The organism is Cupriavidus sp. YAF13, from assembly GCF_052113425.1.
In the GTDB taxonomy this organism is placed as follows: domain Bacteria; phylum Pseudomonadota; class Gammaproteobacteria; order Burkholderiales; family Burkholderiaceae; genus Cupriavidus.
Window position 1 is genome coordinate 57,407 of record NZ_JBFRDD010000015.1, and the last position, 54,967, is coordinate 112,373.

53 protein-coding genes and 1 pseudogene (1 of these 54 only partly in view) are annotated in these 54,967 nt (G+C 67.2%); 26 read left to right on the forward strand and 28 right to left on the reverse strand.

Annotation, left to right across the window (positions count from 1 at the left end):
• The 5 genes from AB4061_RS14600 to AB4061_RS14620 form a co-directional block, all read left to right on the forward strand.
• A protein-coding gene (locus AB4061_RS14600) for an SDR family oxidoreductase (protein ID WP_441634875.1) crosses the window boundary here: on the forward strand, positions 1-292 show its end. Its footprint begins 611 nt before the window's first position; only the last 292 of its 903 coding nucleotides appear in the window; its start codon lies off the left edge, out of view; it ends in the stop codon at positions 290-292.
• Between the two features lie 72 nt (positions 293-364).
• A complete protein-coding gene (locus AB4061_RS14605; RefSeq protein ID WP_441634877.1) occupies positions 365-1,285 on the forward strand; it encodes an alpha/beta fold hydrolase in 921 nt (306 codons plus the stop codon).
• A 144-nt stretch (positions 1,286-1,429) separates the two neighbouring features.
• Positions 1,430-2,140, forward strand: coding sequence for an aspartate/glutamate racemase family protein (locus AB4061_RS14610; protein WP_441634879.1), 711 nt, complete (start codon positions 1,430-1,432; stop codon positions 2,138-2,140).
• A gap of 86 nt (positions 2,141-2,226) precedes the next feature.
• Entirely contained in the window at positions 2,227-2,493 is a 267-nt protein-coding gene (locus AB4061_RS14615; RefSeq protein ID WP_441634881.1) for a type II toxin-antitoxin system RelE/ParE family toxin, read from the forward strand.
• A gap of 56 nt (positions 2,494-2,549) precedes the next feature.
• A complete protein-coding gene (locus AB4061_RS14620) occupies positions 2,550-2,831 on the forward strand; it encodes a helix-turn-helix domain-containing protein (RefSeq protein ID WP_441634883.1) in 282 nt (93 codons plus the stop codon).
• A gap of 140 nt (positions 2,832-2,971) precedes the next feature.
• On the opposite strand, the gene AB4061_RS14625 is transcribed toward AB4061_RS14620, so the two are convergent.
• Together AB4061_RS14625 and AB4061_RS14630 are read right to left on the reverse strand one after the other, a co-directional pair.
• Positions 2,972-3,493 (reverse strand): O-acetyl-ADP-ribose deacetylase, encoded by a 522-nt coding sequence (locus AB4061_RS14625; protein WP_441634884.1) that lies wholly within the window; start codon positions 3,491-3,493, stop codon positions 2,972-2,974.
• An 80-nt stretch (positions 3,494-3,573) separates the two neighbouring features.
• The gene (locus AB4061_RS14630; RefSeq protein ID WP_441634886.1) at positions 3,574-4,722 is read right to left on the reverse strand and encodes an iron-containing alcohol dehydrogenase; all 1,149 of its coding nucleotides are present in this window, start codon (positions 4,720-4,722) and stop codon (positions 3,574-3,576) included.
• Between the two features lie 300 nt (positions 4,723-5,022).
• Between AB4061_RS14630 and AB4061_RS14635 the strand changes: the two genes are divergently transcribed.
• The 3 genes from AB4061_RS14635 (at position 5,023) to AB4061_RS14645 (ending at position 7,643) form a co-directional block, all read left to right on the forward strand.
• Positions 5,023-5,997 carry an alpha/beta hydrolase gene (locus AB4061_RS14635; RefSeq protein ID WP_441634998.1) on the forward strand — a complete coding sequence of 325 codons (975 nt, stop codon included), beginning with the start codon at positions 5,023-5,025 and terminating at the stop codon, positions 5,995-5,997.
• 122 nt (positions 5,998-6,119) lie between these two features.
• Positions 6,120-7,106, forward strand: coding sequence for a tripartite tricarboxylate transporter substrate binding protein (locus AB4061_RS14640; protein WP_150990354.1), 987 nt, complete (start codon positions 6,120-6,122; stop codon positions 7,104-7,106).
• Between the two features lie 99 nt (positions 7,107-7,205).
• Positions 7,206-7,643, forward strand: coding sequence for a YbgC/FadM family acyl-CoA thioesterase (locus AB4061_RS14645; RefSeq protein WP_441634888.1), 438 nt, complete (start codon positions 7,206-7,208; stop codon positions 7,641-7,643).
• A gap of 79 nt (positions 7,644-7,722) precedes the next feature.
• On the opposite strand, the gene denD is transcribed toward AB4061_RS14645, so the two are convergent.
• The 7 genes from denD to AB4061_RS14680 form a co-directional block, all read right to left on the reverse strand.
• The gene (denD, locus tag AB4061_RS14650; RefSeq protein ID WP_441634890.1) at positions 7,723-8,712 is read right to left on the reverse strand and encodes a D-erythronate dehydrogenase; all 990 of its coding nucleotides are present in this window, start codon (positions 8,710-8,712) and stop codon (positions 7,723-7,725) included.
• A 49-nt stretch (positions 8,713-8,761) separates the two neighbouring features.
• Positions 8,762-9,544, reverse strand: coding sequence for a 2-oxo-tetronate isomerase (gene otnI, locus AB4061_RS14655; RefSeq protein WP_441634892.1), 783 nt, complete (start codon positions 9,542-9,544; stop codon positions 8,762-8,764).
• Positions 9,545-9,609: 65 nt separating this feature from the next.
• The gene (locus AB4061_RS14660; RefSeq protein WP_441634894.1) at positions 9,610-10,941 is read right to left on the reverse strand and encodes an MFS transporter; all 1,332 of its coding nucleotides are present in this window, start codon (positions 10,939-10,941) and stop codon (positions 9,610-9,612) included.
• Between the two features lie 183 nt (positions 10,942-11,124).
• A complete protein-coding gene (gene otnC / locus AB4061_RS14665) occupies positions 11,125-11,763 on the reverse strand; it encodes a 3-oxo-tetronate 4-phosphate decarboxylase (protein ID WP_267603086.1) in 639 nt (212 codons plus the stop codon).
• Positions 11,760-13,064, reverse strand: coding sequence for a 3-oxo-tetronate kinase (otnK, locus tag AB4061_RS14670; RefSeq protein ID WP_441634897.1), 1,305 nt, complete (start codon positions 13,062-13,064; stop codon positions 11,760-11,762). The genes otnC and otnK overlap by 4 nt, the downstream gene beginning before the upstream one ends.
• A gap of 11 nt (positions 13,065-13,075) precedes the next feature.
• Complete coding sequence (ltnD, locus tag AB4061_RS14675) at positions 13,076-13,972, reverse strand: L-threonate dehydrogenase (RefSeq protein WP_043346576.1); 897 nt, start codon at positions 13,970-13,972, stop codon at positions 13,076-13,078.
• A 42-nt stretch (positions 13,973-14,014) separates the two neighbouring features.
• Entirely contained in the window at positions 14,015-14,767 is a 753-nt protein-coding gene (locus tag AB4061_RS14680) for a FadR/GntR family transcriptional regulator (protein WP_441635000.1), read from the reverse strand.
• Positions 14,768-14,988: 221 nt separating this feature from the next.
• Between AB4061_RS14680 and AB4061_RS14685 the strand changes: the two genes are divergently transcribed.
• Positions 14,989-15,414 carry a GNAT family N-acetyltransferase gene (locus tag AB4061_RS14685; protein ID WP_441634899.1) on the forward strand — a complete coding sequence of 142 codons (426 nt, stop codon included), beginning with the start codon at positions 14,989-14,991 and terminating at the stop codon, positions 15,412-15,414.
• Between the two features lie 20 nt (positions 15,415-15,434).
• Here the strand turns inward: AB4061_RS14685 and AB4061_RS14690 are convergent, their stop codons facing one another.
• Positions 15,435-16,706 carry an MFS transporter gene (locus AB4061_RS14690; RefSeq protein ID WP_441635002.1) on the reverse strand — a complete coding sequence of 424 codons (1,272 nt, stop codon included), beginning with the start codon at positions 16,704-16,706 and terminating at the stop codon, positions 15,435-15,437.
• A 156-nt stretch (positions 16,707-16,862) separates the two neighbouring features.
• Between AB4061_RS14690 and AB4061_RS14695 the strand changes: the two genes are divergently transcribed.
• Both AB4061_RS14695 and AB4061_RS14700 read left to right on the forward strand, forming a co-directional pair.
• Positions 16,863-17,762, forward strand: a complete 900-nt coding sequence (locus AB4061_RS14695) for a LysR substrate-binding domain-containing protein (protein WP_441634901.1) — start codon at positions 16,863-16,865, stop codon at positions 17,760-17,762.
• A 93-nt stretch (positions 17,763-17,855) separates the two neighbouring features.
• Entirely contained in the window at positions 17,856-18,338 is a 483-nt protein-coding gene (locus tag AB4061_RS14700) for a hypothetical protein (protein WP_441634903.1), read from the forward strand.
• 11 nt (positions 18,339-18,349) lie between these two features.
• Here the strand turns inward: AB4061_RS14700 and AB4061_RS14705 are convergent, their stop codons facing one another.
• The 3 genes from AB4061_RS14705 to ygfZ form a co-directional block, all read right to left on the reverse strand.
• Positions 18,350-19,177: an NRDE family protein gene (locus tag AB4061_RS14705; RefSeq protein WP_441634905.1), complete on the reverse strand. Its 828-nt coding sequence runs from the start codon at positions 19,175-19,177 to the stop codon at positions 18,350-18,352.
• A 114-nt stretch (positions 19,178-19,291) separates the two neighbouring features.
• Complete coding sequence (locus AB4061_RS14710; protein ID WP_441634907.1) at positions 19,292-19,582, reverse strand: DUF4936 family protein; 291 nt, start codon at positions 19,580-19,582, stop codon at positions 19,292-19,294.
• A gap of 25 nt (positions 19,583-19,607) precedes the next feature.
• On the reverse strand, positions 19,608-20,603 hold the full coding sequence (gene ygfZ / locus AB4061_RS14715) for a CAF17-like 4Fe-4S cluster assembly/insertion protein YgfZ (protein WP_441634909.1): 996 nt from the start codon (positions 20,601-20,603) through the stop codon (positions 19,608-19,610).
• Positions 20,604-20,792: 189 nt separating this feature from the next.
• Here ygfZ and mltG point away from each other — a divergent pair, with 189 nt between their 5' ends.
• The 7 genes from mltG (at position 20,793) to AB4061_RS14750 (ending at position 26,235) form a co-directional block, all read left to right on the forward strand.
• Positions 20,793-21,788, forward strand: a complete 996-nt coding sequence (mltG, locus tag AB4061_RS14720; protein ID WP_441634911.1) for an endolytic transglycosylase MltG — start codon at positions 20,793-20,795, stop codon at positions 21,786-21,788.
• An 8-nt stretch (positions 21,789-21,796) separates the two neighbouring features.
• Positions 21,797-22,411, forward strand: coding sequence for a dTMP kinase (gene tmk / locus AB4061_RS14725; protein WP_174426361.1), 615 nt, complete (start codon positions 21,797-21,799; stop codon positions 22,409-22,411).
• Positions 22,412-22,528: 117 nt separating this feature from the next.
• On the forward strand, positions 22,529-23,536 hold the full coding sequence (locus AB4061_RS14730; protein WP_441634913.1) for a DNA polymerase III subunit delta': 1,008 nt from the start codon (positions 22,529-22,531) through the stop codon (positions 23,534-23,536).
• 64 nt (positions 23,537-23,600) lie between these two features.
• Positions 23,601-24,038 (forward strand): PilZ domain-containing protein, encoded by a 438-nt coding sequence (locus AB4061_RS14735; RefSeq protein ID WP_237717190.1) that lies wholly within the window; start codon positions 23,601-23,603, stop codon positions 24,036-24,038.
• 82 nt (positions 24,039-24,120) lie between these two features.
• Positions 24,121-24,642 (forward strand): GNAT family N-acetyltransferase, encoded by a 522-nt coding sequence (locus AB4061_RS14740; RefSeq protein WP_441634916.1) that lies wholly within the window; start codon positions 24,121-24,123, stop codon positions 24,640-24,642.
• Between the two features lie 107 nt (positions 24,643-24,749).
• Positions 24,750-25,544 (forward strand): TatD family hydrolase, encoded by a 795-nt coding sequence (locus tag AB4061_RS14745; protein ID WP_441634918.1) that lies wholly within the window; start codon positions 24,750-24,752, stop codon positions 25,542-25,544.
• A 1-nt stretch (position 25,545) separates the two neighbouring features.
• The gene (locus AB4061_RS14750) at positions 25,546-26,235 is read left to right on the forward strand and encodes an ankyrin repeat domain-containing protein (protein WP_441634920.1); all 690 of its coding nucleotides are present in this window, start codon (positions 25,546-25,548) and stop codon (positions 26,233-26,235) included.
• Positions 26,236-26,324: 89 nt separating this feature from the next.
• Here the strand turns inward: AB4061_RS14750 and egtB are convergent, their stop codons facing one another.
• Together egtB and AB4061_RS14760 are read right to left on the reverse strand one after the other, a co-directional pair.
• On the reverse strand, positions 26,325-27,614 hold the full coding sequence (gene egtB / locus AB4061_RS14755; protein WP_441634922.1) for an ergothioneine biosynthesis protein EgtB: 1,290 nt from the start codon (positions 27,612-27,614) through the stop codon (positions 26,325-26,327).
• Positions 27,615-27,955: 341 nt separating this feature from the next.
• The gene (locus tag AB4061_RS14760) at positions 27,956-28,558 is read right to left on the reverse strand and encodes an FMN-dependent NADH-azoreductase (protein ID WP_416048637.1); all 603 of its coding nucleotides are present in this window, start codon (positions 28,556-28,558) and stop codon (positions 27,956-27,958) included.
• 148 nt (positions 28,559-28,706) lie between these two features.
• Between AB4061_RS14760 and AB4061_RS14765 the strand changes: the two genes are divergently transcribed.
• Both AB4061_RS14765 and AB4061_RS14770 read left to right on the forward strand, forming a co-directional pair.
• Positions 28,707-29,663 (forward strand): LysR family transcriptional regulator, encoded by a 957-nt coding sequence (locus tag AB4061_RS14765; RefSeq protein ID WP_441634924.1) that lies wholly within the window; start codon positions 28,707-28,709, stop codon positions 29,661-29,663.
• 146 nt (positions 29,664-29,809) lie between these two features.
• Positions 29,810-30,223 (forward strand): DoxX family protein, encoded by a 414-nt coding sequence (locus AB4061_RS14770; RefSeq protein WP_441634926.1) that lies wholly within the window; start codon positions 29,810-29,812, stop codon positions 30,221-30,223.
• Between the two features lie 35 nt (positions 30,224-30,258).
• Here the strand turns inward: AB4061_RS14770 and AB4061_RS14775 are convergent, their stop codons facing one another.
• The gene (locus tag AB4061_RS14775) at positions 30,259-31,476 is read right to left on the reverse strand and encodes an EAL domain-containing response regulator (protein WP_441634928.1); all 1,218 of its coding nucleotides are present in this window, start codon (positions 31,474-31,476) and stop codon (positions 30,259-30,261) included.
• A 276-nt stretch (positions 31,477-31,752) separates the two neighbouring features.
• Here AB4061_RS14775 and AB4061_RS14780 point away from each other — a divergent pair, with 276 nt between their 5' ends.
• On the forward strand, positions 31,753-35,346 hold the full coding sequence (locus AB4061_RS14780) for a DNA translocase FtsK (RefSeq protein ID WP_441634930.1): 3,594 nt from the start codon (positions 31,753-31,755) through the stop codon (positions 35,344-35,346).
• Between the two features lie 34 nt (positions 35,347-35,380).
• On the forward strand, positions 35,381-35,749 hold the full coding sequence (locus AB4061_RS14785; RefSeq protein WP_441634932.1) for a cupin domain-containing protein: 369 nt from the start codon (positions 35,381-35,383) through the stop codon (positions 35,747-35,749).
• Positions 35,750-35,768: 19 nt separating this feature from the next.
• On the opposite strand, the pseudogene AB4061_RS14790 reads toward AB4061_RS14785, so the two are convergent.
• From AB4061_RS14790 to AB4061_RS14830, 9 genes and pseudogenes are all read right to left on the reverse strand, one after another.
• Positions 35,769-36,889: pseudogene (locus AB4061_RS14790) on the reverse strand (CMD domain protein).
• 45 nt (positions 36,890-36,934) lie between these two features.
• Positions 36,935-38,233, reverse strand: coding sequence for an acyl-CoA thioesterase/bile acid-CoA:amino acid N-acyltransferase family protein (locus tag AB4061_RS14795; RefSeq protein ID WP_441634934.1), 1,299 nt, complete (start codon positions 38,231-38,233; stop codon positions 36,935-36,937).
• Between the two features lie 12 nt (positions 38,234-38,245).
• Positions 38,246-39,820 carry an ABC transporter substrate-binding protein gene (locus AB4061_RS14800; protein ID WP_441634936.1) on the reverse strand — a complete coding sequence of 525 codons (1,575 nt, stop codon included), beginning with the start codon at positions 39,818-39,820 and terminating at the stop codon, positions 38,246-38,248.
• Between the two features lie 59 nt (positions 39,821-39,879).
• Positions 39,880-40,917: an ABC transporter ATP-binding protein gene (locus tag AB4061_RS14805; RefSeq protein ID WP_441634938.1), complete on the reverse strand. Its 1,038-nt coding sequence runs from the start codon at positions 40,915-40,917 to the stop codon at positions 39,880-39,882.
• Complete coding sequence (locus tag AB4061_RS14810; RefSeq protein ID WP_441634940.1) at positions 40,914-41,936, reverse strand: ABC transporter ATP-binding protein; 1,023 nt, start codon at positions 41,934-41,936, stop codon at positions 40,914-40,916. The genes AB4061_RS14805 and AB4061_RS14810 overlap by 4 nt, the downstream gene beginning before the upstream one ends.
• The gene (locus AB4061_RS14815) at positions 41,933-42,874 is read right to left on the reverse strand and encodes an ABC transporter permease (RefSeq protein WP_441634942.1); all 942 of its coding nucleotides are present in this window, start codon (positions 42,872-42,874) and stop codon (positions 41,933-41,935) included. The genes AB4061_RS14810 and AB4061_RS14815 overlap by 4 nt, the downstream gene beginning before the upstream one ends.
• Complete coding sequence (locus AB4061_RS14820; protein ID WP_441634944.1) at positions 42,871-43,857, reverse strand: ABC transporter permease; 987 nt, start codon at positions 43,855-43,857, stop codon at positions 42,871-42,873. Before AB4061_RS14820 ends, AB4061_RS14815 begins: the two co-directional genes overlap by 4 nt.
• The gene (locus AB4061_RS14825) at positions 43,854-45,359 is read right to left on the reverse strand and encodes an NAD(P)-binding domain-containing protein (RefSeq protein ID WP_441634946.1); all 1,506 of its coding nucleotides are present in this window, start codon (positions 45,357-45,359) and stop codon (positions 43,854-43,856) included. The genes AB4061_RS14820 and AB4061_RS14825 overlap by 4 nt, the downstream gene beginning before the upstream one ends.
• Positions 45,356-46,405, reverse strand: coding sequence for a LysR family transcriptional regulator (locus AB4061_RS14830; protein WP_441634948.1), 1,050 nt, complete (start codon positions 46,403-46,405; stop codon positions 45,356-45,358). The genes AB4061_RS14825 and AB4061_RS14830 overlap by 4 nt, the downstream gene beginning before the upstream one ends.
• Positions 46,406-46,657: 252 nt before the next feature.
• Between AB4061_RS14830 and AB4061_RS14835 the strand changes: the two genes are divergently transcribed.
• On the forward strand, positions 46,658-48,169 hold the full coding sequence (locus tag AB4061_RS14835; RefSeq protein WP_441635004.1) for a glycine betaine ABC transporter substrate-binding protein: 1,512 nt from the start codon (positions 46,658-46,660) through the stop codon (positions 48,167-48,169).
• 6 nt (positions 48,170-48,175) lie between these two features.
• Here the strand turns inward: AB4061_RS14835 and AB4061_RS14840 are convergent, their stop codons facing one another.
• The gene (locus AB4061_RS14840) at positions 48,176-49,591 is read right to left on the reverse strand and encodes an aminotransferase-like domain-containing protein (protein ID WP_441634950.1); all 1,416 of its coding nucleotides are present in this window, start codon (positions 49,589-49,591) and stop codon (positions 48,176-48,178) included.
• Positions 49,592-49,778: 187 nt separating this feature from the next.
• On the opposite strand from AB4061_RS14840, the gene AB4061_RS14845 reads away from it, so the two are divergent.
• The 3 genes from AB4061_RS14845 to AB4061_RS14855 all read left to right on the forward strand — a co-directional run bounded on the left by AB4061_RS14845 (position 49,779) and on the right by AB4061_RS14855 (position 53,316).
• Positions 49,779-49,964 carry a DUF2970 domain-containing protein gene (locus AB4061_RS14845; RefSeq protein WP_150990214.1) on the forward strand — a complete coding sequence of 62 codons (186 nt, stop codon included), beginning with the start codon at positions 49,779-49,781 and terminating at the stop codon, positions 49,962-49,964.
• Between the two features lie 138 nt (positions 49,965-50,102).
• Entirely contained in the window at positions 50,103-51,407 is a 1,305-nt protein-coding gene (locus AB4061_RS14850) for a c-type cytochrome (RefSeq protein ID WP_441634952.1), read from the forward strand.
• 37 nt (positions 51,408-51,444) lie between these two features.
• A complete protein-coding gene (locus AB4061_RS14855) occupies positions 51,445-53,316 on the forward strand; it encodes an NAD(P)-binding protein (RefSeq protein ID WP_441634954.1) in 1,872 nt (623 codons plus the stop codon).
• A 24-nt stretch (positions 53,317-53,340) separates the two neighbouring features.
• Here AB4061_RS14855 and speG read toward each other — a convergent pair whose 3' ends face one another.
• Together speG and AB4061_RS14865 are read right to left on the reverse strand one after the other, a co-directional pair.
• Complete coding sequence (gene speG / locus AB4061_RS14860) at positions 53,341-53,883, reverse strand: spermidine N1-acetyltransferase (protein ID WP_441634956.1); 543 nt, start codon at positions 53,881-53,883, stop codon at positions 53,341-53,343.
• Between the two features lie 182 nt (positions 53,884-54,065).
• On the reverse strand, positions 54,066-54,851 hold the full coding sequence (locus AB4061_RS14865; RefSeq protein ID WP_441634958.1) for a TatD family hydrolase: 786 nt from the start codon (positions 54,849-54,851) through the stop codon (positions 54,066-54,068).
• Between the last annotated feature and the right edge of the window lie 116 nt (positions 54,852-54,967).

The following is a 54,967-nucleotide window of genomic DNA, read 5'->3' on the forward strand; positions in this document are numbered from 1 at the left end:
CCGCAACCGGCCGGCCGGGCTGGCTAATGACGCGCCGCCCACGCGCTCGCAGCTGGTGTCGCAAGCCATGTCGGACAAAGCGGTCAGTTCGGGCAAGGTCACGGCCGCCGAAGTGGCGCAGCTCACCTTCGACGCCATCCGCGACAACGGCTTCTATATTTACTCGCATCCGCAGCAGCTGGATCCCGTGCGGCAGCGCTTCGAAGATATCATTAGCCAACGCAACCCGAGCGACCCGTTCGCCGACAAGCCGGAAGTGCGCGCCGGGCTCATCGCAGCCTTGCGCGGATAAGCGAGGTAGAGCCGCCAGGCGCGGCCAGCAGCAAGTCCACCAGAGACAGCCATTGCGGCAAGGGAGGAATTCATGACCAAACCTGCAGTCATTCGCCATCTGCAGTACGCCACCTTGCCCAATGGCACGCGTCTGCACTACGCCAGCGCCGGCGAGCGCGGCAAGCCGCTGGTGCTGTTCGTGCATGGCTTTCCCGAGTTCTGGTACGAGTGGGAAACCCAGCTGGCCGAGTTCGGCAAGACCCACTTCGCCGTGGCGCCGGACCTGCGTGGCTTCAACCTCTCAAGCAAGCCCGCGGAGGTCGAGGCCTACCGCCCCCGCCACATCGTCGAGGACCTGGTCCACTTCATCAACGCGCTGGGCTACTCGCATTGCGTGGTGGTGGCGCACGACTGGGGCGGGGCAATCTGCTGGAACCTGGCCATCCAGTTTCCGCAGATGGTGGAGCGGCTGGTCATCATCAATTCACCGCATCCCTACGTGTTTGCCAAGGCACTGACCAGCGATCCCCAGCAGCAGGCCGCCTCGGCCTACATGAACTGGCTGCGCGCGCCGGGATCAGAACAAGCGCTGGCGGCGGACGGCTTCGCCAAGCTCGAGGGCTTCCTGAACGGGCAGGGCAAGCAGTCCGCGCCCTGGTTTACCGGCGAGACACGCGAGAGATACCACGCGGCCTGGTCGCAGCCCGGCGCTGGCGGCTCTCACCCGCTGACCGGCGGTGTGAACTATTACCGCGCATCGCCCATGCACCCGCCGGGGCCAGGCGAGACGCCCCCCGATATCTCCAAGCTCGATCCCGCCGCTTTCACCGTGCGCGTGCCGACGCTGGTGGTCTGGGGCGAGCGCGACACCGCGCTGCCCAAGAGCCTGCTGGATGGGCTGGACAAGTTCGTCCCGGACATGCGGCTGGAACGCATTCCGGATGGCACCCACTGGGTCATCCACGAGCAGCCGGAGCGCATCAACCTGTTGATCCGGAGCGCTTTGCCCTGATCCGTTGTTGTCTACGCAAGGCCGCGTCAGGCACGCGAGCCTGCGCTGGCCCGGTCGGAACCCGCCGCACTGTGCATGGGGCGGAGTGGCGCCTGCTGCTACATTGACCTGATTCGACAGCGCTGGTGCGCGAGGAAGGTCAAGATGAAAACGATCGGACTGATCGGCGGCATGAGCTGGGAATCCTCGGCCGAGTATTACCGCATGATCAACCAGGACATGAAACAACGTCTCGGCGGCCACCATAACGCGCGCAGCGTCATGGTCACGGTCAGCTTCGAGCAGATCAAGGCACTGCAGCACGCGCAACGCTGGGATGAACTCGGCGAATCCATGCGGCAAGCCGCCCTGCAGGTGCAGGCCGCCGGCGCGGATTTCGTGCTGCTCTGCACCAACACCATGCACCGCGTGGCCCCGGTCCTGGAAGCCGCGCTCGACATTCCCTTTCTCCACATCGTCGATCCCACCGCGCAAGCTTTGCGCGCCGCCGGCATCCGGCGCGTGGGCTTGCTTGGCACGGCCTTCACCATGGAGCAGGACTTCTATCGCGGCCGCATGCAGGACAAGCACGGCATCGAAGTCGTGGTCCCGGACGCCGCCGACCGCGCGCTGGTCCACGGGATCATCTACGACGAGCTATGCCACGGCATCGTGCGCGACGCCTCGCGCGACGTGTACCGGCGGATCATCGGCGGCTTGCAGGCGCAAGGCGTGGGCGGGGTGATTTTGGGCTGCACCGAGATCACGCTGCTGATCGGGCAGGATGATGTGGCGCTGCCGGTGTTCGATACCACGGCTTTGCATGCGCAGGCTGCGGTGGGGCTGGCGTTGGAGGGGGCGGTGGTAGCGAGTTAGGTCGGGAAGGAGGCGGGTTCGGGTCGCATCGCAGGCGTTGTCGCAAAGGACTTGTCTTCTTATATCCAGATCAGTATATTCGAGCCATGAAGCTAATCCGATTCCTCGGGAACTCGCTCAAGTCCTTGCGAGAGTTCCCGGAGGATGCCAGGCAGGATGCCGGCTACCAATTAGACAAGGTCCAGCGAGGGCAGCAGCCTGACGACTTCAAGCCCATGCCCGATATTGGCAAGGGTGTGGAAGAGATTCGCGTGTGGGACGATTCAGGAACCTATCGTGTGGTCTACACGGCTAGGTTGGCCGATGCGGTCTACGTACTGCATGCCTTCCAGAAGAAAACGCAGGCCACGTAGCAGCGCGATATCGATCTAGCCAGGATCCGGTACACGGAGCTGATGAGAGGTGCCAAATGACTAATGCCGAAACTTTTAATAGCGTGTGGGACGCCATTGCGGACACCCCGGAACAAGCCGCCAATCTCCGCGCGCGGACGGAATTGATGCAACAAATCGCGGCTATCATCAAGTCCAATGACTGGAAACAGGCTGATGCGGCCAGGCATTGTGGTGTTACCCAACCGCGGGTCAATGATCTGCTGCGCGGGCGCGTATCCCGGTTCTCCCTTGACGCGCTGGTGAATATCGCTACGGCCCTTGGCCGGCGTGTGCATATCGAATTGGATGCTGCCTGAGTACGATAACGCCTCTCGTGGGAAAGCCTGAAGTGGCAGGCAAGGAAGAGAGCACCCGGAAAGCGGGCGGCGACAGCGAAGAAAAACAGCAAAACAGCAAAACGGGAAATCGCGGGGAATGCCGATTTCCCGTCAGCCGTTCAACTCAACCTGTGCCGATACAAGCGGTAGTTCTCGTCATCGAAGCAGACAAAACTGACCTGCTCGATGGTGGGTGCGGCCACCAGGGCCTTGCGTACGGCCTCGATGGCAATATCCACGGCGCGCTCGCGCGGGAAACCGTAGATGCCGGTGCTGATATTGGGAAAGGCGATGGTGCGCAGCTTGTGCTGCGCGGCTAGCGCAATGCTGGCCTGGTAGGCGCTGGCAAGGAGGGCGTCTTCGCCGTGGCCGCCCCCTTGCCAGACCGGGCCGACCGCGTGGATGACATAAGGCGAAGGTAGCAGGCCGCCGGTGGTGATCACCGCCTGGCCGGTGGGACAGCCGCCCTTGGTTTCGCGAATGCCGCGACACGCGGCCATGATGGCGGGACCGCCAGCGCCGTGGATGGCGCCGTCGACACCGCCGCCACCGAGCAAGCCGCTATTGGCGGCATTGACGATGGCGTCGACTTCCATGCGGGTGATGTCTCCGTGCAAGACCTGCAGGTGTTCCCCTGTCATGACCTCTTCTCCGTGCTGGGTGGTAAAGCTGGATCGCCCCGGCTGTTCCGCGCACCTGTGCTGCCGGCCCGCCGCGGCACTTACATGGATTCCGCCAGCATACGCCGATAATCCGCGGCGCTGGCCTCTTTCGGGTTGGTCTTGTGGCAATGGTCGACCAGTGCACCGGCGATCACCTTGTCGAACATGTCTTCGGTGACGCCCATCTGGCGCAGGCCGGTGGGCAGCCCGAGGCGCGCGGTCATGTCGTGCACGGCCTGGGCCAGGTCGGCGCCCTGGGGCAGGCCCATGGCGTGGCGCAGGCGGGCGTAGCGGTTGTCGCGTACCACGCTGGGCGCGTCGGCGTTGAAGCGCAGCACCGCCGGCATCACCACGGCGTTCAGGGTGCCGTGGTGCAGGCCGGTCCTGCCGTCCACCTTGAGGCCGCCGAGCGGGTGCGACAGCGAGTGCACGCAGCCCAGTCCCTTCTGGAAGGCCATGGCGCCCTGCATGGAGGCGCTCATCATGTTCAGGCGCGCGTCACGGTCCTGGCCGTCGCGGGTGGCGCGTTCGATATGCTTCCAGCCGCGCTCCAGGCCGTCCAGGGCGATGCCGTCAGCGGGCGGGTTGAAGGCAGGCGCCAGGAAGGTTTCCACGCAATGCGCGATGGCGTCCATGCCGGTGGCGGCGGTCAGGCCAGCCGGCAGGCCGAGCGTGAGGCCCGGGTCGCAGATGGCGGATTTGGGCAGCAGGTGCCAGGAGTGGAAGCCGAGCTTGCGGCCGTCTTCCAGGATGATGATGGCGCCGCGCGCCACCTCGCTGCCCGTGCCCGAGGTGGTCGGCACGGCGATCAGCGGCGCGGCACGTTCGGTGATCCTGGCGCTGCCGCCTTCAATGGTGGCGTAGGTGGTCAGCTCGCCGGGATGGGTGGCGAGGATGGCGATGCCCTTGGCCAGGTCGATGGAGGAGCCGCCGCCGACCGCGATCAGCCCGTCGCAGCCGCTATCGCGGTACTGCGCCGCGGCCTTCTTGACCATGGCTTCGGTCGGGTTGGAGGGGGTTTCGTCGAAGATCTCGTGCGCCAGGCCGCCCAGGGCCACGACGGCCTGCTGGGCCACGCCGGCGGCAACCACGCCTTTGTCGGTGACGACCAGCGGGCGCCGGATGCCGATGCGATCGCACTCTGCCTTGAGCTGGCTGATGGTGCCGAAATCCAGGTGGATGTGGGTCAGGTAATAAATGAAGGCCATCTATGTTGTCTCCGTCGATGAGGGTTTTCTATTTCTTCTGACTTCTGGCTTTTCTGACGATGGTCGACGATCGCGCAAAACCTGCCGCCCTGACCAGCCCCAGGGAAATTTCATATGCTTTGCTGCAGAAACATCTGGAATCATACTAAAATCGAACGATCGTTCACAATTCGAACGCCAGCGGCGCTGACGCCACTGGGGATTCGGCTGCTGCCGAAGGTTCGTTGCTACTGATTCCGAGTGTCCATGTCCGCTGTCCCGCCTGATTCCACCGCTGCGCCTGCCCAGCCTGTGCCTGCCATGCCCGGCATGCCGCCGGTGCCGCTGGACCCGCAGGTGGCGGCGTTGCTGGAGCTGATCGGGCGCGTGAAGCGTCCGTCCATCCACGAACTGGACCCGGCCGACGCCAAGACCGCGTACGAGAAGAGCGCGCCCATCATGGATATCGCGCCGCAGGCCGTGCACAGCGTGGAGAACCTGACGGTAGCCGCGCGCGATGGCTACGACATCCCGGTGCGGCTGTATGCGCCGCGAGAGGCCAGCTGGGCCGAGCCGTTGCCCTTGCTGGTGTACTTCCATGGTGGCGGCTTCACGGTGGGCAGCATCAACTCGCACGATCCCCTGAGCCGGCTGCTGTGCATGCAGGCGGATTGCATGGTGCTGTCGGTGGACTACCGGCTCGGCCCGCAGTGGAAGTTTCCCCATGCGGCGAACGACGCGTTCGATGTCATGGCGTGGGTGTTCGCCGAGGCCGCGCGCCTGGGCGCCGATGCCAGCCGTATCGCCCTGGGCGGCGACAGCGCGGGCGGCACCCTGGCCAGCGCCTGCGCCGTGCACGCGCGCGATCTGGGCCTGGAGCCTGTCCTGCAGATGCTGATCTATCCCGGCACTTGCGCCCGTCAGGACACGCCTTCGCATCGCGCGCTGGCCGAGGGCTATCTGCTGACCGCGCCGATGATCCAATGGTTTTTCTCGCAATACCTGGACAGCGAAACCAGCCGCGACGACTGGCGTTTTGCCCCGCTCGACGGTGGTGGCACGGGTGCTGACGTGCGCGGTTGCTGCCCGGCCTGGATCGCCGTGGCGGGCTACGACCCGCTGCACGATGAAGGCGTGGCCTATGCGGCCAAGCTGCGCGCCGCGGGCGTGCCGGCGCAATTGGCCGACTACCAGGGCATGATCCACGATTTTTTCAAGCTGGGACGCTTTGTCCCGGCGGTGGCCGGCGCCCATGGCGACGCGGTCGCCGCCTTGCGCGCTGCCTTCGACGGCTGAGCGGGACTTGCTGGCAGGAGCCTGCAGCCAGATCGAAGCGGTCGCAGAACCCCCGGTTTCATTGGCTTTACGTGTAGTGCATTACTTGTAGCAGTAGCATTAGCAATAGGAGACACAGACTCATGCAACGCCGCCATTTCCTCGCCCATGCGGGCGCGCTCGCCGCCACCGCGGCTACCCTGGGGCTGGCCAGCGCGCCGGCCCTGGCGCAGGCGGACAATTTCCCGCAACGGCCGATTCGCCTGATCATCGGCTATACCGCGGGCGGTTCCACCGACCTGCCGTTCCGCGTGCTGGCGGAAAACGCTTCCAAGATCCTCGGCCAGCCGGTGATCATCGAGAACAAGCCCGGCGCCGGCGGGGTATTGCCCGCCCAGTTGATGCAATCGACCCAGCCCGACGGCTACACGCTGGCGCAGGTAGCCATGCCGGTCTACCGCCTGCCGTACACCACCAAGATCAACTGGGATCCGGTCAAGGACTTGTCGTACGTGATCAACCTGGCCGGCTACTCGTTCGGCCTGGTTGTGCCGGTGGATTCGCCGATCAAGACCATGCAGGACTACATCGCCTACGCCAAGGCCAACCCGGGCCGCCTGACTTACGGCTCGCCGGGCTCGATGACCACGCTGCACCTGACCATGGAAGAGCTGGCCATGAAGCAGAACGTGCAGTTCTCGCATATTCCGTACAAGGGCAACTCGGAATCGATGCAGGCCCTGCTGGGCGGGCACGTGATGTCGGTGGCGGACACCCCGGCCTGGGCACCGTACGTGGAGTCCGGCAAGCTGCGCCTGCTGTCGACCTGGGGCGAGAAGCGCTCGGCGCGCTTCCCCAATGTGCCGACGTTGAAGGAACTGGGCCTGGGCATCGTGCAGACCTCGCCGTTCGGCGTGGTGGCACCCAAGGGCACCGATCCGAAGATCGTCAAGAAGCTGCACGACGGCTTCAAGAAGGCCATGGAAATGCAGAACTACCGCGATGCGCTGGCCAAGTTCGACATGGAGCCGTTCTACATGAGCAGCGAGCAATATGCGCACTTCGCCGCCGATACGGTCAAGAAAGAGAAGGCCATTATCGACAAGCTAGGGCTGAACAAGCCGCAATAAGCGTGGCTTAGCCGCTTTATGCCGGCGCCGCCCTGTCCGGGGCCGGCGCCGTTTTCATATCGGGCCGATATCTGGCCGGCAACCAAGGGGAACGCCGACATGGCGAAGGAAGATTTCCGTCACAGCATGCCGCTGCGCGTGCGTTGGGCCGAGGTGGATCCGCAGTCGATCGTGTTCAATGCGCACTACCTGACCTACTGCGATATCTGCGTGACGGAGTACTGGCGCGCGGTGGGGATCCGGTATCCGGAGGATGTGCTGCACGCGCACGGCGTGGATATCTTCGTCGTGAAATCCACGCTGGAGTATCACGCGTCCGCGCGCTTTGACGACATGCTGGAGATCCGGGGGCGGATTGCGCGCCTGGGCCGCTCCAGCATGCTGTTCCGCGTCGAGATGTACCGTGGCGACGAGCACCTGGTCACGGGCGAAATCGTCTATGTCTGCGCGGATCCCACCACGCAGAAGTCGGCGCCGATTCCGGGGCCGGTGCGGGAAACGATCACGGCATATGAAGTGGTGAAGCCGGACGCTTGACCTGTCCGGCTTCCGTCGTTCCAGGTGCGGCGGCGTTGGCCCGCGTGCAAGCCAGCGCCGCCAAGACGCGCCTGCGGGTTCAACGTGCCGCTATGCCCGCATCCTCGATATAAGCCCGGATCACCGCATCGAAATCCTCGTCGCCCTGGAACCCCAGCGCCAGCGCGCGCTCCGTATTCCATGCGGCAGGCCAGGTGCCGACGATATTCTCGATGCGCGCCTCGCGCTCCCAGCTCACGCGATCCGCCACGGCGTCGCCGGCCACGCGCCGCAACGCCGCCACCATCTCCCTGGGCGTGACCGACAAGCCGGGCAGGTTCACCGTCCGGCGTTCGCCAAACTTCGCGCCATCGATCTCCATGCCCCGCACCAGCGCGGCAATCGCCCCGCGCGGGGACAGCAGCCACAGCGGCGTTTCCGGCGAGACCGGGCAATTGGCGGCAACGCCTGCCAGTGGCTCGCGGATGATGCCGCTGGCAAACGACGAAGCCGCGGCATTGGGCTTGCCCGGCCGCACGCTGATGGTCGGCAGGCGCAGCACGCGGCCGTCGACAAAGCCGCGGCGGCTGTAGTCCGACAGCAGCAGCTCGCCGATGGCCTTCTGCGCGCCGTAGGAGGATTGCGGATTGAGCGCGGTATCGTCCTGCACCACAGCGGGCAGGGTGCCGCCGTACACCGCCACCGAACTGGTGAACACCACGCGTGGCCGGCTGCCATGTTTCACGTGAAGCGCCCGGCAGGTTTCCAGCAACGCGCGCGCGGCATCCAGGTTCACGCGCATGCCCAGGTCAAAATCCGCCTCGGCCTGGCCGCTGACCACCGCCGCCAGGTGGAACACCGCGCCGGTATGTGCATCGATGGCCTGCGCCAGCACGGCGGGGTCGGACAAGTCGCCGGTGACCACACGCACGCGCGCGTCGTTCAGCGGGGGCGGCGCTACCACGTCGAGCAGCGTCAGGCCCGCGATGGCGACGGGCTTGCCGTCGATGTCCAGGGTGCCGCGCTGTAGCAGCTGGCGGGCCAGTTGCAGGCCGAGAAAGCCGGCCCCGCCGGTGATCAGTACTTGCATGTTTGTTTTCCTGTTGTGCCGCCGTGGGCGGCATGGATACAGCGGCCGCTCAGGCCTTCAAGTAAGGCTTGAGCCAGCCCAAACCCGCCGAGGTACCGGCGCGCGGACGATACTCGCAGCCGATCCAGCCGTCATAGCCGAGGCCATCGATCACGTCGAACAGGTAGGGGTAGTTCAGCTCGCCCAGGTCCGGCTCGTGGCGCTCGGGCACGCCGGCAATCTGGATGTGGCCGATGCCGGCAAAGTCGCGTTTGAGCTTGACGGCAAGGTCGCCTTCCACGATCTGGCAGTGGTAGCAGTCGAACTGCACTTTCAGGTTGGCCGCGCCCACTTCCTTGCAGATGGCCTGGCCGTCGTCCTGGCGGTTGAGGAAGTAGCCCGGCATGTCGCGTCCGTTGATGGGCTCGATCAGGACCGTGATGCCCTGTGCCGCGGCGGCCTGCGCGGCATGCGCCAGGTTTTCCAGGTAGCAGGCGCGATGACGCCCGTGGTCCGCGCCGGCCGGCACCAGGCCGGCCATCACGTGGATCTTGTCATTGCCAATCACGGCGGCGTACTCCAGCGCGCGGCCGAAGGCGTCGCGAAATTCGGCCTGGCGCCCGGGCAGGGCGGCCATGCCGCGCTCGCCGGCGTGCCAGTCGCCGGGCGGCGCGTTGAACAGCGCTTGCGCCAGGCCGTTGGCGTCGAGCCGCGCGCGGATCTCCGCGGCGGTGTGTTCGTACGGGAAGAGATACTCTACGGCCCTGAAACCGTCAGCCGCTGCGGCGGCGAAGCGATCCAGGAAGGCGTGCTCGGTGTACATCATCGACAGGTTGGCGGCAAAACGCGGCATGCGGTGCTCCAGGAGAAGTGCGTGGTTCTTGAGTTCTTGTGTTCTTGAGTTCTTGTGTTTTTGGCCTAGCGGTTGACCAGCTTGGCCGGGGTGAGCCAGACCAGCCCGGCGCCGAGCACCAGCATGGCCGACAGCACATACATGCTCGACTGCGTGCTGTGGGTGAGGTCGGTCAGGTAGCCCACCATGTACGGTGCCACAAAGCCCGCCAGGTTGCCCACCGAATTCACCACCGCAATGCCCGAGGCAGCAGCCAGCCCCGACAGGAAGGCGGTGGGCAGCGACCAGAACAGCGGGGCGCAGGTCAGCACGCCGGCGGCGGCGAGCGACAGCGCGGCGATGGCCACCACGGTATTGTGGGTAAACGAAGCGGCAATGGCAAAGCCCACCGCGCCCATCAGCGCCGGCACGATCAGGTGCCAGCGGCGTTCGCGGCGGGCGTCGGCGCTGTGGCCAAGGAAGTTCATCACCACGATGGCGCAGATAAATGGAATCGCGCTGAGCAGGCCGATATTGAGGTTGCCGGTAACGCCGCTGGTCTTGACCAGTGTGGGCATCCAGAACGTCAGCGCATATTGCCCGGTGACAAAGCAGAAGTAGATCATGCACATCCACCAGACACGGCTGTCCTTGAACACGGCGCCGAGCGAATGGCCGGTGCCCGAGGCGCCAGCCTGGCGCGCGTCTTCCTCGATATTGCGCTTGAGCACACGCTTTTCGTTGGCGTCCAGCCACGGCGCCTGGTCGATGCCGTTCTTGAGCACGAACACGGTGATGATGCCGATCAGCAGCGCGGGCAGGGCCTCGATCAGGAACATCCATTGCCAGCCGCGCATGCCGCCGTAGTCATGGAAGGCATCCATGATCCAGCCCGACAGCGGGTTGCCGAACATCCCGGCCACCGGGATGCCCGACATGAACAGCGCGATCATCTTGGCGCGCCGGTTGGCCGGATACCAGTAGGTCAGGTAGAGGATCACGCCGGGATAGAAACCCGCCTCGGCCAGGCCGAGCAGGAAGCGCATGATGTAGAAGGTGGTGGGCGTCTTCACGAAGACGAACAGCGCCGAGATGATGCCCCACGTGATCATGATCCGCGCGATCCAGACGCGCGCGCCGAGCTTGTGCATCAGCAGGTTGCTGGGGACTTCGAACAGGAAGTAGCCGATGAAGAACAGCCCGGCGCCAAGGCCGAACACGGTTTCGGAAAACGCCAGGTCCTGCGCCATCTGCAGCTTGGCGAAGCCCACGTTCACGCGGTCCAGGTAAGCGATGACGTAGCACAGCATCAGGAACGGCATGATGCGCCAGAACACCTTGCTGTAAGCGCGTTTCTCGATGTCGCGGTCGATGTCTTGGCCGGCGCCGGTTAGCGCGGCCTGGGTGGATGCATGCATGGTTGTCTCCGTATATCGGCTTGGTTCCAGCTTGGTTCCGGCTTGATGCCCGTTGTTGGCGGCAAACCAGGGGCGAACGCTGCCCTTGCCGCGGCCCAGGCGTTAGCCAGGGCGGGCGGCGGGCGGTTCGGCTTTGCTTGTGTTTTTGTTGTTGGGGCTTTGTCGTGCCTGCGCGCGTGGTCCCTACCAGCGCGCCTTGAACGTATCGCGCAGTTCGGCCAGCGCTTGCTCGTCGAGCGGGTCAGGCTTGTCCTTGAGCATCAGCCAGAGCTTGGCGGTTTCTTCAAGTTCCTCGAGCGCGAAGGCGGCGCGCGAGACGGTGGCCTCCCACACCACCGGACCAAGGCGCGCGAGCAGCACGCCGCGCACTTCGGCGGCAAGCTGGGCAACGCGTGCCGCCACCGCCGGGTCGCCCGGGCGATGGTAGGGAATCAGCGGGATATGCCCGACTTTCATCACGTAGTAAGGCGTGATCGGCGGCAGCACGTCGTCTGGCTGCCATGCGCCTGCCAGGCTCAGCGCCACCAGGTGGGTGGAATGCGTATGCACCACGCCATGGGCCTGGGGGTTGTTGTCGTAGATGGCGCGGTGCAGGGTCAGCGTCTTGGACGGCTTGTCGCCGGCCACCCAATTGCCGCCGCTGTCGACCTTGGCAATGGCGGCCGGGTCCAGCATGCCCAGGCAGGCATCGGTCGGCGTGATCAGCCAGCCGTCCTCCATGCGCGCGCTGATATTGCCGGCGCTGCCGACCGTGTAGCCACGCTGGTAGAGGCTGGCGCCGATGCGGCAGATTTCTTCACGCAGGCTGGCTTCGGTGCTCATGCTTCACCTCCAAGCTGGCGTAGTGCTTCGTCAAAGAAGTCGATGCCGCCGAAATTGCCGGACTTGAGCGCCAGCGCCAGCGGCCGCGCTTCCAGCGTGACGGTGGCGGGCACGCCCGGCGCGATCTGCGCGCCGATGCGCAGGGCTTGCACGCCCAGCGCCTGCACCACCGCGCCCGAGGTTTCGCCGCCGGCCACCACGAAGCGGCGCGTGCCACGTGCTTTCAGGGCGGCGGCGATGTCCGCCAGCGCCTGCTCGACCAGATGGCCGGCGCGCTCCACGCCCAGCGCGGCCTGCACCGACCTGACCTCCTCCGGCGTGGTGGTGGCGTAAAACAGCACAGGCTCGGCATGGGAGCCAGCCAGGGCCAGCGCCTCCTCAACCACGGGCGCGCCTTGCGCCAGCGCGAGCGGGTCGATGCGCAGGGCGGGGCGCTTGGCCACGAGCCACTGCGCCACCTGCGCATTGGTCGCCTTGGACGCGCTGCCGGCCAGCACCACCGCTGGCCCGGTCACGGGCGCCATGCTGTCGGCATCCGCGCGTTGCGGCAGCAAGCCGGCGCGGCGGAAGTTGGCGGGCAGGCCGAGCGCCAGGCCCGAGCCGCCGGTGAGCAATGGCAGGTCGGCGCACGCCTCGCCTAGCGTATGCAGGTCGGCATCGCTCACGGCATCGGCAATCGCCAGTTTCACGCCATCGCCGCGCAAGGTGGCCATGGCCTGGCGGGCCGCGTCGCCGCCGCGCGCCACGGCGTCGTAGCGCAGCAGGCCCACCTTGGCCTGGCTCTGGCGCTGCAGCACGCGGACCAGGTTGGCATCATGCATCGGCGTGAGCGGGTGGTTCTCCATGCCCGACGCATTGAGCAGGACATCGCCCACGAACAGGTGGCCGCGGAAGAGGGTGCGGCCGTTCTCCGGGAATGCCGGGCAGGCGATGGTGAAGTCGCTGCCAAGCGCCGCCAGCAGGGCCTCGGCCACCGGGCCGATATTGCCGGCGTCGGTGGAGTCGAAGGTGGAGCAGTACTTGAAAAAGAACTGGCGGCAGCCCTGGGCTTGCAACCAGCGCAGCGCGGCCAGCGATTGCGCGATGGCGTCGGCCGCCGGGATGGTGCGCGACTTGAGCGCGACCACCAGCGCATCGGCCTGCTCCACGCCGGGCAGCGCCGCGCCGCCCGCCGGCACGCCGATGGTCTGCACGGTGCGCATGCCGTTGCGCACCAGCGTGTTGGCCAGGTCGGTGGCACCGGTGAAGTCATCGGCGATGCAGCCGAGCAGGGCGCGCGAGGAAGGGTTCTGTGCGGTCATGCTGGCTTGCCTCACTCGGCCTTCTTCGCCGGCAGCTCGATGCCGGGAAATATCTTGATCACGGCGGAATCGTCCTCGCCGCCGTGTCCCGCGCTGGATGCCATCATGAACATCTGGTGCGCCGCAGCCGAAAGCGGCAGCGGGAACTTGCTGGTGCGCGCGGTATCGAGCACCAGGCCGAGGTCCTTGACGAAGATATCGACCGCGGACAGCGGCGTGTAGTCGCCCGACAGGATATGCGGCACGCGGTTCTCGAACATCCACGAATTGCCCGCGCTGTGGGTGATGACCTCATACAGGGCATCGGCATCCACGCCTTCACGCAGGCCCAGCGCCATGGCTTCTGCCGCCGCGGCGATATGCACGCCAGCCAGCAGCTGGTTGATGATCTTCACCTTGGAGCCCGCGCCATGCGCGTCGCCCAGGCGGTAGACCTTGCCGGCCATGGCAGCCAGCACGTCCTCGGCCAGCGCATAGGCTTCGGCCGGGCCCGAGGTCATCATGGTCATTTCGCCGCTGGCGGCGCGGGCGGCGCCACCGGAAACCGGTGCGTCCAGCAGCAGGATGCCGCGCTCGCCCAGCCGCTTGCCCAGTGCTTCGGCGAAGCTCGGCGGCACGGTCGCGCTGGCAATGACCAGCGTGCCAGGGCGCAGGCCGCTTGCCGCGCCTTGTTCGCCAAACAACACGGCTTCGGTCTGCGCGGCGTTGACCACCAGCGTGACCACCACATCGCATTTGCCGCCGAGCTCGGCCGGGCTGGCGCAGGGGATGCCCCCCGCGTCGGCAAAGCGCTGCAGCACGTCGGGCCGCAGGTCGCAGGCATGTACCTTGAAGCCGGCGCGCAGCAGGCTGTGCGCTACGCCGTTGCCCATCGCGCCGAGGCCGATGACGCCAATTGATTTGCTCATGAAGACTCCTGCCAGGAGGGCGGTGATCAGCGGATCAGTGGATCAGTGGGAAAGGCCGCGCGCGGGCGCGTCGGCGAGGTCGGTGGCGGTCTCGGGCTGCCCGCCATGGGACAGGCGCCGCGCCGCGTTGTACATATGGGTTTCGGCCGCGTTGCGCGCGGCCAGCGCGTCGCCGGCGCGGATGGCGGCCACGATGGCCTGGTGTTCCTCGCGCACCTGGCGCGAGAAATCCGCGCGGCGTGCCTCGTTGGTACGGGTCACGCGGGTGGCGGTTTCCAGGTACTGGCTCAGGAACGCCAGCGTCTTGAGAAAGAACGGGTTGCCAGTGGCTTCGGCGATGGTCCGGTGAAAGGCCACATCGGCCGCCACGCCATCGCCGCCGGCGGCCTCCTCAGCGTCAATGCCGGCGAGTGCGGCGTCGATGGCCGTCATGCTGGCATCAGTGCGGTCGCGCGCCGCCTGTGCGGCCACCTCGGCCTCGATGGCCCGGCGCAGTTCCACGATATGCAATACCGATTCGAGCGTGGCCACATCGGTGTAGTCGATCCGCAGCGGCCGGATGCCGGCCTGCTCGGTGACGAACACGCCGCTGCCCTGGCGCGATTCCACCACGCCCTCGTGGCGCAGCCGGGCGATGGCTTCGCGGATCACGGTGCGGCTGACGCCGAATTCCTCGGACAGTACCGCCTCCGTGGGCAGCTTGTCGCCACGGCCGAAGGCGCCGCTTTCGATCTTCTCCAGCAGCTGTTCAGCAACGGTGTCTGTCAGGGCTCGGGCCGGGACTTTCTGGAACACGGGAGGCCTCAGGTGATTAGGTAATATGGTCATCATACAAATTTTCCAGGAAGGATGCGGATCGGGAATTACCCCTACCCCATACCTTCGCCCCTATCCCTTTCTCCATGTTGCATTGCAGCAATGACTGGCATCGCTTGCCCCCGCCGCGGCGGGAGTATCATGACGGCCGCCCCTCTGGCCGTTTTTTCACCGCTTTGCGCCTTGCGCACCGAACAACGATGACGATCACCATCCGCCTTGCCTCCTGGTCCGAAGCACGCGATACCGCGCGCGCCATCCGCTATGCCGTCTTCGTCGAAGAACAGGGCGTGCCGGTGGAGCTGGAATGGGACGAATGGGATGAGCCGAGCTGGCACGCCCTGGCGCTGGCCGAGGACGGCAGTGCGCTGGCTACAGGCCGCCTGCTGCCGGACGGCCACATCGGCCGCATGGCGGTGCTCAAGCCCGCGCGCGGCAGCGGCGTCGGCGCCATGGTGCTGGATGCGCTGATGGCCAAGGCCGCTGAGCTTGGCTACGCTGAGCTGGTGCTCAATGCGCAGCGCCACGCCGCACCGTTCTATGCGCGCGTGGGCTTCGAACAGGTCGGCGAGGAATTCGAAGAGGCCGGCATTCCTCACGTGGAGATGCGCAAATTGCTGCGCTGAATGCAATCGGCGGCTTGTCGTCAGGCGCGGGCCTGCCGCGCAAACAAGGGCCGCGCCAATAGCGCGCTCACGCTGGCCGCCAGCCACACGGCCGCCCAGCTATAGCCGGCGGCCATCGCCGGGATCGCCAGCGGCACCAGGAAGAAACCCGAAAACGCAAAGGTATTGCCCAGCCCGAGCGCGGTGCCTGCACGGCTGGCGCCCGCGATCGTCGCCAGCTCGGTGAAGGCCACGCCATGCCAGGCCGAAGTGCAGATGCCGCCCAGCACCAGGCATGCCATCAGCACTGGCGTCAGCACGGCGTGCCAGCCCGGTGCGGCGGCGCATAGCCAGGTCAGCCCCGCCAGCATGGCGAACACAAGCAAGGTCAACAAGCTGCAGGCGCGCATATAGGCGCGGCGGTTGCCATGGCGGTCGGTCCAGTGGCCGCTCCACACCCGCATGACGGCAGCACCTGCCTGGACCGCCGCCACGGCCATGCCCGCAGCGGCAATGCCGATGTGGCTGAAATCGTGCAGAAAGACCGTTGCGAACGTCAGCACAGCCACTTGTGGCACGCACATCAGGCCCATGCCACTCACCAGCCGCCAGACCTGCGCGCTTCTTAACGGGCCGGGCCCTGCCTTGCCGGGCGCACCGCTTGCCGGCGACATGGCGCGCGCCGGCTCGGCCGGCGGCTCGTGCATCCAGTGCCAGGCAAAGGCCGCGGTGACGCCGCAGAACACGGCCAGCGCGCCGTAGACGGCGGCAAAGCCAAAGGACTGCGCCAGCATCGGCAGCATCAACGCGCCCATCCCGCCGCCGGCGGGTACCGCGGTCTGGCGGATGCTCATGGCGAGGCCCCGTTCGCCTTCGCGGAACCATGCCATCACGGCGCGGCCGCTGGAGCCGTTGACGCTGCCGCCCAGCAGGCCCAGCCCCAGCAGGCCTAGCGCCAGCACAGCGTTGCCGGGAATATGGCCGGGCAGCGGCGCTACGAACACCGCCATCAGCACCAGCCACAGCGCGGTGGCCATCAAGCCGGTCAGCAGCACGCGGCGGTCGCCCCAGCGGTCGGTCAGCAAGCCCCACGGCACTTCGCTCACCGCAATGCCGAGTCCCATCATGCCCAGGCAAAAACCCAGCTCGCCATCGCTGATCCGGTAGCCGGCGCGCATCAGCACCGCGGTGGTGGGAATGCCCGAGAACGCCGCGGCAAAGCTGGCATTGGCCGCGACGCCGAGGGCCAGCACTTTCCAGCGATGGCCCGGGCCATGGCGTGGGGCGAGGGCTGCGCCGGCAGGGCCAGGCACAGCGGCAAAAGGGAGCGGAGCAGGAGCGCGGGGCACGGGATCATCCTTGGGAAAACGGCACATGCAGGCCTTGACGCACTGATTCTGCCGCCGCAGAATGATCCTGAATATCAGATAATTATTGATTGAACATCCCAAATAACAGGATGGTTTGACATGGCAGCGGTGAACTTCGACCTCGATGTACTGCGCAGCTTCGTTGTGGGCATGGAACTCGGCAGCTATGCCCGGGCCGCCGACCGGCTGGGCCGCTCCACCTCGGCGGTCAGCGCGCAGCTCAAGAAGCTGGAGGAGCAGGCGGGCACGGCGATCTTTCGCAAGGCCGGGCGGGGACTGGCGCTGACGGAGGCGGGCGAGACCATGCTGGCCTATGCCCGCAGGCTGCTGGAGCTCAACGACGAGGCCGCCGCCGCCGTGCACGGCGTGGCGCTGGAGGGCTGGGTGCGGTTCGGCCTGCAGCAGGACTTTGGCGAGGTGCTGCTGCCCGAGGTGCTCGGCCGGTTCGCCCGCGCGCATCCCAAGGTGAAGATCGAGGCACGCGTTGCGCGCAACACCGAGCTGCTGGACGGCGTGGCCGCCGGCCGCCTGGACCTGGCGCTAGCGTGGGACGATGGCGTGCGGATGCCGCATGTGGAGCAGGTGGCGATGTTGCCGATGCGCTGGATCGGGCCCGCCGGCGCGCGTGCGCCGTGGCAAGACAACGGCCCGCTGCCCTTGGTGGCATTCGAGCCGCCGTGCCGTTTCCGCTCCGCGGGCACGGCCGCCCTGGACCGCGCCGGCATTGCCTGGCGGGTCGCTTTCAGCAGCGCGAGCCTGGGTGGCTTGTGGGCAGGGGCGGCGGCCGGGCTGGGGCTGACCATCCGCACCGGCATGGGCTTGCCACCCTCCGTGCGGGCCTGGGAGCCGGGAGAGGGCGGGCTGCCTGCGTTGCCCTCGCTGGCGCTGGCGCTTTACCGCAAGGATGCCGAACTGGAGGCGCCTGCCACCCGGCTGGCAGGCATCGTGAGCGAGGCGGTTCGGGCTGCGTTGCCCGCCAGGCTGGCGGCTGTGGCCTGAATGAAGCGATAGCTTGCGGGGCTTGCAGCCAGCCGCCTACGCTGTACCATCGCGGTCTTTGTTTTTGCCATCGCTTTCCCGTTGATCTTGTCCATGTCTGAAATCCGTTCCCGCCTGCTCCAGGCCCTGGCCGATGCCACGCCCGCCCTAGATCTCGACCGTGCGCCGTCGGGCGAGCCGCCCGCTGGCGAAGACCTGCTCTCGGCATGGTTGCAACCCTGGCTGGCGGAGCACTGCCTGGTCAAGGTGGACTGGCGGGATTTCAGCACGTTGGGCGTGCAAGCCGTGGCACGCCTCGCCACGCTGCGCGCGGCGGGTGTCTCGGCCATCGACGTCGACGATCTGTACGACGAAGACGGCATTCCACTAGGTGGTGACGACAACGATTTCGACATGAAGCCCGCCGGGCTCTACCTGGCGCACGTCAACCGCGAACTGGCGCCGCATGGCATGCAACTGCTGGAGATCGGGCACTTCGAGGATGCATGGCTGCTGGCGGTGCGCAATGACCCCGCCGCGATCCGGGCGCTGAACGTGGCATTGCGCCTGGCCGGCCTGGCGGCACAGCAGTACTGAGCGCGCCAGCCTTAGCGCGGCGCTTGCACCGAGCCGGCGTCGCGGGCAACGCGCAGGTGGCCGCGGTAGGACACCTCGCCGGTGCGGCCGTTGGCGTCGAAGCTGCGTTCGCTAACCTCGAAGCGGCCGTCATGGCGCACGCGCAGCACGGTGCTGGCGCGGGTGCCATAGCTGGGCGAGCGGATGAAGGCGGAGGACAGCAGCTTTTCCCACTCCGGGGTCACCCCCGTGCGCGGAAGCTCGGAATCCAAGGCCTGGCGATCGTTGGCCAGCAGGTCGAGATAAGGCTCGATGCTGGCGCCGGCCAGGCCGGTGTCGGCGGCGAGTGTTTCGGCGAGCGCGCCGACGCGGCTGCGCACCTTGGGCCACGGCGTATCCAGCAAGGCGTTGGATAGCCCATAGATGCCGGGCTTGAGGCGCTGCGGATAGGGCGAGGTGCCGCGGTTGCTGTACCACCACAGCTCGCGCAGGTTGCACGCCAGCAAGTTGAAGCCGTTGTAGGCGCCGGTGCGGGGCACCAGCCCGGACAGATAGGATTGCGGATCGCTGTCGCCGCGCAGGAATCCGGCCACCAGCTCACCGCGCGAGCGCGCATCGGTGCGTTTCTCGGACGGGGCGCGGTAGTTGGTCAGGGCAGCAAAGCGGCCGTCGCCGGCCAGGCCCATCCAGGTGCCTGGCTCGCCGATCACTTCCGCCATGTCGCGGCCGGCCAGCACCTGGGGGGCGTCTTCCCACCAATGCACGGGCGCCGCCGGGCGGGCATAGAACTCGTCGCGGTTGCCGGCCACCACCAGGGCATAGTCCGGGTGCGATTGCCAGGCCACCAGAATCAAGCACATAGCGCTTCCTTTGCTGCATTCACTGCGGTTGCCACATTCACGGCATCGACTGCGATCCGATCTTCGGCTTTGTCATTCAGGGACCATGGTGGCTGGGCCGTTCCATGGCCCCCATCAGAGCTGGTCGATATCGACAAAACGCTCCACCTGCCGCTCGCCGCTGATCCACTGCTGCAGCCCGCTTTGCCGCCACAGCCCGTCGAGCAACTGGTCGAAGGCTGGCGGCACATCGGCGTAGGCTTCCATCCAGGTCTGCATGCCGTCGCGCGCCTCGGGCCTGCGTAAGAGCGTACCACCAATTCCGCTCGCTTCGGCAACGGTCTCCATCCAGCTGTGCCAGTGCGCGATGGCCTCTTCGGCACGGGCTTCCGGTACCCGGAAATAGACGTACAGGTGGTCGCTCATGGCTATTCCCAGTGTTGCCAGGGGTTCAGGCGGCGTCGCCGAAGGGGACGGCATAGGGCAGCTCGCCCACGCGTACCAGGCTGCCGGCAGCGCTGCCCAGGTGCAGGGCGCCACCCACCGCATCGATCTTCAGTTCGGCCAGGCCGTCCCAGCCGCCTTGTGGCGCGGCGGCGGCATTGACCATCATGCCGCAGGGTTGGTCAGGATCCTCGGGGCGGAAGATCTCCGTGGCCGCGCCCGGCGCTTCGCCTTCGCCATGGATCAGCCACATGCGTCGCTTGAGCGTGCCGCGGTACTGGCTGCGCGCAACGATTTCCTGGCCCGGATAGCAGCCCTTGCGAAAGCTCACGCCGCCAACCAGTTCCAGGTTGATCATCTGAGGCACGAACTGCTCCTGCGTGGCAGCGGCGATGCGCGGCACGCCGGCTTGCACTTCCAGCCAGTCCCACACCACGGCATCCACCGGCACCAGCTGTGCCGACAGCGCAGCCTGGACTTCGTCGGCCTGTTCGACCGGCAGCACTACCTGCCAGCGCGGCAGCCCGGCGCCGTCGGGCAGCCGGATCACGGTGGCGCTGGCGGCCGCGGCGCTGGCCCAGGGCTCGGCCGGCGCGGGCAGGCCGGCCGCCTGCAGGGCGGTGGCGCCATTGGCACCTGCCACGCCCAGCACGGCGCGGGCCGGCGTGAGATCGGACAGCTTGGCCTTGGCGCGCAGCACGAACATCGACAAGCGCTTCTGGATAGCGGGCTGCAGGTCGGCGGACAGCTGGAGGACGATGCCTTCCTCGTCACGCCACATCAGGAAGCTGGCCAGCAGCCGTCCCTTGGGCGAGCAGTAGCCGGCCAGGCGGGCGGTGCCGGCGGCAAGGTCATCCACGGCATTGGTCAGCTGGGTATGCAGGAAACTGCCGGCGTCTTCGCCGGCAACCCGGATCAGGCCCAGGTGCGCGGGTCGGCAGACGACTCCACTTTGGCGCACGGCTTCGAACTGGGTGGCACGGTCTGGGGCAGGGGCATTCATGGCAGGTATCGCAAGCAAGGGGCGCACGGGCGCGCCGGATGGAAGGTGCAAGGAGCTACAAGCGGCTAAAGGTGCAAGGCTCCCGGTATTATATGAGGCTGTCGCCATTTCAGCCGGGATGCCCATGGTCGACACTGGGTGAGCCCGGCTTTGCCGCGGTGCATTGTGCGCCGCTACTTTCTCTTTTACATGAAACGTCTTTTCCTGCGGCTGCTGCTGGTCGCCGTGATTTTCACGATTGCCGCCGCCGGCGCCTTTGCCTGGTGGGCCAATCGCCCGCTCGCGCTGACAGCCTCGCCCATCGAGGTGGTGATCAAGCCCAATTCCAGTGTGGCCAGCGTTGGCCGCCAGATCCAGCGTGGCGGGGTGCAGATGGACCCCCGCCTGTTCGCGCTGCTGGTGCGGCTTACCGGTCATGGCGCCGACCTCAAGGCCGGGGGCTATGAGTTCGACAGCAGTGCCACGCCGCTGTCGGTGATCGGCAAGATCGCCCGGGGCGAGGTCAACCACTATGTGCTGACCGTCATCGAAGGCTGGGAATTCCGCAAGATGCGCGCCGCCGTGGATGCGCATCCGGCGCTCAAGCACGAGAGCCGCGGCTTGTCGGACGCGGAACTGATGAAGGCCATCGGTGCGCCCGAGCCGACGCCGGAGGGCCTGTTTTTCCCCGACACCTACCTGTTTGCCCGCGGCAGCAGCGATCTCGAACTGTACAAGCATGCCTATCGCGCCATGCAGCGGCGCCTGACCGATGTCTGGAACGCCAGGGCGCCTGACCTGCCATACAAGTCGCCCTATGAGGCGCTGATCATGGCCTCGATCGTGGAGAAGGAGACCGGCCAGCAAGCCGAGCGCCCGCTGATCGCGGCCGTGTTCATCAACCGGCTCAAGAAGGGCATGATGCTGCAGACCGATCCCACGGTGATCTACGGCATGGGCGAGGCGTTCGAGGGCAATATCCGCAAGCGCGACCTGCAGTCCGACACCCCTTACAATACCTACACGCGCAACGGCCTGCCGCCCACCCCGATCGCGTTGCCCGGGCTGGCCTCGCTGGCCGCCGCCACCGCGCCGGCCCCGTCCGACGCACTGTATTTCGTGGCGCGCGGCGACGGCAGCAGCCATTTCTCCAACTCGCTTCCCGAACACAACCGCGCGGTAGATAAATACCAGCGCGGCAAATAAGTCTCCCCATGCGCGGAAAATTCATCACATTCGAAGGCATCGACGGTGCCGGCAAGAGCACCCACGTGGAGTGGGTGGCGGACCGCCTGCGCGCCCGGCTGGCAGGTAACGCATCGGTCGTTACCACCCGCGAGCCCGGCGGCACGCCGCTTGGCGAGGATCTGCGGCAGTTGCTGCTGCACCGCAAGATGCATCTCGAAACCGAGGCCTTGCTGATGTTCGCGGCCCGCCGCGAACATATTGCCGAAGTCATCGAACCCGCGCTGACGCGCGGTGACTGGGTGGTTTCCGACCGCTTCACCGATGCCACCTTTGCCTACCAGGGCGGTGGCCGGGGCCTGCCGCGCGCACGGCTCGAAGTGCTGGAGACCTGGGTGCAGGATGGTCTGCAGCCKGATCTGACGCTSCTGTTCGATGTGCCGCTGGAAACCGCCAGCGCGCGCCTGGCCGGCGCACGCGAGCCCGACAAGTTCGAGGCCGAATCGCGTGCCTTCTTCGAGCGCACGCGGCAGGAATACCTGCGCCGCGCGGCGGAGTCTGCACAGCGTTTCCGGGTCATCGACGCGACTCGGAGCATCCCCGAGATTCAGGTAGAGCTTGAGAAAATCCTCGCAACACTTTGAATTGGCAGCAGGAATCGAGCGTATTGAGAGGGACGGGGATAGCCGAGCCTGTCGTCCTCTATCCCTCGCGCCACGTGCGTAGTTACACGAAGTTTCAACCCTAACTCACTGATCCGCATGCTTTATCCCTGGCAGAAAGAAGACTGGCAACGGCTGAACGCGCTGCGCGAGCGGCTCCCGCATGCCTTGCTCATTCACGGCCAGCAAGGCATCGGCAAGCGCGACCTGGCGCTGCATTTTGCCCAGGGACTGCTGTGCGAGACGCCGCGCCCCGACGGGCAGCCTTGCGGCACATGTTCGGCCTGCCACTGGTTCAGCCAGGGCAACCACCCGGACTTCAGCGTGGTGCGCCCGGAGGCCATGGAGGCGACGGACGACGCGCCGACGGATGAAAGCGGCAAGAAGAAAGCGCCCAGCAAGGTTATCCGCATGGAGCAGGTGCGGGCCCTGATTGAAACGGTCGGCATCGGCACGCACCGCGCCGGCTTGCGCCTGGTGGTGGTGTATCCGCTCGACGCCTTGCAGCATGAGGGCGCCAACGCCTTGCTCAAGACGCTGGAGGAGCCGCCGCCGTCCACCGTGTTCCTGCTGGTGACCGACCGGCTGGATCGTGTGCTGCCCACCATCCTGTCGCGCTGCCGCCAGTTTTCCGTGCAACGGCCCACGGCCGCTGCGGCCATGAGCTGGCTGAGCAGCCAGGGCGTGGGAGACGCCGAGGCGCAGCTGGCGCTGGCCGGCGGTTCCCCGCTGACCGCGTTGCATGCCGCCGAGGCCGAGGAGCAGCCGATGCAGCGCTGGCTGGTGAGCCAGCTTGGCGCCGGCGCCGGCTTCGATGCGCTGGCGGCGGCCGAGCAGGTGCAGAAGCTGCCGGTGCCATCGGTGCTTGGCATCCTGCAGCGCTGGACGTACGATCTGCTGTCGGCCCGCTTGGCCGCAACGCCGGGGCCGCGTTATTTCCCGCGCGAGCAGGCGGCCCTGGCGCGTTGCGCACAGGCAACCGATGCACACCGGTTGCAGGCGTTCTCCACGCGGCTCGTGGGCCATCGCCGCAGCGAGAACCATCCGCTGGCGGCTCGGCTGGTGATGGAGGCCGTGTTTCTGGAATACCGGCAGTTGTTTCAGTAAGCCGAAGACGTTGAACAAATCCAATATGGCCTGAAGGCCAACAGTCAGCAACAAGGGGTCAGTCATGAATACAGAGGTGACAGGGGCACGGGGCGCCAGCGTTCCCGGAGCCGCAGGCTTGGCCGCCGCCGGCGGCATCGGGGCGCCGACGGTCCCGGGCGCAGCTTCCCGGCCCAACGTGCTTTCGCTGTCGATCAAGGACCAGGCGGGCCTCTATGCGGCCTACATGCCGTTCCTGCACCGTGGGGGCATCTTTGTCCCGAGCAACCGGCCCTTTCGGCTGGGCGAGCAAGTCTTCCTGGTGCTTTCGCTGCTGGACCGGCCGCAGAAGTACCAGATTGCCGGCCAGGTGGCATGGATTACCCCGGTTGGCACGCCCAACAAGACGCCCGGCATTGGGATTCACCTGCCGGATGACGACAACGGCCGCAACCTGCGCCGCGCGGTGGAAGAGATCCTGGGCAAGACAATTGAGTCCGGTCGGCCCAGTCAAACGTTATAATTGACTTCATCTTTGTGGCGTAAGTATTTGATGTAGTTGGTTTTTTTAAAATTTTCTAGCCTGTCCGAGAAGATATTCAGCAATGAGTGATTCCGCCTTTACCGTGCGGCCCGCGCTGCAGCGTGACCTGGCCAACATCGTCGCCATCTACAACAGCACCGTCGCTTCACGCATGGTCACGGCAGACACCGAGCCCGTGGCGGTGGAGTCGCGCCAGGCCTGGTTCGATGAGCATCAGCCGGAGCGGCGTCCGCTGTGGGTGGCCGAGGACGGTGAAGGGCGCATGGCCGGATGGCTCAGTTTTTCCGACTTCTACGGGCGCCCGGCCTATGGCGCCACCGCCGAAGTCTCGATCTACCTGGACGCGACCCGCCGCGGGCAGGGCCTGGGGCGCTACCTGCTGCAGCAGGCCATCGCCCATGCGCCGCAAATCGGGGTCAATACGCTGCTGGGCTTCATTTTTGGCCATAACGCGCCCAGCCTGGCCCTGTTCGCCTCGCTGGGCTTCGAGCGCTGGGGTAACCTGCCGCGCGTGGCTGTGCTCGATGGGGTCGAGCGCGACCTGATCATCCTCGGGCGGCATCTGACAAAGCCAGCCGAGTAGGAACGCTCGCGAGCCAGGCGCCGCCAGGCAGCTGGCTCGCTGGCACGACCATATACAATGGCGGGTGGCGCCGCCCGCGGCGGCGTCTCTATCTGGAAACCGCCCCAATGTTTGTCGATTCCCACTGTCATCTAGATTTCCCCGACCTGGCCGCGCGCCTGCCCGAATTGCTGGAGAACATGCGCGCCAACCAGGTGTCGCATGCCCTGTGCATCTCGGTCACGCTGGAAGATTTTCCGCGCGTGCTGGCGCTCGCCGAGCAGCATCCGCACCTGTACGCCACCGTCGGGGTGCATCCCGATTACGAGGAGGGCGAGGAGCCCACGCTGGAGCGCCTGCTGGCGCTGTCGGCGCATCCACGGGTGGTCGGTACGGGCGAGACCGGGCTCGACTACTACCGGCTGGAAGGCCGCAGCATCGCGGACATGGAATGGCAGCGGGAGCGTTTCCGCACCCATATCCGCGCCGCGCGGCAGACCGGCAAGCCCCTGATCATCCATACCCGTTCGTCCGCCGAAGACACCTTGCGCGTGATGCGCGAGGAAAGCGCGGCCGAAGCCGGCGGGGTGATGCATTGCTTCACCGAGAACTGGGAGGTTGCCCGGCAATCGCTGGACGAGGGCTTCCACATTTCGTTCTCCGGCATCGTCACCTTCAAGAATGCGGTGGAGTTGCAGGAAACGGCGCGCAAGATCCCGCTGGACCGCATGCTGATCGAGACCGATTCGCCGTACCTGGCGCCCGTGCCGTACCGCGGCAAGACCAACCAGCCCGCATGGGTGCGCCATGTGGGCGAGTTCATCGCCAACCTGCGTGGCATCCCGGTTGAGGAGCTCGCGGAACGTACGTCGGATAATTTCTTCCGTCTTTTCAAGCATATAGATAGGAAATCTCATGCTTAACATGAATACTGTCCGACGCCTCGCCGCCGTTGCGGCCATGCTGGCGGGCGCCGTGGCCTGGGCTGCGCCCGTGGACGATATGCGCCATGCGGTGGAGTTCGACGACGTCAAGGCGGCCCAGAAGATGCTGGCGCGCGGAGTCGACCCCAACCTGGTGGATGCCAAGGGCAATCCCATGCTGGTGGTGGCATTGCGCGAGAAGTCGCTGAAGGTGGCGGAGGCGCTGATCCGCGCCAAGGACATCGATTTCGACAAGGCCAATGCGGCCGGCGAGACACCGCTGATGATGGCCAGCCTGCAGAACGAACTGGGCCTGGTCAAGCTGATGGTCGACCAGATGGAGGTCGAGATCAACAAGACTGGCTGGACGCCGCTGCATTACGCGGCGACCAACGGCAACAACGAGATCGTCAAGTTCCTGGTCGACCACGCCGCCTATATCGATGCGGAAAGTCCCAATGGCAGCACGCCACTGATGATGGCGGCGCGCGGCGGGCATATCGAGACGGTCAAGTTGCTGCTGGACGAAGGGGCCGACATGCGCCTGAAGAACCAGCAGGGCATGACGGTGATCGATTTTGCCGAGCGCTATCACCAGAAGGAGATCGCGGAGGGGCTGAAGTCGCGCTGGCAGAAGCTGTATCCGCAGACGCCGTTAAGCGCACAGCCTCCGCAAAAGGGCTGGAACTGAACAACTGAACGACTGAACATAAGTAAAACGCGCCGGGCTAAAACCCGGCGCGTTTTTGCTCCTGCCCAGACGATCCAGCGATCAGGTACTCAGGCGTCGTCGGCCAGGCGCACGCCGGTGAACTGCCAGCGCTGGTGCGGGTAGAAGAAGTTGCGGTAGCTGGCACGGATATGCGACTCCGGCGTGACGCAGGAACCGCCGCGCAGCACCATCTGGCTGCACATGAATTTGCCGTTGTATTCCCCCACGGCCCCGGCGCTAGGCTGGAAGCCCGGGTAGGGCTGGAAGGGGCTGGCAGTCCATTCCCACACGTCGCCAAACATCTGCCGCAGCACGCCGGAGGTATTCTGGCGATCAGGCAGCGGCCGCAGCACGCGTCCCTCGACAAAATTCCCGGTAGCCGGCAGGTTGCGCGCGGCGTGCTCCCACTCCGCCTCGGTTGGCAGGCGGCGCTCGGCCCAGCGGGCAAAGGCATCGGCCTCATAGAAGCTGATATGCGTGACCGGGCTGTCCGGATCCACCGGCTGCATGCCGCGCAGGCTCATTTGCCACCAGGTGCCTTCACGCTCCACCCAGTACAGCGGCGCTTCGATGCCGTGTTCGCACACCCAGCGCCATCCATCCGACAGCCACAATCCGGCGGTCCGGTAGGCGCCATCCTCGATAAATTCAAACCACTGGTGGTTGGTGACCGGGTGCGAGCACAACTGGTAAGGCTGCAGGAGCACGTTGTGCCGCGGGCCTTCGCAATCGAAGGCAAAGCCGTCGCGGTCATGGCCGATGGCGACCACGCCACCGGCAAAGTGGATCCATTCCGCCGCCGGGCGCGGATCGGCGATCACGGGCGCCAGCAACTCTGGCGCGAAGGCCGGCTTCAGCGGGTTTTGCGCGAACAGATGCAGGATGTCGGTCAGCAGAAGCTCCTGGTGCTGTTGCTCGTGGTTCAGGCCAAGCTCGATCAGCGCCGCCTCGGCATCGGTCTGCGCGCTGGTCAGCAGACCGAGCATGGTTTCGTCGACCGCCTCGCGGTAGGCCAGGATCTCGTCGAGCGAAGGCCGCGACAACAGGCCGCGGCGTGGCCGCGGGTGGCGGGCGCCGACGGATTCGTAATAGGAGTTGAACAGGTAGCGATACTGCGGATCGACCGGTTCGTAGTCCGGGATACGCGCCGTCAGCACGAATTCCTCGAAGAACCAGGTGGTATGCGCCAGGTGCCATTTGGCGGGGCTGGCGTCGTCCATGGACTGCACCGTGGCGTCGGCGTCGGTGATGTCAGCGACCATGGCTTCGGTAGCCGCGCGCACGTGGCGGTACTGGGACAGCAGGGCTGGCTCGTGCGGAGGATGCACGGCGCTGGCAGGCAGCAGGGCAGAGGACATGCGGGCTCCCGGATCGGACTATGCATCTGCCGCGGATACCGCTTTGGGTGGCGGCTGGCCGTGGCGTGTGGATTGCGGACAGGTTCCGACCCAGGCCTGCACAACAAGGCCGCGCGGGCTTCCCCCTGGATGGACATGCACCGAAACCGCTCAGGCGTTCGGAACCATCATAGACCCGATCGCGCGGTGGGCATAGCAGGCTCGCGCGTGCAAGAATCCGTGGCAGGGCGCGGCGCTGCAAGGTATGCGGGCTGAAACGCAAGAATGCAAAACGCCCGCCGACATGACTGCGGGCGAGCGTTTTGCGCGGGGCTGGGCGGCGCGAGGCCGCCGCGCCGGGATCAGGCTGCCAGGGCTGCCACGGCGCCGTTGGCGGCGACCAGGCTGGCTTCGCGGGCTTCGGGGCCCATTGCCAGGCCGTGGGCGCGCACGTACGTGATGTCGGTGAGGCCCAGGAAGCGGAACACCACGTCCACGGTCTGCTCGTGCAGGTCCAGGGCGTTGGCGTCCTGGCGCACGCCGCCGCGCGACGACACCACGATCACGCGCTTGCCGCCGGCCAGGCCGACCGGGCCGGTCTCGGTGTACTTGAAGGTGCGGCCAGCCTGGGCGATGCGGTCGATCCAGGACTTGAGCTGGCTGGGGATGCCGAAGTTGTATTGCGGTACACCGACGACCAGCACGTCGGCTTCGAGGAATTCCTTGAGGAAGGCTTCGGTGCGTTGCAGCTCGCTTTCCTGCACGGCGTTCAGGCCATCCTTCGGGCCGCCCAGCACGGGCAGCAGCGCGCCGGACAGGTGTGCCGGTGCGTCCTGGTCCAGGTCGCGCACGGTCAGGGTGGCTTCGGGGTGCTTGGCGCGCAGGTCGGCGACCACCTTGGCGGTCAGGCTGCGGGAAGCGGAATGGCCGCCAAGTACGCTCGAGTCGATTTGCAAGATCTTCATGTTCATCTCCACTGGGGTCGGGTTGGATGAATGAAAGATAGCGGTCTGCCATTGATGCCGGTAGTGGGGCAAAATAGAACTTATTGTTCCAGGCGCAGAACGCAGGCGGGCTGCTACCCTGGCACGCTCTTACCGCCAAGGATGACCCATGCAAGACCTGAACGATCTATCGCTGTTTGCCCAGGTGGTCCAGCACGGCAGTTTTTCGGCCGCGAGCCGTGCCAGTGGCGTGCCAAAGTCCCGGCTCAGCCGGCGCATTGCCCAGCTGGAGCGGGACCTGGGGGTGCAATTGTTGCGCCGGACCACCCGCCAGGTGCGCGTGACGCCCATCGGCGAGGCCTACTACGAGCGCTGCCGCGCCATGCTGACGGAGGCCGAAGCGGCGCGCGAAGTGATTGAGCAGGCGCGCGACCAGCCCGGCGGCACCTTGCGCGTGAGCTGCCCCGTGGCGATTGCCCAGAGCCTGCTGGCGCCCGCCATCGGGCATTTCATGCAGGCCAATCCCGGCGTGCGCATTGAACTGGAAGCCACCAACCGCCGCGTGGACGTGATCGCCGAAGGCTTCGACCTGGCGTTGCGGGTGCGCGAGGTGATGGACGACTCGTCGCTGGTGGTGCGCACCTACGGCGAGAGCCCGCTGATGCTGGTAGCCAGCCCTGCGCTGCTGGACAGCATCGGCCGCCCGCGCACGCCTGAAGCGCTGGACGGCATGCCGGGCGTCAACCAGAAGCCGCACGACGGCAAGCATGCCTGGACGCTGACCTGCAATACCGGGCAGTCGATCCACGTGCAGTACGATCCGCGCCTTGTCACCGACGAATTCGCCTTGCTGCGCGCGGCCGCCATCGCGGGCATCGGCGTGGCGATGCTGCCGCGCATGTTCTGCCGCGATGCCATCGAGAGCGGGGAACTGGAGGTGCTGCTGCCGCAGTGGATCATGCCGGTCGGGACGTTGCATGCGGTCTTTCCCTCGCGCAAGGGCATGCCGCCGGCGCTGCGGCGCTTCCTGGATTTCCTTGCCGACATCCTGCCCGAGACGGCCTGCAAGGCGGGCATGCAGCCGCCGCGCCAGCCGGGCATGCACCGGCCCATCGGCCAGATCTGATGGCGCGTCCGCGCAACTTGTGCCTTTACCTTCACCGCGCGGCGCACTAAGGTAAATATGCGTGCCGCGCGTGGAGCCAAAGGCGCTTCGCCTGCAGGCAGCGCATTCGCGCTTTCGTTTTCTGATCCGGACAAGGAGTGACGACCATGAGTGGTTCTCAGCCATCGCAGGACCTGGGCAAGGCGGTACTGCGCATTGTGCTCGGCGTGCTGGTCCTGCTGCACGGGATCTCCAAGCTTATCGCCGGGCCGGGGTTCGTGACGCAGGTGGTGACGCAGGCCGGCCTGCCCGTCGTGCTGGCCTACGGTGTCTATATCGGGGAAGTGGTGGCGCCGGTGCTGCTGATCCTTGGTTTGTGGGCCCGGGCCGCCGCGCTGATCGTCGCCGTCAACATGCTGGTGGCAGTGGGCCTCGTCCATATGAAGCAACTAGGCGCGCTGGCCGACACCGGTGGCTGGGCGCTGGAATTGCAAGCAATGTTCCTGGGTGGCGCCATCGCGGTCGCGCTGCTGGGCGCGGGGCGCCTGAGCGTGGGCGGCGTCAACGGCAAGTGGAACTAGCGTAGCTGCCGTTTGGGAGCGCCCTCGGGGCGCCCTCAGGGCGTCCAGCGGCCCAGCGTTTCAGCCACAAACATGTCGGGCGGCAGCGCGGGGGACCACAGGTAGCCCTGGCCAAGGTCGCAGCCCAGGGCTTGCAGCGCGTCGCGCTGCGCGGGGGTCTCGATGCCCTCGGCCACGCATTCCAGCTTGAGGTCTCGCGCGAGGTTGATGACGTTGCGGCAGATCGCCGCGCGCTGGCTGTTACCGGGCACCGCCACCACGAACGAGCGGTCGAGCTTGATCTGGGTGAAGGGCAGGTCCGCCAGCAGCTTGAGGGTGGCGATGCCGATCCCGAAATCGTCGATGGCCACGCCGTAACCTAGCAAGCGCAGGCGGTTCAGCGCAATCGACAGGGCACGGGTGTCGCAGACCGGGTAGCCCTCGGTCAATTCGATATTCAGCAACTGGCGGGGCATGCCGCTGGCTTCCACCATGGCATCGAAGGCGTCGAGCACGCCGGGCCGGCACAGCGTCTGCGCGGAGGCATTGATGCTCAGCGGGATACGCACGCCGCGCGCCAGCAACTGGCGCTGCACCGACAGGCATTGCTGGCCCGCCAGCTGGAAGATGGCATCGGCCTCGCCCATTGCCTCGAGCCTTGGGATGAAGAGGTCGGGCCGGATCAGGCCCATGGTCGGATGGCGCCAGCGGCAAAGCGCTTCTGCGCCGGCCAGCGCGCCCGTGCTGATCCTGAACTGCGGTTGCAGCATGATGAAGATGGCGCCGGGCGTCTGCATCGCGGCCAGCAGCTCGCGGTCATCCGGCTGGCTTGGGGCCGCCGCCGGGGCTTCGGCGGTGAGGTCGCGCTCCAGCGCATCCTGCAGGATCTCTTCCAGCACCACCGCCGAGATCGGCTTGCGCACCGCGCGCACATGGGCGAGCCCAACCGAATCGGCCAGGCTCACATGGGAATCGATGATGTCGTCCTGCAGCGCGGACACCCATACCCACAGGGGCTGGGCGCCGGCGAAGGCGTGGTCCTTGCGCCGGGTCAGCTCGTCCATCATGCCGGGCCCGTTGAGCCCTGGCATCTCGATATCGCAGAGCACGAGGTCGACCTTGCGCGCGGCAAGCAGGTCCAGCGCAATGCGGCCGTCCGCGGCACAATGCACGTCGCTGACGCCCAGCTGGGTCAACAACTGTTCTGCCGCCAGCAACTGGAACGGGTGGTCATCGACCACCAGGGCTGACAGTCCGGCGTAGCGCGTCTGCATGGTTGGCTCGGGATTGGGTCGATGGAAATCGGCCGGTGAGAACGGGCAGAGTCGATTCGAGGCAGGCTTCGTCCATAGTAGCGCACATGCCGCGCGGTGGGCACGCCTTTGCGCGGGCGGATGCCGACGTTGGCGCGCAGGGTTCGCGTGGCGGGGGAGGGGGCCCGGCGCTGGAAAGCAGGCGATATTCCGTTGCAAGTGCCATCTTGCGCGGAAACGCCGCGCCCAGACCCGCTACAATCGTCGCCCGAGGTATTTGATGATGGCGTTTCGATAATGGGTTTTGGCTGGTTCGGATTTTCGACCTTGTGGCTTGTGCCGCTGGTGTGGCGCCAGGTGGCGCGCCTGCTCGCCGGCGAGCGCCGGTTCTTCAGTGGACGCGGCACGCTGCGGGTATGGCTTGGCACGTTGATCGTGCTGTGCGCGAGCGCTTCGCTCGAAGCGCTGACAGGCGCGGCGGGCGAGGGCGGCATGGCAGGCAGCACGTCGGGCGGCAGCGCCGGGCGCGCGCTGGGCACCTTGGTTTCCGGCATGCTCGGCTGGAGTGCCAGCCTGCTGCTGATGCTGGGCGTGCTGGCCCTGGCCGCGCCGATGGTATTTGGCGAAACCTGGCGCAGCCTGTTCCTGCGCAAGCCCAGCTTGCCGGAGCCGGATGAGGCCGAGCTGGCGCCCGCGCGCCCGCCCGCCCGCACCGCGCGCGAGCCGGACAGCTGGGAGACCACCCACCTCGGCGCCACGCACACCGCCGTGCCGGGCTCGACCGACTATGTGCCGCGCCACAAGGGCATCGAAGCCGTATCGGCGCGGCGCCAGCCAGTCTGGCAGCCGCCGGCGCGCACCCGCAATTCGCCGCCGCAGCCGGGCGAGATCTGGCTGCAGCAGGCCGGGCCGCCGGGCGCCGCCAAGCCGGAGGCCCCTGCGCCCGCATCGCCACCGCCCGCAGCCAAGGCGCCCGCCAGGCCGGCGCCGCTGCGCACCCCCAGCCAGCCGCAAGCCACCAGCCCGGCAGCCGCGCGCGCGGCATCCGTCGCGGCGGCGGCTAGTGCCGCGGCGGCAACGCAGGCCCGCGCAGCCAGTCCTGCCCCGGCCGCGGCTGCACGGGCGACCGTGGCCAGCAGCCCGGTGCGCCAGCCGCAGATGAGTGCACGCTCGGCCATCACAACGCTGCCGCAAGCCAATGCGCGGCCCGCCCAGCCCGCTGCGGCAAAGAGCGTGACGACAGCTGCCGCGGTGCGGCCGGTTGTCGTGCCCGCTGTTGTACCCGTTGTCATGCCGGTTGGGCAGGCCGACGATGCGCGCCAGCACCAAAGCGAACAGGTTGCCGCCGTGCCAGCAGGGCCGGCAGCGTCCGAAGCGCTGCCCCGCCAGGCGCAGGAAACGCAAGTGCTGGAGGCCGAGGCCGTCCCCGCTGCGGCGCCCGCCGAGCCGCGACCTATGGCGGTGCTGTCCACCGAGGACATTGCCATTTCCGCCGCCGCACCCTTTGAGGCCCCGCAGATTGCGGAGCCGCGCGCGGAATCCCCCGGCGAAGCCGCGACGCCCTCCGTGACGCTGGATGCGCTCCGCCTGGAAGCCGAGGCGCTGATGGCGGAGCTGAGCGCACTGGCCAGCGCCTGGAAGCCGGCGCGGCCTGCTGCTCCGGCGGCTGACGCGCAGCTGGAGCCGGAAGCCGCTCCTGCCGCCGCCGCGGTTGTCGCGGAGGCAGCCACCGATGTTGTCACCGATGCCGTAAGCGAGGTCGCCGCGCCGGTCGTGGCTGAGGCCCTGCTCGAAATCCCGGTCGATGCAACAGCCGAAGCAACAGCCGAAGCCAGCGACGAAGTCGTTGCCGAACCGTCTGCCGTGGATGCCGAAGCGGCTGTCCCGGCCGAGCCCGAGGCGGTTGCACTGCCAGAGGTTGCCCTGGCGCCCGAGGTGGACGAACCGGCAATGGCTCAGGAGCCGGCAGGCGCCGCCGAGCCGGAAGTAGAAGCACAAGCTGCGCCGACGGCGGAAGCCGCGCCTAATATCGTGTTCGTTCAGGATGCCGAAGCTGACCTGGAGCCCATCGCCGGCTCCGACCCCGAACCTGAAGAAGCCACGGAAGAGATCGCTGAAGGCGTTCTCGATGCCAACCTGCTGGTCGAGCACCGCAGCGAGGTTAGCGCTGCCAGCCCCGCGCCTGCGATAGAAGAAACGCCGGCTCCGCTGCCCGAAACATTGCCAGCCACGCCGCCGGCGCCCAAGCCGCGCATCGTGCTGCCGGCCGTGGTCGGCAAGATGGTGGCGCTCGATGCGCCGGTAGCGGCCGCCGCACCCGCCGCATTCGCCGTAGCCACCGCACCTGCAGCGGGTACAGTGCCGGCGTCGCAAGTGATTGCCGTCACGCCGCCGCCGTCCCGTATTTCGGACTACCGCTTGCCGGACCTGGGCCTGCTGGAAACCGCCACGGCTGACATCCAGCAGGTGACCGAGGAGCAGTTGCAGGAAACCGGCAACCTGATCGCGCAACGCCTGGCGGAGTTCAAGGTGCCGGTGTCGGTGGTCGGCGCCTCGGCCGGCCCGGTCATCACGCGCTTCGAGGTGGATCCCGCCATGGGCGTGCGTGGCGCGCAGGTGGTCGGCCTGATGAAAGACCTGGCGCGGGCGCTGGGCGTGACCTCGATCCGCGTGGTCGAGACCATTCCCGGCAAGACCTGCATGGGCCTGGAGCTGCCGAACGCGCGGCGCCAGATGATCCGCCTGTCCGAGATCGTGGCCGCCTCATCGTTCCTCGCGCATAGCTCGCACCTGGTGCTGGCGATGGGCAAGGACATCACCGGCAACCCGGTGGTGACCGATCTCGCACGCGCGCCGCACCTGCTGGTGGCCGGCACCACCGGCTCGGGCAAGTCCGTGGCGGTCAACGCCATGATCCTGTCCTTGCTGTACAAGGCCACGCCGGACGATGTGCGCCTGATCATGATCGACCCCAAGATGCTGGAGCTGTCGGTCTACGAAGGCATTCCGCACCTGCTTTCACCGGTGGTGACCGACATGAAGCAGGCCGCGCACGCGCTGAACTGGTGCGTGGGCGAAATGGAAAAGCGCTACCGCCTGATGTCGGCGCTGGGCGTGCGCAACCTGGCCGGCTTCAACCAGAAGATCCGCGCCGCCGAGGCCGCGGGCGAGCACGTGCCCAATCCGTTCTCGCTTACGCCCGATGCGCCCGAGCCGCTGCGCACGCTGCCATTCATCGTGGTGGTGATCGATGAGCTGGCCGACCTGATGATGGTGGCCGGCAAGAAGATCGAAGAACTGATCGCGCGGCTGGCGCAGAAGGCCCGTGCCGCCGGCATCCACCTGATCCTGGCCACGCAGCGCCCGTCGGTGGATGTGATCACCGGCCTGATCAAGGCCAACATCCCTACCCGGGTGGCGTTCCAGGTCTCGTCCAAGATCGACTCGCGCACCATCCTCGACCAGATGGGCGCCGAGAGTCTGCTGGGACAGGGCGACATGCTGTTCCTGCCGCCGGGCACCGGCTATCCGCAACGCGTGCACGGCGCCTTTGTGGCTGATGACGAAGTGCACCGCGTGGTGGAGCATTGGAAGCAGTTCGGCGAGCCCGACTACGACGAGGCGATCCTCGCGGGCGATCCCGCCGAGGCCGCGGCGTCGGACCTGTTCGGCGAAGGTGGTGGCGACGTGGAGGCCGACCCGCTATACGACGAAGCGGCCTCCTTCGTGCTGACCAGCCGGCGGGCCTCGATTTCCGCCGTGCAGCGCCAGTTGCGCATTGGCTACAACCGTGCGGCGCGCCTGATCGAGCAGATGGAAGTGGCGGGACTGGTCTCGCCGATGGGCCGCAACGGCGCGCGCGACGTGCTCGCGCCAGGCCCGGGCGATTGACGTTGGCGGCAGGCGTGCCGCCCAACCGGAGACGATGATGGATGCCAAGGGCAACCCGCCGCCTGTGCTGCAGGGCAACCTGCTGGCGCAGGCGCCGGTCGACAGGACCGCCGAGCGCTTCGAAGCCTTGCTGGAGCGGCCCGGCCTGAAGATCGAGCGCATCGTCTCGAACGGCCAGGCCAGCCCGGAGGGCTTCTGGTACGACAGCGCGCAGGACGAATGGGTGCTGCTGGTCAGCGGCAGCGCGGGCCTGCACCTGGATGGCGAGGCCGAGCCGCGCACGCTCGCGCCCGGCGACTACCTGCATCTGCCGGCGCATTGCCGGCATCGCGTGGCGTGGACGGATGCCGCCCAGTCGACGGTCTGGCTCGCGGTGCATTGCGAGCCGGCCACGCAGGGCTGACTAGCGTCAGCGCACGGCGTTAACTCTCCACAGCCGGAAATACCGGCTCCCCCAGATTCAGCATCAACCGGTTCGCCCACGCAAAGATGGCGATCGAGTGAATCAGGTCGAGGATCTCGGCATCGCTCACACCCACCTCGCGCAGCGCGCGCAAGGTGTCGGCATTCACCGCATCCGGCCGCTCGGTCAGCGCGATCGAGAACTTGGAGATCGCCTGCTCGCGCGCGGTGGTGCCCGCCGTATGCGGGTCCTCGAACACCTGCGTGATCACATCGTTGCGCTTGGCCAGTTGCTCGAAGCGCTGGGCATGCACCGACGCGCAGTACACGCAGCCGTTGATGCGCGACACCACCGTGCTGGCCAGCTCGCGCTCGGCACGCGCCATGCCGCCGGGGGCGTACATGATGGCGTTGAAGGCGGTGGAGCGCTGGCGCAGGATTTCGGCCTGATGCACCAGGAACAGGTAGTAGTCCGACACCTTGGCCTTGGGATGGCTTTCTTCCAGCACCGCGATCTGCTCAGGCGTGGCCTGGTCCACCTGGACCACGTCCAGCCAGGCCTTCCAGTCGAGCACCTCGTTGGTGAAACCGTTTGCCTTGATGGGTGCGCTCATGCTGCGGCCTCCTGGGATTGCAGGGTGTTCAGGGCCTTCAGGCCGGCTACCAGGCGCACCTGGTAGGACAGGAAGGCGATCAGTTGCGCCAGCGTTACCACGTCGGGCGTGGCCAGGCCGGCGGCGGGCAGGGCCTTGAGGGCAGCTTCGTCGCCCGCTACCGGGTTCTCGATCAGCGTGCGGGTGAAGGCGAGCATGGCGCGCAGGCGCGGATCGGCCAGCGAATCCGGATTGCCTTGCCCGGCCACGGCGACCAGGGCGGCATCGGCGCCGGCTTGCGCCAGGCGCGCGCTGTAATGCGCAACCAGTTCCGGCGCGGGCGTGAGGCGCGCGGCGTACAGCGCCACCAGCAGGCGCTCGGTCAGCGGCAGGCCGGGCAGGGCGGGATCGAACAGCGCGTCATAGCTGCCCTGCGTCGCGGCGGCGACCTTCTCGCGCTGATGGCGCAGTGCGTGGGTGGCCGAGCCGGCGGCGAGGCCGGCTACGTTGTCCACCACGTCGGTGGTAGCTGGATTGGCTTGGGTCATGATGGGGTTCTCGGTCTTGACTCAGTGATTTTGTTGTTCGGCAACTCAGGCTTGGCCAGCGTGGCGCGCCACGGCGCGCGCCAGGAAATCCCGCACGCCGATCCACGATTGCTCGTCCGCCACGGCATTCGCCGCTGGCGTGCCGCCGGTGGTGCTGATGCGCCTGGATACCGGATGCGCATAGACCATTTGCGTGGTCGGCACATACGGGAAGAGGATGGCGTGGCCGGCTTGCTCGAAATCAAGATGTTTGACGTCGTGCGCATGCCCCACTTCGGCCAGCTTGGCCGCCACCATGCGCGCATACAGGCTGGAAGGCCAGGAACCGTCGTCGGTCCCCGACAGCAGCATCACCGGCCCGCGGATCGCTTCCACGCGGATGCGGGCGCGCGCCACCGCTTCGGGGTCTTGCAGCGCGGTCAGGATGGCGCGTTCATGCCGGTGTGGCGCCGGGCCTTCATCAAACGGGGCCCAGCTTGCCGTGCGGTTGTTCTCCCACACGTGCGGCAGCGGCTTGCCGTGGTGCAGCCAGGCGGGGCCTTCACGGCCGCTGGCGGGATCGGCGGCGTTTTGCGCGCTGTGCACCACCGCGCCAGGCACGTAGCCGATCACAGCCGAGACCAGCTCGGGGAAGGTTGCGCCCAGCAGCAGCACAAGCTCGCCGCCACGCGACTGGCCCGACAACGCGATGAAATCGTGCGCAGGCCGGACGTGTTCGCGGATCCAGTGCAGGCCGCGCTCGAAGTACTCCAGCGGCGTGTTGGAGATGTAGTCCGATAGCCCCGGCGCCTTGAAGTACGCCAATGCCAGCGCAGCGTACCCGCGCGAGGCATAGAGCGCGGCGCGCGGCTCGTTGATGCCGCCGCCCGAGCCGTTGAGCACCATCACCGCCGGATGCGGCCCGGGGCCCGCGGGCAGGTAAAGCGTGCCGACCAGGCCGTCCTCGCGCACGTCCCGGCGGGTCACGCCGGCAGCCGCCAGGCGCTGCACCAGTTCGCCGCGTGCTTGCGCGCCATCGGCCCGCATCGTGACCTCGGTCACGAGCGGCCGGTTGGCGTCTGCATGGAACTGCTCGCGGCTGTCGCTATCGACCGGACTCTGGGACCACAGCAGGCCCATGGGGCTCACGCCCGTGTAGCTGCCCGAAAGCGGCGCGTCGCGCTCCAGGTCCACGGTGCCGGCGGCGTCCGCCGCGAACGTGGCTTCGCTGGCCCAGGCAAGCTCCCGCCCACGCAGCGTGCGCGTGGCGATGGCAATGGTTTCGCCGGGACGCAGTCCCGACACGGAAATCCGCCGCGCGACGTCGATCAGGTCGTCGGCCGGGGTGATGTGAAGCTGTGCCATGTTCGCCCCGCCTTACTTGCCGTCGCGCGTGACCATCATCGCCGCGGTGCGGTCGCTGGTCATCGGCGCCACCTTCAGGCCCTTCCTGGCGGCCCAGATGTTCTGGTAGTGGTAGAGCGGCAGCATGCCCACGTCGTCCGACACCAGCTTGACCGAACGGCGCAGGATGGCCTCGCGCTTGGGCACATCGAACTCGGCGGTGGATTCGTCCAGGGCCTTGTCCACGGCCGGGTTGCTGTAGTGGCCCCAGTTGGAGGCGCCCAGGCCTTTCTTGGCATCCACGGTGGCCAGCACATTGACCAGCGCATAGCTGGCCTCGCCGGTGCCGTTGCCCCAGGCCAGCATGCTGACCGCGTATTCGTTCTTGTTGGCGCGGCCAGAGTAGACCGACCAGGGCACCACTTCCACCTGGGTCTTGACGCCGACGCGGGTCCAGAACTGGGCAACCGCCTGCGCGGTCTCCGGGCCTTGCGGGTAGCGGTCGTTGGGCGCGTGGATGGTCAGCTTGAAGCCATCCTTGAACCCGGCCTCGGCCAGCAGTTTCTTGGCCTGTTCCGGATCGAAGGGGATGTCCTTGACCTCCGGGTTGTAGCCGAAGGTGTTTTTCGGCATCCACTGGTTGGCCACGCTGGCCGTGTTCTGCAGGATGCGGCCCACCACCGCCTGCCGGTTGATGGCGAGCGACAGGGCGCGGCGCACACGTACGTCCAGCAGCGGGTTCTTGTCCAGCGGCTTGCCGGCATTGTCAGTGATGTAGGGATTGGGGCCGGGCTTGAAGCTCGGCTGCAGCAGCATCACGCGCAGGCCGGCATAGGGAAACACGCTGATGTTGGGCGATTGCTTGAGCTTGGCCAGGTCCGACACGGAGACTTTGTCGATCACATCGACGTCGCCGGACAACAGCGCGGCGGTGCGCGCCGGGCCGTTGTTGATGTAGCGGTAGCTGACCTGCTGCCAGGCCGGCTTGCCGCCCCAATAGCCATCATTGCGCGCCATCATCACGCGATCGCCCGGCGTGTAGGAGATGAACTTGTACGGACCGGTGCCGACCACGGCGCGGCCGCTGTTGTAGTCCTCGGTGCTGGACTTCTCGCCGACGTGCTTGCTGACGATATGGATCGAGGCCAGGTTCAGGGGCAGATCCGGATTCGGGATATTGGTCTTGATGACCAGGGTGTACGGATCCTTGGCATGCATCGACTCGATGGTGCGCAGGTAGCCCGCGTACGACGCCACGCTGCCCGGCACATTGCGCGCGCGCTGGTAGGAGAAGATCACGTCCTCCGCGCCGAAGGGCTTGCCGTCCTGCCACTTCACGTCGCGGCGCAGCTTGAACTCCCAGGTCTTGTCGTCCAGCGCTTTCCACGACAGGGCCAGCCCCGGTTGCAGCTTGTTGTCCTTGTTTTCGATCAGCAGGTCCCAGAAATGCAGGTCGACGGAGCGGTCGCCGGCATGGTTGTTGAGCTGCGGGTCCAGCGACGAAAGCGGATCGGCAAAAGCGATCGACAGGGACTGCGCGGAGGCCGCGCCGGCGCAGAGCATGGTGGCAACGGCGGCGCTGATCGAGAGGGACAGCAGGCGTTTCATGGGCAGGTTTCCTCGGGGCGTGAGAAGGGTTGAGAGGCGTGGCGCGCACTAGCCAACAGTCAGCCCGCCTCGTTCAGGTGGCAGGCGCTGAGATGGTTCACGGCGATGCCGCGCAGGCGCGGCACTTCGGTCCGGCAGCGCGCCATGGCATGCGGGCAGCGCGGATGGAAGTGGCAGCCCGGTGGCGGCGCCAGCGGGCTGGGGATCTCGCCTTTGATGGCGGTGAAGGTCTTGTGGCGCGCGTCCAGGCGCGGGATTTCCGCCAGCAGCGCCTGTGTGTATGGGTGGTTGGGCTGCCGGAAGATCTCTTCCGTCGGCGCGCTCTCCACCACGCGGCCCAGGTACATGATGACCACGCGGTCCGATACATGCTCGACCACGCCAAGGTCGTGGCTGATAAAGAGATAGGTCAGGCCAAGCTGCTCGCGCAGGTCCATGAACAGGTTGAGCACCTGCGCCTGGATCGACACGTCCAGCGCGGCCACCGCTTCGTCGCACACCAGCAGTTCCGGCTGCACGGCCAGCGCGCGTGCAATGCCGATGCGCTGGCGCTGCCCGCCGCTGAACTGATGCGGGTAGCGCTGGCGCAGGGCCGGGTCCAGCCCGGCGCGCTCCAGTTGGGCGCCGACGTAGTCGTCGAAGCCGGCCGCATCCACCAGGCCGTGCAGGCGCGCGCCTTCTCCGACAATGCGGTCCACGCGCAGGCGCGGGTTGAGGCTGGCGTACGGATCCTGGAACACCATCTGGATCTTTAGCCGCAGTGCGCGGCGGGCGCTGGCGTCCAGGCTTTCGATGCTCTGGCCGTCCACGCGGATTTCCCCCGCTGAAGGTGGCAGCAGGCCGGCCACCATGCGGCCAAGCGTGGACTTGCCGCAGCCGGATTCGCCGACCAGGCCGACCACTTCGCCACGGCGGATCTGCAGGTCCACGCCATCCACGGCATGCGTGACCGGCGCGGGTACCGACCAGCCCATGCGCTGCAGCGCGAGGCCAATGCGCCCGGGATGCTGCTCGCCAAAGCGCTTGGCGAGATGGCGGGCATCGATCAGGGCGGGTAATTGCGGCTGCCCGCCGGCAGCGTGTTCAGTCGGCTTCATGCGAACTCCGCGGCAATGGCCGGTTGGCCCGGATGGAAGCAGCGCACCTGGCGCATGGCCTGCGGCGAGGTGATGGCGGGCGCCAGCACGCAGGCCTCGGAGACGCGCGGGCAGCGCGCCGCGAAGGCGCAGCCGGGCGGCATCGTCAGCAGGTTGGGCGTCATGCCAGGGATCTGGCGCAGCCGCTGGCCGCGCTTGTTCAGGCTGGGCAAGCTGCCGATCAAGCCGGCGGTGTAGGGGTGCAGTGGATGGTCCAGCACGGCATCGACCGGCCCTTGCTCGACGATGCGGCCGGCGTACATCACGGCGACTTCATCGGCCAGCCCGGCCACCACGGACAGGTCGTGCGTGATCCAGATCAGCGCGGTGCCGTGCTGGCGCGCCAGCTTCTGCACCTCGGACAGGATCTGCGCCTGGATGGTGACGTCCAGCGCGGTGGTGGGCTCGTCGGCAATGATCAGGTCGGGCCGGTGCAGCATGGCGATGGCAATCGCCACGCGCTGGCGCATGCCGCCGGAGAGCTGGTGCGGATAGGCGCGCAGGCGCTCCTCCGGGCTGGGGATGCCCATCATGCCTAGCGTGTCGCGCGCCAGTTCGCGCGCCAGTTCGCGCGCCTGTTTGTGGCTCGCCGGGCTATGCGCACGCACCGCCTCGATCATCTGGGCGTCCACCCGCATTACGGGGTTGAGCGTCATCATCGGATCCTGGAAGATCATCGCGATGCGGTTGCCCTGCAACTGGCGCAGCTCCGCAGGCCGCATGCTGGTCAGCTCGCGTCCCTGGAACAGGATTTCGCCGCCGACAATGCGTCCCGGCGGGTCCACCAGGCCCATGATGGAAAACCCCGTGACCGATTTGCCGGAGCCGGATTCGCCCACCAGCCCGAGAATGCGGCCGCGCGGCACGGTGAAGGAGACGTCGTCGACTGCCGGCAGCACGCCGGCGCGGGTTTCGAAGTGCGTGCGCAGGTGGCGGACCTCCAGCGTCGGCACGGCGTTGTTGATGTCCGGCGCCGTCATTTCTGCAACCTCGGGTTGAGCACGTCGCGCAGGCGGTCGCCCACCAGGTTGATGGCCACCACCGTGACCAGCAGCGCGATGCCGGGGAAGAAGCTGATCCAATACTCGTCGGACAGCATGAACTGGTAGCCGTTGGCGATCAGCAGGCCCAGCGAAGGCTCGGTCACCGGCACGCCCAGGCCAAGGAACGACAGCGTGGCCTCCAGCGTGATGGCACGCGCCACCTGGAGCGAGGCAATCACGATCAGCGGCGGCAGGCAGTTCGGCAGGATATGGCCCACCACGATGCGCCAGTTGGAAATGCCCTGGCCGCGAGCGGCTTCCACGTACTCGCGCCGGCTTTCCACCAGTGCCTGGCCGCGCGCGGCGCGGGCGTAGTAGGCCCACTCCAGGATCACGAGCGTGAGCACCACATTGGTCACGCCCTTGCCGAGGAAGGCCAGGATCATCATCGCGACCAGGATCGACGGGAACGACAGCAGCAGGTCCACGGTGCGCATGATCACGCTGTCCACCCGGCCACCGGCATAGGCGGCCAGCAGGCCAAGCAGGGTGCCGATGACGCCGGCGATCAGCGCCGAGCCCACGCCCACGCTCAGGCTGATGCGCAGGCCGTAGAGGATGCCCGAGAAGATGTCGCGCCCCTGGCCGTCGGTGCCGAGCCAGTAGCTGTAGGTGCCGGTGCCGCTCGCCGTGCCGGGCGCGAGGCGCGCGTCCATGACGTCGAGCTGGAGCAGGTCATACGGATTCTGCGGGGTGACCAGCGGGGCAAAGACCGCGGCCAGCACCAGGGTCCCCAGCAGCACCAGGCCGAACACAGCCGTGCGCGAGGCAAAGAAATCCGCCGCCATCCGGCGCCACGGCGATTCGCGGCGCAGCGCCTGGGGCGCCGCCGGAGCGGCTGTGGCGGCTTTGGCGGGGTTGTCGATGGCGCTCATGTGGCGGCCTCCAGCCGCACGCGCGGGTCGAGCAGCTTGTAGAGAATGTCCACGATCAGGTTCAGCGTGACAAACAGGCACACCACCACAATCAGGTAGGAAACGATCACCGGGCGGTCGAGCGCATTGATGCTGTCGAGGATCAGCTTGCCGGCGCCGGGCCAGGCGAAGATGCTCTCGGTCACCACCGCAAACGCGATGGTCGAGCCGAACTCCAGCCCCAGCACGGTGACCAGCGGAATCATCGTGTTGCGCAGCACATGGCCCAGCACCACGCGGATCGGCGACAAGCCCTTGGCGCGCGCGAACTTGACCCAGTCCTGCGGCAGCACCTCGCGCACGCCGGCGCGGGTCAGCCGCAGCACCAGCGACACCTTGAACAGCGACAGGTTGATGGCCGGCAGGATCAGGTGGCGCAGGCCGTCGGTGGTGAGCCACGACCACGGCACGCCCAGCCACTCGGCAGTGGCGCCGCGCCCGCCCGATGGCAGCCAGCCCAGCCTCACGCTGAAGGCCATGATCATCATCAGCCCGACCCAGAAGGTCGGCAGCGAGAAGCCGACAATGCTGCCGGTCATCAGCAGGCGCGAGACCGGATGCTCCGGATACAGCCCGGCAAAGAGGCCGCAGGGCACGCCCACCAGCACCGCCAGCAGCAGCGCCGCCACGGCGAGCTCCAGCGTGGCGGGCAGCCGCTGCAGGATCAGCTGGATGGCGGGCACGTTATAGACAAAGCTGTTGCCCAGGTTGCCGTGCAGGGCGCCTTGCAGGAAGGCGAGATACTGGCGCCAGAGCGGCTGGTCCAGCCCTAGCCTGGCGATGATGCGCGCGCGCTCGACCTGGTCCACGTCCTGGCCGATCAGGATATCGACCGGGTTGCCGATCGCGTGCAGGCCGGCGAACACGATCACCGTCATCGCCAGCACGACCAGCAGCGCTTGCGCCAGCCGCTTGGCCAGCCATCGGATCGGCCAGCGGCTCATGATGCGTTCGCCGCGTCGCTGGGCAGCGCCGGAGGTGGCCCGGCGGGGACCCACTCATCGCCGAACACCTCGGGCTCGCCGAAGGCTTCCATATTGGCGTAGTGCAGCGCCACGTCCTCCTGGTAGAGCAGCGCGGCGATGCCTTGGCCGAGGCGCCTGGCGCCGTCGCTGATGGCGGGGATGTCGCCCGATACGGTGCCGTGCGTCAGCGCCGCCGGATAGCAGAAGCAGTGGATGCGCGACAGGCCGGGGCATGCGTGCGTCGTCTTCTCCAGGAATTCGAAGGCCGGGCCGAGATCCGGCGAGTCCGACAGTTCCTGGTCTTCCTGCCCCGGGGCCGGCGTGTAGCGGTCGCGCCAGTAGCGGATATGGCGGGCGAAGGCGCTGAACTCCTCGCGCGTCTCCAGCGCGATGCGAAAGCCCGTGGAGAAGATCAGGAAATCCAGCTCGAACGCGCCCTTGGGCGTATGCACCAGCAGCGCGCCGCCGGCTTGCTCGATGCGCTCGATGGGGCAGGCCAAGTTGAAGCGAGCGTTCTCGTGCCGGGAGACGCGCAGCGTGCTGCCGCGCGGTGGTGGCACCTGCTGCGCGTTGATGTAATGGCGGATGCGCCATTTCCAGTCATCCGGCAGGCTCGGGTGGCCATGCGTGAGGCCGGGGTTGCCCGCGCCCTTGCCCTTGTTGACGCGCGGGATGTCGCCGCGCCGGATCAGCAGGTCCACGCTGGCCGCGCCCGCTTCCAGCGCGGTGGCGGCACTGTCCATGGCCGACGCGCCGGCGCCGATCACGCCCACGCGCTTGCCACGCAAGGTGCTGTAGTCGAACACATCGCTCGAGTGCGCCCAGCGCGAGCGCGGCAGGTCCTGCGCGAAGGGCGGCACATGCGCGCCGCCCAGGCCGTCGCGGCCGGTGGCCAGCACCACGCGGCGCGCCAGCACGCTCAGCGCGCCGGCGGGCGCGCGGATTTCAAGCGCCACCAGGCCATCGGGGCGGGGCACCACGCGCTCGACCCCATGTTGGTTGCGCACGTCCAGGTCCAGCACCCGGCGGTACCAGCGCAGGTAATCCATCCATTGCAGGCGCGGGATCTTGTCCAGCGCCTCCCAGGCCACCGTGCCGAACTGGGCCTCGAACCAGGCGCGGAAGGTCAGGGCGGGCAAGCCGAGCGCGGGGCCGGTGAGTTGCTTGGGCGAGCGCAGCGTTTCCATGCGCGCGGTGGTGGCCCACGGGCCTTCGAAGCCTTCCGGCGAACGGTCGAAGATGCGCGCGTTGATGCCCAGGTGCTTGAGCGTAGCCGCCGCGGCCATGCCGGCCATGCCGCCGCCGATCACCGCAACGTCCAGCACCGGCTCGCCGTCATGCGTGCGCGCCACGGTCCAGCTTTTGGCCGGGAGTTCCAGCCAGGACAGGTCCTGGCGCAGGCGCGCTTCCAGGGCGGCAAGGCCGGCGGTGTTGGCGGCGTTGGCGGCGGTGGCCGGGAAGGTGTCAGCGGGCGAGTTCATAGGTCGGTGTGTTCCGTGTCGTAGGGCGTGCCGGCGGCCGGCTCGGTGGCGTCGCCATACAGCGCTTGCAGCAGCGCACCGTGCTGTTCCGGGCCGCGCTGGGTGAAATCCGGCAGCAGCGCTCGGGCCGCATCGGCCAGCGTGTCGATCAGCGCCAACACCGCCGCGCTGGCCGGCCTGGCCTGCGGGGTGATCACGCCAAAGTAAAAGGGAATGTCGGCATCGATCGGACGCACCACGATATCGGCCAGCGGCACGCCGCGCGCGGTCACTGGCTCCAGCACGGCAATGCCCAGCCCGGCGCGCACGGCGGTGAGCGCATTGAGCGAGGAGTGGGTGTCGATCAGCGCGGCCGGCTCCACCCCGGCGCGGGCAAACGCCTCGTCCAGGCGGCGGCGCAGCCGGTAGGGGTTCTGCATGGTGACGATGCGCCGGCCGCTGCAAGCGGACAGCGGAATCGTAGCCAGCGCCGCCAGGGGATCGTCGGCACGCACCGCGGCCACGCAGGCAGCCTGCCCGATCCAGTGCACGGTGACGCCGCGATGCTCCAGCGGCAGGCTGGTCAGGCCGATCTCGGCCGCGCCGGTCAGCACCGAATGCACGACTTTTTCGGGGGAGGCGCTATTGATATGGATGTGGCTGGCGTGGGCTGCCCCGCTTACCGCTCCGGCCGCCCCGGCCGCCCCGGCCATCGCATGGTCCGGCTGGTGGCCGGCCAGGGCCAGGGGCAATAACCCGGCCGCCAGGGCCGGCGTGGCCGCGATCTGCAGCGAGCGGTTTTCCTCGCGGGCGATTTCGGCGGCGCGGGCGCGGATCTGCTGCAGGCCAACCAGCGCGTGCTCCACGTCCTCGTACAGCAGGAAGCCGCGCTCGGTCGGGCTGACGCGCGGCCCGCTGCGGGCGAACAGGGCAAAGCCGATCTCGCTTTCCAGCTCCTGGATCAGGCGCGTGATGGCCGGCTGGGAGCGCCCCAGCAGGCGCCCGGCGGCGGTCACGCTGCCGCTGGTCATGACTGCCGCGAAGGCTTCCAGTTGCCGGATTTCCATGGGGGCCCGAGTTGCTGATGCTATGTATGTGTTTTGTGGATTCTCGCCCCGCTAGCATTCGGATTGCAAATACTATTTTCGTATGTGCTCATGCGGCACAAAGTGGGTGCGCGCCGGCCTCGCCGTCGCGGCCATGCACGTATCATGTGATGAACCGGCCCAGCCGTCCGCGAGCCACGCACCATGCTCAGGAGAGCGCTTCATTTGACCTTGCAACCCGGAATCCCCCGCCGTGCCGAGCCTTGGCCGGCCATGCTCCTGTGCTGGGCATTGGCCTGTTTGTCGCTGCTGGCCCCAGCCGGCACGGCCTGCGCCGATACCCTGCGGGTCGGCTCCAAGCGCTTTACCGAGTCCTACATCCTCGGGGAGGTGCTCACCCAGACCGCCGCGGCCCAAGCCAGTGCGCAGCACACGCCCGGCCTTGGCAATACGGCAATCGTGTTCGAGGCGCTCAAGGCCGGCAGCATCGACCTCTACCCCGACTACACCGGCACCGTTTCCAGTGAAATCCTCAAGCTGCCCGTCGGCGCTACCCTGGCGCAGATCAACCAGGCGCTGGCGCCGCTGGGCCTGGCGGCGGGGATTCCGCTTGGCTTCGAGAACACCTATGCGCTTGCCGTGGAGGAGCGCAAGGCCCAGCGGCTCGGGCTGGCGTCGCTGGGCGACCTGGCCGCGCAGCCGCAACTGCGCCTCGGGCTGTCGCATGAATTCCTGGGCCGGGCAGACGGCTGGCCCGGGCTGGCGCGGCGTTACGGCTTGCCCCAGCGGCCCCTGGGGCTGGACCACGGCGTGGCCTACGAAGCCCTGGCCAACGGGCAGGTCGATGCCATCGATATCTATTCCACCGACGCGAAGATCCGCAGATACGGCCTGCGCGTGCTGACGGACGACCGCCATTACTTCCCCCGCTATGACGCCGTGGTGCTGTACCGCCTGGACCTGCCGCAGCGCTTCCCGGCCGCCTGGCAGGCGTTGACGGGGCTGGCCGGAAAGGTGAGCGCGGCGGACATGATCGCCATGAATGCGGCGGCGGAACTGGATGGGCAATCCTTTGCGACCGTGGCGCGGGCCTTCCTGGCGCATGGCAATGCCGGCGCGGAGGATGCAGCGGCAGGCGCGCGGGCGGGCCTCGCCGGCACCTTGTTCGGGCGCGATACCTTGCGGCTGACCAGCCGCCATCTGGCCCTGGTGCTGGGCGCGGTTGGCGCGGCCACCTTGCTGGGCGTGCCGCTGGGCATCGTCGCCGCACGCCGGCAGCGGCTGGGGCAGTTGCTGATGGCCACGGTGAGCGTGCTGCAGACCGTGCCGTCGCTGGCCTTGCTGGCGATGCTGATCCCGCTGCTGGGGCGCATCGGCGTGTGGCCGGCAATGGTGGCGCTGTTCCTCTATGCGCTGCTGCCCATCGTGCGCAACACGCTGACCGGCCTTCAGCAGGTGCCAGCCGGCATGCGCGAAGCGGCGCGTGCCCTGGGTTTTACGCCCGGCCAGGTGCTGCGCTATGTGGAGCTGCCGCTGTCGATGCCCGTGCTGCTGGCTGGCATCAAGACCGCCGCCATCATCAGCGTGGGCACCGCCACGATTGCCGCCTTCGTCGGTGCCGGCGGCTATGGCGAGCGCATCGCCACCGGGCTGGCGCTGAACGACCATGTGCTGCTGATGGCGGGCGCCATCCCCGCCGCGGTGCTTGCGCTGCTGGTACAGGCTGGGTTCGAGCTGGGGGAGTGGTATCTGGGCAGGCATGCCCGGGGCGGGACGGTAACCTGACGGGCCTTATTGCAATTGGGCCTTCGCCAGCTCGCCCAGCTTGGCCACGGCGGCTTCCACGGCGTCGCTCCACAGGTGGCCATAGTTCAGCCGGATGCAGTTGCGATAGCCTTGGCGCGCTGAAAAGATCGGGCCCGGCGCAATGCCGATGCCATGTTCCAGCGCCGCGCGATGCAGCGCCAGCGCATCGAATCCGGCCGCAAACTCCACCCACAGGAAGTAGCCGCCGGCGGGCTGCGAGACCCGCACGTTCTCCGGGAAATGCCGGCCGATGGCCGCGATCAGCTGACCCTGCTGCATCTCCAGCAGATGGCGCAAGCGCCGCAGGTGCTTGTCGTAGCCGCCGTTCTGCAGGTACTCGGCCAGCGCCACCTGCGTGGGCACGCCTGCCGACAGCGTGGTCATCAGCCGCAGCCGCTTGATCGCCTCGCCATACTGCCCGGGGGCCACCCAGCCCACCCGGAAGCCCGGCGCGAGCGTCTTGGAAAACGAGCTGCAGTGCATGACCAGGCCTTCCTGGTCGAAGGCCTTGGCGGGCAGGGGGCAGCGATTGCCGAAATACAGCTCGCCGTAGACGTCATCCTCGATCAGCGGTACGCGGTGGCGCGCCAGCAAGGCGACCAGCGCCTGTTTCCTGGCCTCGGACATGCTCGCGCCCATTGGATTCTGGAACTGCGTCATGAACCAGCAGGCCTTGATCGGATGGCGCTGGAGCGCGGCATCCAGCGCGTCCAGGTCGATGCCTTCGCGCGGGTCCACCGGGATCTCCACCGCGCGCAGGCGCAGCCGCTCCAGCGCCTGCAGCGCAGCATAGAAGCCGGGGGACTCGATCGCTACCACGTCGCCGGGCTGCGTCACCGCCATCAGGCACAGATTTAGCGCTTCCAGCGCGCCGTTGGTCACAATGATCTCATCGGTGGGCTGCGGCGCGCCCGCGCCGAGGTAGCGCAGGCCGATCTGCTGGCGCAGGGCAAGGTGCCCGGCCGGCATGTCGTTGACCGAATACCAGGGATCGAGCTCGCGCCCGGCCCGGGCCAGCGATTTGCCCAGCCGCTCCCAGGGGTAAAGCTCGGGCGAAGGGAAGGCCGAGCCAAGCTGGATGAGCTGCGGATCGCGCGCGGCGTCCAGCACGGAGAAGACCAGCTTGGAAATATCAACGTCGGTCGAAACCTGGTGCGACGGCCGCACGGCGGGTTGCGGCAGCGGCCGGCCGACCTGGCCGGTCACGTAATAGCCGGAGCGCTCGCGTGCCCGCACCAGGCCGCGCTCCTCCAGCCGGTAGTAAGCTTGGAACGCGGTAGCGGGGCTCACGCCGAACTGGGTCACGGTCTTGCGGATCGAGGGCATCTTGGTGCCGGGCGGCAGGTTGCCGTTGCGAATGTCTTTGGCCAGCGTTTCCGCCAGTTCTTCGTAGCGCTTCATGGGGGCAGGGGGCGTTGCCGTGGCGTTGCGATGAGCGCAGTATCAGGCGCTCAAACTGATACGCAAAATTATCGCAGATCTGATTCTGTTATTCCTTGCCAGCCAACGACATAATCCCGCGTAACTACCAAAAGCCAAAGCGCCGCAAGGTCATGCGGCGGTTGGCAAGCATGTAAGGAAGAGCGAAATGAACCCCTTGAGATTGGTGCTGACGGTGTTGTGGGGATTCTTTGGCCTGCGCAAGGGCCAGGAACATATGCGCGACCTGCAGGCCGTGCGGCCGGTGCCGCTGATCCTGACGGGCGTGGCGCTGGCGGCGGGGCTGGTGCTGCTGCTCGTGTCGCTGGCGCACTGGGCGGTGACGCACGCCTGAGCTGCGAGCCCGCCAATTCCTCCCGTGCCTTTGGGGCCATCCAGGCCCGCAACCACGAAGTACAGCCTGCCATGCGCGGGCTGTGCACGTTCGCCGTACCGAATGCCACTGCGGCGCTTAAAACGATAATCAGCCCCCATGAGCCTTGCCACAAGGCGGTTTTCCGCTACCGTTGCCTTTGTTGTCCTATTGCTGGCGCCATGCTTCGCGGCGGCGGCTGACGCCCCCGGCGCCGCGCAGATCGAGCGCGGCCGCTACCTGGCCAAGGTTGCCAATTGCGCAGCCTGCCACACCAGCGCCGGCGGCGCGCCGTTTGCCGGCGGCTTGCCATTGAAGACCGGCGTCGGCACCGTCTACTCGACCAACATCACGCCTGACGTGGACAGCGGCATTGGCGCTTACTCGTTCGAGGAATTCGACCGCGCGCTGCGCGAGGGCGTGGCCAGGCATGGCAAGCGGCTGTATCCCGCCATGCCTTACCCGTCCTACGCCAAGCTCGCCGAGCCCGATGTGCAGGCCCTGTACGCTTATCTGCGCGCCGAAGTGAAAGCCGTACGGCAACAAACCGCCGAGCCCGAGATGCGCTGGCCGTTCGGCATGCGCTGGCTGCTGCGCGTCTGGAACTGGCTGTTCCTGGAGTCCGGCCCGGTTCCTGCCAATGCGGGTCAGAGCGTCGCGTGGAATCGCGGGGCTTACCTGGTCCAGGCGGTGGGCCACTGCGGCGCATGCCATACGCCGCGCGGCAGGCTGATGGCCGAGAAGGGGCTGGACGAGCGCAGCCGGTACTTCCTGGCCGGCGCCAGCGTGGAAGGCTGGGCCTCTACCAACCTGCGCGGCGATCCGCGCACCGGGCTGGGCGCCTGGTCGCGCGAGGACATTGCCGAATACCTGCATACCGGCCGCAATGCACATGCGACTTCCTTCGGGCCGATGTCCGAGGTGATCGCGTCGTCCACGCAGTTCATGACACGCCCGGACCTGGACGCCGTTGCGGTGTACCTCAAGTCCGTGCCCGGCGCGCGCAGCGACGAAACGCCGTATGCCTATGACGCCAATACGGCCGACACGCTCGCGCAAGGCCGTTTCGACGCTACCGGCGCGCGCCAGTATGCCGAGTTCTGCATGCCTTGCCATGGCGCCAACGGCAAGGGCTTTGCCCGCGTTTTCCCACCGCTGGCGGGCAATCCGACCGTGGTGGATCCCGACCCGGCCTCGCTGGCCAACCTGCTGCTCGATGGCGCCGTGACGGCGCGCGTGGGCACCGCGGCCACCGATTACCACATGCCCGGCTATGGCTGGACGCTAGACAACCAGGAACTGGCGAATGTGCTGACCTTTATCCGCACCGGCTGGGGCAACCAGGCCAGCCCGGTCAAGGAAGCGACTGTCGCCGCCCGCCGCGCCGCGCTCGGGCGCCAGCGCGACGCCGCCGCAACCCGTTGAGCCCGCGCGCCACCTACATCAAGCGAATCCTATTGCCATGACCATCACGCGCAGAGACTTCCTCAACGGCGCCGCACTCACCATTGCTGCGGGGCTGGCGCCGTCCCAGCTATTGCAAGCCGCCGAACGCGGTGCCGGCTACCCGCCCGCGCTGACCGGACTGCGCGGCAACCATGCGGGCACCTATACGCTCGCGCACAGCCTGGCGCGTGAGGGCGCCAAGTATCCCGCCGTCATGGCGCGCGAAGTCTACGACCTGGTGGTGGTGGGTGGCGGGCTCAGCGGGCTGGCGGCCGCGTGGTTCTACCAGCGCCGCTTTGGTGCCGGCAAGCGCATCCTGATCCTGGACAACCACGACGATTTCGGCGGGCACGCCAAGCGCAACGAGTTCACCGTGCGCGGGCAGAAGCTGGTGACGTACGGCGGCAGCGCCGAGATGCCATCGACCGCGCTGGACAGCCGCGCGGTGGCCACGCTGCTGGCCGGCCTCGGTGTGGACGCGAAGCGCCATCAAGCCGCCGAGCGCGACCCTTACCGCGAGCTGGGCATGGGCCGCTCGGTGTTCTTCGACCAGGAGCATTTCGGCCGGGACCAGTTGCTTGCCGGCGATCCGTTTGCGGGGCTGATCGATGCCCGCAATGGGATATCCGGGATATCCGGGATAGCTGCGCAGGGGACAGGCACGCAGCCTGCGGATGCCGCCGCCTTCAAGGCCTTCCTCGACAAGGCACCGTTGCCTCAGCAAGACCGAGCCGCGCTGGCGCGGCTCGCCGACGGCGGCACGGATTACCTGGCTGGCATGAGCGAGAGCGAGCGGCTGGCCTACCTGAAGCGCACCAGCTACGCGGCGTTCCTGCGCGAGAAGGCCGGCCTGGGGCTGGATGGCCAGCGCCTTTTTCGCAGCCGCAGCAACGATGCCTATGCACTCGATGCCGACGGCGTGTCCGTGTTCGACGTGCTGGCCATCGGCCTGCCGGCGGGCAAGAACATGCCACCGCCCACCCTGAATCCGCGTCTTGGCAAGTCGCCCGCGTCAAAGCTCTGGTTTGCCGACGGCAACGCCACGCTGGCGCGGCTGCTGGTGCAGAACCTGATCCCAGGCGTGGCAAGCATCGCCAGCCCCGATGCAATCGGCGCGGCCAGCTTTGACTACAACCGGCTCGATGCCGAGGATGCAAAGGTGAGGGTGCGGCTGAACAGCACAGCCATCGCCATCGAGCCCGACCAGCGCATCACGCGCGTGACCTACGGCTGGAATGGAAACCTGCACCGGCTCGAAGCCGCGCATGTGGTGCTGGCCGGCTACAACATGATGATCCCGTTCATCATGCCCGGCCTGCCGGACGCGCAAAAGCAAGCCTTGCGCTCCGACGTGAAGGCGCCCGTGGTCTACACCAAGGTGGCGCTGGACAACTGGCGTGCCTTCGAGGCGCTCAAGACCAGCCGCATCCACGCACCGGCCATGGCCTACACCGACCTGTGGCTGGAGAATCCAGCCGGCGCGCGTCCGGCCGATCCGGTGGTGCTGCATATGCTTTATGTGCCCACCGTGCCGGACAGCGGCATGCAGGCGCGCGAGCGCTTTCGCGCGGGGCGCGCCTTCTTGCTGGGTACGCCGTTCAGCGAGCTGGAGAAGGGCGTGCGCAGCCAGCTTGATCGCATGCTGGCGCCAGGCGGCTTTGCCGGCAAGGACGTCATCCGGGGCATCACGGTCAACCGCTGGGCGCACGGTTACAGCTATATGCCCAACAGCTTGTTCGAGGAAGAAGCGGCGGCGCAGGCCGTGCTGGATCGCTCGCGTGCCCGCGCCGGCAACGTGGTGATCGCCAATAGCGACAGCGCGGGCAGCCCGTCGTTGACGTCCGCCATTGATCAGGCGTGGAGGGCGGTAGGCGAGTTGGCTGGCTGATGGGGGAAGCGCGGCAGCGCCTGTTCAGCGCTGCCGTGGTCGCGACACGAGGTAGTCGCGCTGGAAGGCGCACATGCGCAGTGCGTTGTGATATGCGCCATAGCTGAAGAATTCTTCCCGCAACTCGCCCTCACGCTGGAAGCCGCATTTCTCGTAGATGTGGATCGCCTTTTCGTTCTGCACGTCCACGATCAGGAACAGCTTATGCAGGTTCAGCACCATGAAGGCGTAGTCCATGGCAAGCCGCGTGGCCGTGCTGGCATAGCCGCGTCCCTGGCTGGCTGGCGCCACGATGATCTGGAACTCGCCGCGCCGGTGGATATGGTTCAGCTCCATCAGCTCGACCAGGCCGACGGCCTCGCCGTCCAGGTTCTCGCAGATGAAGCGGCGCTCGCGCTGGTCGTGCACGTGGCGGTCATATAGCTGCGACAGCTCGGTGAAAGTCTCGTACGGCTCCTCGAACCAGTAACGCATGATCTTGGCGTCGTTGTTGAGGCTGTGGACGAAATGCAGATGGCTGCGCTCCAGCGGGCGCAGGAGCAGGTTTTGGCCGGTTTCGGTCACCATCGGTGGGCCTTTCTTGATTATTTTTCGGTTGATGGGTCGGCCCAGGCCATCGTGGATCGGTTGGAGAAACAAGACTGGCCGGACGAAGGTCTTTTGGACTCGCCCGGCTATGGGCGGGTTCCAGTGTAATGCGCGCACGTTCAGGCGCAAAGCTTGAAGTGGCTGGTGTGGGGCGGAGCGCGTCAGGCCGGAATGCCAAACAGGCGGCGGCTGTTGCGGGTGCACTGATCGGCCACTTCGCGCATGCTCAGTCCCTTCAACTCGGCGACCGCTTGCGCGATCCAGGGAAGATTGGCGGGCTCGTTGTAAGGCCGCCGGTTCTTGTGGTTTTTCGGGCCGAGATAGGGCGCGTCCGTCTCCAGGTGCAGGTGCTCGAGCGGGATGGCTTGCACGGCCTCCCGCAGTGCCTGGCCGCGCTTGATATCCGTGACCCAGCCGGTGATGCCGATGTCCAGGCCTAACGCCACGAAAGCGGCCGCCTCGTCAGCTGCGCCGGTGAAGCAGTGCACCACGCCGTGGGCGCCCGCGCGCACGGCAGGTGCGACCATGGCGTAGAAATCGTCGAAGGCGTCCCGGCAATGGAGGAACAATGGCTTCTTCCAGCGCACTGCCGCCTCGAGCTGTGCCTCGAAGGCGTGGCGCTGGTCGGCTGGCGTAGAGAAGTTGCGGTTGTAGTCCAGCCCGCATTCCCCGATCGCCACCACGTCAGGGTCCTCCCAAAGCGCCTGGAGGGACTGCAGGACCGTTGGCGACCAATCCTTGGCGCTGTGCGGGTGGATGCCGGCCGTGGCAAAGAGAAAATGAGGATGCCGGCTGGCCAGGTCGCATGCCTTTCGGCTTGATTCCAGCGAGGTGCCGGTAGCAAGGATCCCGACCACGCCCGCTGCCGTGGCCCGCTCAAGGATCACGGCGGTGTGCGGGGCAATCTGAGAGGAGTGGAAGTTCACGCCAATGTCGATCAGGTGCATGTCTCGGGCTAAGGGTATGGGGTGGCTGGTGGTTCCGCAGGCATGCAGTCTAACCGCTTGGGTACCGTGTCCAGGTAATGCTCATAATGGTTCGGATATAGATCATTATGAGGGAT

Excerpts from the sequence above, each read along its gene's own strand:
- AB4061_RS14605 (WP_441634877.1), top strand. The coding sequence starts at position 365 with ATGACCAAACCTGCAGTCATTCGCCATCTGCAGTACGCCACCTTGCCC.
- AB4061_RS14610 (WP_441634879.1), top strand. The coding sequence starts at position 1,430 with ATGAAAACGATCGGACTGATCGGCGGCATGAGCTGGGAATCCTCGGCC.
- AB4061_RS14615 (WP_441634881.1), top strand. The coding sequence starts at position 2,227 with ATGAAGCTAATCCGATTCCTCGGGAACTCGCTCAAGTCCTTGCGAGAG.
- AB4061_RS14620 (WP_441634883.1), top strand. The coding sequence starts at position 2,550 with ATGACTAATGCCGAAACTTTTAATAGCGTGTGGGACGCCATTGCGGAC.
- AB4061_RS14625 (WP_441634884.1), bottom strand. The coding sequence starts at position 3,493 with ATGACAGGGGAACACCTGCAGGTCTTGCACGGAGACATCACCCGCATG.
- AB4061_RS14630 (WP_441634886.1), bottom strand. The coding sequence starts at position 4,722 with ATGGCCTTCATTTATTACCTGACCCACATCCACCTGGATTTCGGCACC.
- AB4061_RS14635 (WP_441634998.1), top strand. The coding sequence starts at position 5,023 with ATGCCCGGCATGCCGCCGGTGCCGCTGGACCCGCAGGTGGCGGCGTTG.
- AB4061_RS14640 (WP_150990354.1), top strand. The coding sequence starts at position 6,120 with ATGCAACGCCGCCATTTCCTCGCCCATGCGGGCGCGCTCGCCGCCACC.
- AB4061_RS14645 (WP_441634888.1), top strand. The coding sequence starts at position 7,206 with ATGGCGAAGGAAGATTTCCGTCACAGCATGCCGCTGCGCGTGCGTTGG.
- denD (WP_441634890.1), bottom strand. The coding sequence starts at position 8,712 with ATGCAAGTACTGATCACCGGCGGGGCCGGCTTTCTCGGCCTGCAACTG.
- otnI (WP_441634892.1), bottom strand. The coding sequence starts at position 9,544 with ATGCCGCGTTTTGCCGCCAACCTGTCGATGATGTACACCGAGCACGCC.
- AB4061_RS14660 (WP_441634894.1), bottom strand. The coding sequence starts at position 10,941 with ATGCATGCATCCACCCAGGCCGCGCTAACCGGCGCCGGCCAAGACATC.
- otnC (WP_267603086.1), bottom strand. The coding sequence starts at position 11,763 with ATGAGCACCGAAGCCAGCCTGCGTGAAGAAATCTGCCGCATCGGCGCC.
- otnK (WP_441634897.1), bottom strand. The coding sequence starts at position 13,064 with ATGACCGCACAGAACCCTTCCTCGCGCGCCCTGCTCGGCTGCATCGCC.
- ltnD (WP_043346576.1), bottom strand. The coding sequence starts at position 13,972 with ATGAGCAAATCAATTGGCGTCATCGGCCTCGGCGCGATGGGCAACGGC.
- AB4061_RS14685 (WP_441634899.1), top strand. The coding sequence starts at position 14,989 with ATGACGATCACCATCCGCCTTGCCTCCTGGTCCGAAGCACGCGATACC.
- AB4061_RS14695 (WP_441634901.1), top strand. The coding sequence starts at position 16,863 with ATGGCAGCGGTGAACTTCGACCTCGATGTACTGCGCAGCTTCGTTGTG.
- AB4061_RS14700 (WP_441634903.1), top strand. The coding sequence starts at position 17,856 with ATGTCTGAAATCCGTTCCCGCCTGCTCCAGGCCCTGGCCGATGCCACG.
- AB4061_RS14705 (WP_441634905.1), bottom strand. The coding sequence starts at position 19,177 with ATGTGCTTGATTCTGGTGGCCTGGCAATCGCACCCGGACTATGCCCTG.
- AB4061_RS14710 (WP_441634907.1), bottom strand. The coding sequence starts at position 19,582 with ATGAGCGACCACCTGTACGTCTATTTCCGGGTACCGGAAGCCCGTGCC.
- ygfZ (WP_441634909.1), bottom strand. The coding sequence starts at position 20,603 with ATGAATGCCCCTGCCCCAGACCGTGCCACCCAGTTCGAAGCCGTGCGC.
- mltG (WP_441634911.1), top strand. The coding sequence starts at position 20,793 with ATGAAACGTCTTTTCCTGCGGCTGCTGCTGGTCGCCGTGATTTTCACG.
- AB4061_RS14730 (WP_441634913.1), top strand. The coding sequence starts at position 22,529 with ATGCTTTATCCCTGGCAGAAAGAAGACTGGCAACGGCTGAACGCGCTG.
- AB4061_RS14735 (WP_237717190.1), top strand. The coding sequence starts at position 23,601 with ATGAATACAGAGGTGACAGGGGCACGGGGCGCCAGCGTTCCCGGAGCC.
- AB4061_RS14740 (WP_441634916.1), top strand. The coding sequence starts at position 24,121 with ATGAGTGATTCCGCCTTTACCGTGCGGCCCGCGCTGCAGCGTGACCTG.
- AB4061_RS14745 (WP_441634918.1), top strand. The coding sequence starts at position 24,750 with ATGTTTGTCGATTCCCACTGTCATCTAGATTTCCCCGACCTGGCCGCG.
- AB4061_RS14750 (WP_441634920.1), top strand. The coding sequence starts at position 25,546 with ATGAATACTGTCCGACGCCTCGCCGCCGTTGCGGCCATGCTGGCGGGC.
- egtB (WP_441634922.1), bottom strand. The coding sequence starts at position 27,614 with ATGTCCTCTGCCCTGCTGCCTGCCAGCGCCGTGCATCCTCCGCACGAG.
- AB4061_RS14760 (WP_416048637.1), bottom strand. The coding sequence starts at position 28,558 with ATGAAGATCTTGCAAATCGACTCGAGCGTACTTGGCGGCCATTCCGCT.
- AB4061_RS14765 (WP_441634924.1), top strand. The coding sequence starts at position 28,707 with ATGCAAGACCTGAACGATCTATCGCTGTTTGCCCAGGTGGTCCAGCAC.
- AB4061_RS14770 (WP_441634926.1), top strand. The coding sequence starts at position 29,810 with ATGAGTGGTTCTCAGCCATCGCAGGACCTGGGCAAGGCGGTACTGCGC.
- AB4061_RS14775 (WP_441634928.1), bottom strand. The coding sequence starts at position 31,476 with ATGCAGACGCGCTACGCCGGACTGTCAGCCCTGGTGGTCGATGACCAC.
- AB4061_RS14780 (WP_441634930.1), top strand. The coding sequence starts at position 31,753 with ATGGGTTTTGGCTGGTTCGGATTTTCGACCTTGTGGCTTGTGCCGCTG.
- AB4061_RS14785 (WP_441634932.1), top strand. The coding sequence starts at position 35,381 with ATGATGGATGCCAAGGGCAACCCGCCGCCTGTGCTGCAGGGCAACCTG.
- AB4061_RS14795 (WP_441634934.1), bottom strand. The coding sequence starts at position 38,233 with ATGGCACAGCTTCACATCACCCCGGCCGACGACCTGATCGACGTCGCG.
- AB4061_RS14800 (WP_441634936.1), bottom strand. The coding sequence starts at position 39,820 with ATGAAACGCCTGCTGTCCCTCTCGATCAGCGCCGCCGTTGCCACCATG.
- AB4061_RS14805 (WP_441634938.1), bottom strand. The coding sequence starts at position 40,917 with ATGAAGCCGACTGAACACGCTGCCGGCGGGCAGCCGCAATTACCCGCC.
- AB4061_RS14810 (WP_441634940.1), bottom strand. The coding sequence starts at position 41,936 with ATGACGGCGCCGGACATCAACAACGCCGTGCCGACGCTGGAGGTCCGC.
- AB4061_RS14815 (WP_441634942.1), bottom strand. The coding sequence starts at position 42,874 with ATGAGCGCCATCGACAACCCCGCCAAAGCCGCCACAGCCGCTCCGGCG.
- AB4061_RS14820 (WP_441634944.1), bottom strand. The coding sequence starts at position 43,857 with ATGAGCCGCTGGCCGATCCGATGGCTGGCCAAGCGGCTGGCGCAAGCG.
- AB4061_RS14825 (WP_441634946.1), bottom strand. The coding sequence starts at position 45,359 with ATGAACTCGCCCGCTGACACCTTCCCGGCCACCGCCGCCAACGCCGCC.
- AB4061_RS14830 (WP_441634948.1), bottom strand. The coding sequence starts at position 46,405 with ATGGAAATCCGGCAACTGGAAGCCTTCGCGGCAGTCATGACCAGCGGC.
- AB4061_RS14835 (WP_441635004.1), top strand. The coding sequence starts at position 46,658 with ATGCTCCTGTGCTGGGCATTGGCCTGTTTGTCGCTGCTGGCCCCAGCC.
- AB4061_RS14840 (WP_441634950.1), bottom strand. The coding sequence starts at position 49,591 with ATGAAGCGCTACGAAGAACTGGCGGAAACGCTGGCCAAAGACATTCGC.
- AB4061_RS14845 (WP_150990214.1), top strand. The coding sequence starts at position 49,779 with ATGAACCCCTTGAGATTGGTGCTGACGGTGTTGTGGGGATTCTTTGGC.
- AB4061_RS14850 (WP_441634952.1), top strand. The coding sequence starts at position 50,103 with ATGAGCCTTGCCACAAGGCGGTTTTCCGCTACCGTTGCCTTTGTTGTC.
- AB4061_RS14855 (WP_441634954.1), top strand. The coding sequence starts at position 51,445 with ATGACCATCACGCGCAGAGACTTCCTCAACGGCGCCGCACTCACCATT.
- speG (WP_441634956.1), bottom strand. The coding sequence starts at position 53,883 with ATGGTGACCGAAACCGGCCAAAACCTGCTCCTGCGCCCGCTGGAGCGC.
- AB4061_RS14865 (WP_441634958.1), bottom strand. The coding sequence starts at position 54,851 with ATGCACCTGATCGACATTGGCGTGAACTTCCACTCCTCTCAGATTGCC.